Raw genomic sequence first — 43,197 nt, forward strand, 5'->3', positions numbered from 1 at the left:
GAGCTGATCGCGCGCAGCCTGCACGAGATGTCGCCGCGCCGCGACAAGCCGTTCATCGCGGTGAACTGCGGTGCGCTGCCGGAGCCGATGTTCGAATCGGAGATGTTCGGCTACGAGCCCGGCGCGTTCACCGGCGCCGCGAAGCGCCGGGTCGGCAAGCTCGAATACGCGTCCGGCGGGACGCTGTTCCTCGACGAAATCGAAAGCATGCCGCTCGCGCTGCAGGTGAAGCTGCTGCGCGTGCTGCAGGATGGCGTGCTGGAGCGGCTCGGCTCGAACCAGCCGATCCGCGTCAATTGCCGGATCGTCGCGGCCGCGAAGGGCGACATGAGCGAACTGGTCGCGGCCGGCACGTTCCGGCGCGACCTGCTGTACCGGCTCAACGTCGTGACGATCGCGCTGCCGCCGCTCGGCGAGCGCCGCGAGGACATCGTGCCGCTGTTCGAGCACTTCATGCTCGATGCGGCAGTGCGCTACGGGCGCCCGGCGCCGGTGCTCACCGATCGCCAGCGTGCGAACCTGATGCAGCGCGACTGGCCGGGCAACGTGCGCGAGCTGCGCAATGCGGCCGACCGGGTCGTGCTCGGCGTCGCCGAGATGCCGCCGGAAGGCGGCGCGGCGGACGTGCCGGACGAGGCGGGCGAGCAGACGCTGAAGGAGCGCGTCGAGCAGTTCGAGCGCGCGGTGATCTCCGAGGCGCTGAATCAGACGGGCGGCGCGGTCGCGGCGACCGCCGACCGGCTGCACGTCGGCAAGGCGACGCTCTATGAAAAGATGAAGCGTTATGGCCTGTCGGCCAAAGGGGAGGCGGACCGCTAGACGCGGTTGGCATGTGCCGCGGATCGGGCGAACGTGGGCCGCCGAAATTGCCGCGCTCGTTTACGCGGTTCGTGGCGGAAGCGGCGCGCGCCATGACGCCAGCCGTTCAGGCGGCGTCTTTCAGCGCCTTCTGCAGCAGCTGGTCGAGCTCCGCGAACTGCGGCGCGCCGACGTAGCGCTTCAGGATCTTGCCGTCCTTGTCGATCACGAAGGTCGTCGGCGTGAGCTGTACGTTGCCGAACAGCTTCGCGGCACTGCCGTCGTCGAGTGCGACCTTGAACGGCAGCTGGCGCGTCTGTGCGTAGTTCGCGACGTACATCGGCGGATCGTAGTTCATCGCAACGGCGACGAATTCCAGGCCCTGTCCCTTGAAACGCTGGTAGGTCTCGACCATCTGCGGCATTTCCTGCATGCAGGTCGCGCAGCTCGTCGCCCAGAAATTGACGAGGTAGACCTTGCCCTTGAGGTCGGCGGCCGTCGAGATCTTCTGGCCCGACAGCAGCGTGAACGTGGCATCGGGTGCGCAGGACTGCCCGTTGAACGCAAAAAAGCCGGCCACGGCGATCGCGGCGACGATGACGAGCGCCGCGACATAACGCATCGGGCTGGCGCGGCGGCCTTGGGAAGGGGACGGGGAGTTCATCTGCGGAGGCTCTCGGAATCGAATCGGTCGATGACGCGGAAACGGCAAAGGATGTCGAAATTTGGCGCACATTTTAGCGCGTATCCGGCGCGTGCACCGGCCGCCGCCGCGCATGCCGATCGTCCGGTTCGACGCATAATGCGCACTTTGCCTGCCGCGATCCGCACTATGTCGAAGGTCTGTTCCAAAACGCTGCGCCCCTGTTTTCTTCCGTTTCGGCGGCTTGCCGTGCTCGTATGCGCGAGTACCGTGCTGGCGGCCTGCTCGCCGGCCAACGACTGGCGCACGCTGCACAACGACGCCGGTTACACCGTCGATCTGCCCGCCAAGCCGACCGTCGAGGAGCACGCGCTCCTGATCGGCGGCACGCCGATGACGATGCGCATGCAGGCGGCGCATGTCGCTGGCGCGGTGTTTGCGGTCGGCACGGTGATGCTGCCCGACGACCGTGACGCGACCCGGCGCGCGGCGCTCGACTATCTGCGTGCGGGCCTGTCCCGCAATCTGGCCGGTGTGCCGCAGACCGCCGCGGTGCGGGTGCCGCTGGCCGCGGGCGGCGCGGTGGACGGGCTCGAGCTGCGCGTGGCGGGCGCCGCGGCCGGCCCGGAGCGCGCACGCAAGACGATCGTCGCGCGTCTCGTGGCGCGCGGGCGTCATGTCTATCAGGCGGTCGCGATCTCCGACGCGCCGCTGTCAACCGAGCAGCTCGACGCGTTTTTCGGTTCGCTGAAGCTCGACTGATGCGGGCGAGCGGCCGGGGATGTGTCGACTTACGCTGGAAACTGCATGTTCCTTCGCAGCAGGCGTCGCTAATCGCCGGATTTTGCTTGGGTTTTTCGGCTATCCATAGTGTTTGTGGATAACTTTGTTGAAAAGTTTGTCGGATCCGTCGCAATAGCGTGCTGGACGGCATTCCCGCCGATCTCCGGTATTTTTCGTGAATTAGAAAAATCAATAAAAACAACGATTTACAAAATCAGACTCGAATATTTCCGGCCATGACGCAATCAACGCCCGGATTCGTGGAATTGTGAATAAGTCAAGTCTTGACATCTGGGTTTTATAGTCTGACGGGAGCGAGCGCGCGCCGGTAACGAATCGCTTCGGCGATTTGTGCGGCGTTCGGCAGCGGGTCGCCGGCAAGGTCGGCAATCGTGCGGGCGACCTTCAGCACCCGGTAATACCCGCGTGCGGACCAGCCGAATCGCTCGCCGGCTTCGCGTAGCAAGCGCTCACCTTCGTCGGTCGGCCGGCAGAGTTCGTCCGTCTCGCGGCCAGTCAGCATGTGATTCGTCTTGCCTTGCCGATCGAATTGCCGCGTGCGCGCCAGTGCGACCCGCGCGGCGACCGCGGCGCTCGGCTCGCCGGGCGTTGTCGCGCGCGCGGCCAGTTCGGCGGGCGTGAGCGCGGGGAGATCGATCTGGATGTCGATGCGGTCGAGCAGCGGTCCGGACAGCTTGCGCAGATAGCGTGCGGCGACGTCCGGCGAGCAGCGACAGCGGCCGGACGGATCGCCGTGCCAGCCGCATGGACAGGGGTTCATCGCCGCGATCAGCTGGCAAGCGGCCGGGAAGTCAGCCTGCAACGCCGCGCGCGAGATCGTGATACGCCCGGCTTCCAGCGGCTCACGCAGCATTTCCAGGACATGCCGGTCGAATTCGGGGAGTTCGTCGAGGAACAGCACGCCCAGATGCGCGAGCGTGATTTCGCCCGGCTGGGGCGGATTCCGGCCGCCGACCAGCGCCGCTGCGCTCGACGAATGGTGCGGCGAACGAAACGGACGCTGCCGCCACTGCGCCGGGGAGAAACCCGCGCGGCTCGCCGACAGCAGCGCGGCGGACGCCAGCGCCTCGTCGTCGGTCAGCGGCGGCAGTAGCCCCGGCAGCCGGGCGGCCAGCATCGACTTGCCCGCGCCGGGCGGTCCGACCATCAGCAGGTGATGCCCGCCAGCGGCGGCGACTTCGAGCGCGCGTCGCCCGCCGCGCTGGCCGATCACGTCGGCGAGGTCGGGCGCGGCCGGCACCGGCTGGCGATCGAGGCAGGGAGCGGCGACGGGCGACAGCCGCCCGTCGGGCGCACCGGTCAGGTGAGCGCACAGCGCCGGCAGATCAGGCGCGCCGAACACGGTTACGCCAGGCACGAGCGCCGCCTCGGCGGCGCTGTCGAGCGGCAGGTACAGCTCCGGCTCGCGCGGCGGCGGCACGGCCGGATCGACGCGCCCGCCCTGCCGGTCGCGCGCCGTGCCGCAGGCCATTGCGAATGCGCCGCGCATCGGCCGTAACGCGCCGGTGAGCGACAGTTCGCCGGCGAATTCGCGGCCAGCCAGCGCATCGGCCGGGATCAGGCCGTTCGCGGCCAGGATGCCCAGCGCGATGGGCAGGTCGAAGCGCCCCGACTCCTTCGGCAGGTCGGCGGGTGCGAGATTGACGGTGATGCGGCGGACGGGAAACTCGAACCCGCAGTTCTGCAGTGCGGCGCGTACGCGCTCGCGACTTTCGCGGACTTCGAGATCGGGCAGGCCGACGATCGAAAACGACGGCAACCCGTTGGCAAGATGGACTTCGACGGTGACTTCCGGCGCGCGGCCGGCCGCCGGCGCGCGGCTGCGCACCAAGGCAAGCGACATGGCGAGGCTCCTGTCGGGCGGTGTGGGCGGCCGTTCAGGCCGCCCGCCGCGGTAAAGGGAGAAAGCGTTGCGCGCTTGCCGGCGTGGCGCGGTGAAGGACTACGTGACTACAGGGCTACAGGACTGCGGGGCGTGACCGTGCCGCGGAATGCGGCATGCCGGTCACTGCGACGCGGCGAGCTTCTGTTCGAGTTCCGCGACGCGCTTTTCCAGCTCCTCGAGCCGCACGCGGGTGCGTGCGAGCACTTGAGCCTGCGTGTCGAATTCCTCGCGGGTGACGAGGTCGAGCTTTGCGAAACCCTGCGTCAGCATGGCTTTCATATTGCGTTCGACATCCTTGACCGGCGAGTTTTTCAGCAGGTCGCCGACGCGTGCCTGAATGTCGTTGAAAACGTCGCTGGGTTGCTTCATGGTGATCCCCTTCTTTGCACAAAAAGTGTGCATATTCAGTTGCGTACATGCCCATGATGCACGCGTGACCGGAAATGGTGCGCCCGGGGCGCGATTTCCGGGCATGGCGCCCGCATGGGTGAAAGTCTCGTCATGCGAGACGTGCGTGCACTCTAGCAACGTTCTTCGCGTGGCGCCAGCGAACCCGGCCCCCGTTGGCCATTTGGCCGGGCTGTGCCGGTGCCGGAAACGCAATCTGATCTCCCCGCCCGGTTCGAGGCGGCGCTCGGGCGCATATGGCACGCGAGTTGCTGAGGAGAGTCCGCCACACATCCAACCAATGCGACGGGACAACCCAGCGAGAGGATTTCATGAAACTCATTACCGCAATCATCAAGCCGTTCAAGCTCGATGAGACGCGCGAGGCGCTGTCGGCCCTCGGCGTTTCCGGCATCACGGTGACGGAGGTGAAAGGGTTCGGCCGCCAGAAAGGGCACACCGAACTGTACCGCGGCGCCGAATACGTGGTCGATTTCCTGCCGAAGATGAAGATCGAGGCGGCCGTGTCCGACGATCTCGTCGATCAGGCGGTCGAGGCGATCGAGCGCGCGGCGCGCACTGGCAAGATCGGCGACGGCAAGATCTTCGTGACCCCGATCGAACAGGTCATCCGGATCCGCACCGGCGAGACGGGCGTGGACGCCCTGTAATACAAGACGAGCGACAAGAGGAAACCAAGATGCGAAAACTTCTGATGTCACTGCTGATGGCCGGCTCGTTGATCGCGACCGGCGTCGGCTCCGCGCTCGCGGACGACGCGGCGTCCGCCGCATCCGCGCCTGCCGCCTCGGCCGCCGACGCTTCGTCCGCCGCGACCGCCCCGGCGGCTTCGGCGCCGGCAGTCGCGAGCACGTCGGCGTCGGGCGCCGCCGAGGCATCCGCCGGCGCGCCGGCCTCGGCCGCCGCCGCGCCGTTCTCGGTCGATTCGTCGAAGATCAGCGCCGGCGACACCGCGTGGATGCTGACCTCCACCGCGCTCGTGCTGTTCATGACGATCCCGGGCCTCGCGCTGTTCTACGCGGGCATGGTTCGCAAGAAGAACGTGCTGGCCACCGTGATGCAGAGCTTCGCGATCACCGCGCTGATCACGGTGCTCTGGACGGTCGTCGGCTACAGCCTCGCATTTACGCCGGGCAACGGCTTCATCGGCGGCCTGTCGCGGGTGTTCCTGTCCGGGATGAGCTATGTCAAGGGCGACAAGGCGACGACACTGACCGTGAGCCACCTGGCGACGACGATTCCGGAGTCTGTCTACTTCGTCTACCAGATGACGTTCGCGATCATCACGCCGGCACTGATCTGCGGCGCGTTCGCCGACCGGATGAAGTTCTCGGCGATGCTGGTGTTCATGGCGCTCTGGTCGCTGATCGTCTATGTGCCGATCGCGCACATGGTCTGGGAGCCGACCGGCTGGCTGTCGGCGGACGGCGTGCTCGACTTCGCGGGCGGTACGGTCGTGCACATCAACGCCGGTATCGCGGGCCTGATCTCGTGCCTCGTACTCGGCAAGCGCGTCGGCTACGGCCGCGAATCGATGGCGCCGCACAATCTGGTGCTGACGATGATTGGCGGCTCGATGCTGTGGGTCGGCTGGTTCGGCTTCAACGCCGGTTCGGCGGTCGCCGCCGACGGCCGTGCCGGTTTCGCGATGCTGACGACGCAAGTCGCCACCGCCTGCGCGGCGCTCGGCTGGATGTTCGCCGAATGGATCGCGAAGGGTAAGCCGTCGGTGCTCGGCATCGTGTCGGGCGCGGTCGCCGGGCTCGTGGCGATTACGCCTGCAGCCGGTTTCGTCGGTGTCGCGGGCGCACTCGCGATCGGCATCGCGGCGGGCGTCATCTGCTTCTGGTCGGCAACGTGGCTCAAGTCGAAGCTCGGCTACGACGATTCGCTCGACGCGTTCGGCGTGCACGGCGTCGGCGGCATTCTCGGCGCACTGCTGACGGGCGTGTTCGCAGTCAAGGACATCGGCGGCATGGACGGCAGCCTGCTGCTGCAGGCGAAGGGCGTCGCGATCACGCTGATCTACAGCGGTGTCGTGAGCTTCATCCTGCTGAAGGTGATCGATATGGTGATCGGCCTGCGCGTGTCGGAAGAGGAGGAACGCGAAGGTCTCGACGTGATCCTCCACGGCGAGCATGTCGAGTAATACGAAACGATGGATGACGGGCGGCCGTGACGCCGCCCCCATCACGAACGAGCGCAGCGACTTCGGCCCGCCTTTCCGGCGGGTTTTTTTTTGTCGCGGGCGCGATGCCGCCGCGCATATCGCTTTTTCCTATCGGGTCAATAGTGAGAAACTTTCTTAAAAACCTTTTAAATCCGGGCTCAATCCTCAAATGCGTGGGGCAATTGCTCTACAATCTTCATTCTCCCGCTCGCGAGTGATTCATGGTTCCCCACCTCGTTACGGCGTTGAACGGCCCGTTGCTCGAGCTCGAGCAAAAGATCCTCGACGCCACGCCTGCCATCGAACGCTGGTTCAGGCTCGAATGGCAGGAACATACGCCGCCGTTCTACTGCTCGGTCGACCTGCGTAACGCCGGCTTCAAGCTGGCGCCGGTCGACGCCAACCTGTTCCCCGGCGGTTTCAACAATCTGCCGCCCGAAGTGTTGCCGCTTGCCGTGCAGGCGGCGATGGCCGCGATCGAGAAGATCTGCCCGGATGCGAAGAACCTCCTGGTGATTCCCGAGTTGCCGACCCGCAACGCGTTCTATCTCGAGAACGTCGCACGGCTCGCGACGATCATGCGCCAGGCAGGGCTGAACGTGCGTTTCGGTTCGCTCGATCCGGGCATCACCGACATCACGCCGATCACGCTCGCCGACGGCCAGAAGATCGTGCTCGAGCCGCTCGAGCGCACGCAGCGCCGCCTCGGGCTGAAGAACTTCGATCCGTGCTCGATCCTGCTGAACAACGATCTGTCCGCGGGTATCCCGGCCGTGCTGGAAAACCTGCACGAGCAGTATCTGCTGCCGCCGCTGCACGCGGGCTGGGCGGTGCGCCGCAAGTCGACGCACTTCGCGTGCTATGACGATGTCGCGAAGAAGTTCGCGAAGATGGTCGGCGTCGATCCGTGGATGGTGAATCCGTACTTCGCGCACGTCGAAGGCGTCGACTGGCAGGCGCACGAAGGCGAGCAGGCGCTCGCCGACGCGATCGACGGCGTGCTGAAGAAGATCGCGCGCAAGTACCGCGAATACGGCATCAGCGAAAAGCCCTACGTCGTCGTGAAGGCCGACGCGGGCACCGCCGGGCGCGGCGTGATGACCGTGCACGATGCGGCCGAGATCGGCCGCCTGTCGAAGGCCGAGCGCGCTCAGATGGCCGAGTCGAAAGCGGGCCTCGCGGTGCGCGACGTGATCGTGCAGGAAGGTGTCTACACGTTCGAGCGGATCGGCGACGACGTGGCCGAACCGGTCGTCTACATGATCGACCGCTACGTCGTCGGCGGCTTCTACCGCACGCACGGCTGCCGCGAGCGCGACGAGAACCTGAACGCGCCGGGCATGCGCTACGTGCCGCTCGGCTTCGAGCACACGGCGCTGCCGGATGCCGGCGCGAAGCCGGGCGCGGCGCCGCCGAACCGTTTCTACATGTACGGCGTCGTCGCGCGGCTGAGCCTGATCGCGTCGTCGATCGAACTGGAAAAGACCGATCCGGAAGCCATTCAGGTATAACGGCCGGCAGTCACGCAACAGGATCCGCATGGACATTCTCTTTATCGCCGACCCGCTCGAGCGCTTCAAGATCTACAAGGATTCGACCTACGCGATGATGGCGGAGGCCGCGCGGCGCGGGCATGCGATCTACGCGTGCGAGCCGCACCAGCTCGCGTGGACCGGGTCGGGCGTCGAGGCGGACGTGCGGCGCGTGACGATCGTCGGCGATCCCGCCGACCTGCATCGTCATCCGTGGTACGAGGCGGCGGCGCACGCGTCGCGCGCCATCACCTCGTTCGATGCGGTGCTGATGCGCAAGGATCCGCCGTTCGACATGGAATACGTGACGGCGACATGGATGCTCGAACTCGCCGAGCGCGCCGGCGCACGCGTGTTCAACAAGCCGCAGGCGATCCGCGATCACTCCGAGAAGCTTGCGATCGGCGAGTTCCCGCAGTTCGTCGCGCCGACGCTCGTCACGCGCGATGCGGCGCGGCTGCGCGCATTCCACGCCGAGCACGGCGACGTGATCGTCAAGCCGCTCGACGGCATGGGCGGCATGGGCGTGTTCCGTGTGAAGGCGGACGGCATGAACCTCGGTTCGATCATCGAGATGCTCGGGCATGACGGCACGCGCTCGCTGATGATTCAGAAGTTCATTCCGGAGATCAAGGCGGGCGACAAGCGCATTCTGCTGATCGGCGGTGAGCCGGTGCCGTATTCGCTTGCACGGATTCCGCAGGGCAACGAGGTCCGCGGCAATCTCGCCGCCGGCGGGGTCGGCGTCGCGCAGCCGTTGACGGCGCGCGACCGGGAAATCGCCGAGACGCTCGCGCCGGTGCTCGTCGCGCGCGGCCTGTTGCTGGTCGGTCTCGATGCGATCGGGGACTGGCTGACCGAAGTGAATGTCACGAGTCCGACGTGCTTCCGCGAGATCATGGAACAGACGGGCTTCGACGTCGCCGCGATGTTCGTCGATGCGCTGGAGCGCGCGATCGCGTAACTGCCGCGACATGGCGCGGCCTTGCAGGTTTCCGTCCGCCGGAGCGGTCCGGCAGGGCGGTTCTTGCGGGACGGCGCCGGCCGGGATGCACGGCTGGACAGGTGCGGCCGGCGAGGTGCGGCCGGCGAGGCGGCGCCGGCCACGCGTGCCTGCCCTGCTACAATGCCCGCTTGCCCGGCGCCGTTGTCACGGCCCGACGGCCGGATCCACTTGTTGCGTTGCATGCAAGGCTGAACATGAAACGACCCACTCACTCGCTTCGCTCGTTGCCCTCCGGCAGCATGGCGGCTTGCCTCGGGCGATCCGGCGCGTACTGACATGGCCGGGATTCTGATCATCGCGCACGCCCCGCTCGCGACTGCCCTGCGGGACTGTATCGCGCACATCTACGGCGGCGTGCCCGCGCGCATCGGCTGCATCGACGTGCAGGCGGACAACGATCCGGCCCAGGTCATGGCATTCGCGCATGCCGAACTCGCACGGCTGAAGGAAGAAAACGGCGCGCTCGTGCTCACCGACATGTACGGCGCGACGCCCGCGAACATCGCCGGCCAGCTCGCGAAGGTGGAGAACGTCAGAGTGCTGGCGGGCGTCAACCTGCCGATGCTGGTGCGTGCGGTCTGCTACCGGACGGTGCCGCTCGATACGCTCGTCGACAAGACGCTGTCCGGCGGCGCGAAAGGCGTTCACGAGGTGGCGTCCGGCACGCCGCCGCCGCCGACCGAGGTGGGATGCGGCGAATGCGCGCCGATCCCGCCCGAGCCACGACCGCGCACCGAGCAGCAGTAACCGGTTGCCGCGACCGGCAATTCGCGTGCTGTTTTAGCTTATCCGACCGTTCTGCCGGCATGCCGGCGGCCTCGACCGAACGAGAACCATGCTTCAACAAGAAACCACTATCGTCAATAAATTGGGGCTGCATGCGCGTGCATCGGCCAAGCTTACGCAACTGGCCGGCAATTTCCAGTCCGAGGTCTGGATGTCGCGCAACGGCCGGCGGATCAACGCGAAGAGCATCATGGGCGTGATGATGCTCGCAGCGGGCATCGGCAGCTCGGTCATGATCGAGACAGAAGGGCCTGACGAAAAGGAGGCGATGGATGCGCTCCTGAAACTGATCGCCGACAAGTTCGGCGAAGGCCAGTGACGCGCGGCGTCCGATCATGGCTTTTCAATGAGCATGCCGCGGATTCCGCGGCATTTTTTTCGTCAAGCTCATTGATCCGGAATGTGTAATGCTGCGCCGCATGCAGTCAGCCGCGCACCATGGAATTTATAATCGGTTTCCGGGGTCATAAGCGCATCGCAGCAGTGTGCCGCGGCTTTTACATGTACAGAGGAGGTGCGCGTGTCTTTCACGCTGCATGGCATTCCCGTCTCACGAGGCATCGCGATCGGACGTGCGTATCTGATCGCGCCGGCGGCGCTTGACGTCGCGCATTACCTCATCGAGGCGGATCAGATCGACGCCGAGGTCGAACGCTTCCGCGTGGCGCGCGAAACCGTGCAGCGCGAGCTCGATGCGCTGCGCGCCGACCTGACCGACGATACCCCGAGCGAGGTCGGCGCATTCATCGACGTCCACGCGATGATCCTGAACGATGCGATGCTGCTGCAGGAGACCATCGACCTGATCCGCACGCGGCGCTACAACGTCGAATGGGCGCTGACCGAGCAGCTCGACCACCTCACGCGCCATTTCGACGATATCGAGGACGAGTACCTGCGCGAGCGCAAGGCCGACATCGAACAGGTGGTCGAGCGTGTGCTGAAGGCGCTGGCGGGCGCGCCGTCGGCGTCGCAGGCGCTTGGCGGCGCGGCCGCGAACGGCACCGAAGAGATGATCGTCGTCGCGCACGACATCGCGCCGGCCGACATGATGCAGTTCAAGACGCAGTCGTTCCAGGCATTCGTCACCGATCTCGGCGGCCGCACGTCGCATACGGCGATCGTCGCGCGCAGTCTCGGCATTCCGGCCGCGGTCGGCGTACAGCATGCGAGCACGCTGATCCGCCAGGACGATCTGATCATCGTCGACGGCGATCAGGGCATCGTGATCGTCGATCCGGCGCCGATCGTCCTCGAAGAATATTCGTACCGCCAGTCGGAAAAGGTGCTCGAGCAGCGCAAGCTGCAGCGCCTCAAATTCTCGCCGACGCAAACGTTGTGCGGTACCAAGATCGACCTGTACGCGAACATCGAACTGCCCGACGATGCGAAGGCGGCGGTGGACGCGGGTGCGGTCGGCGTCGGGCTGTTCCGCTCCGAATTCCTGTTCATGCACCAGAAGGAGATGCCGGAGGAGGAGGAGCAGTTCGCCGCGTACAAGCGCGCGGTCGAAGGGATGAAGGGCATGCCGGTGACGATCCGCACGATCGACGTCGGCGCGGACAAGCCGCTCGAGGCGCTCGACGAAGGCTACGAGACTGCGCCGAACCCGGCGCTCGGGCTGCGTGCGATCCGCTGGAGCCTGTCCGAGCCGCAGATGTTCCTGACGCAATTGCGCGCGATTCTCCGCGCGTCGGCATTCGGGCAGGTGAAGATCCTGATCCCGATGCTCGCGCATGCCCAGGAGATCGACCAGACGCTCGACCTGATCCGCGAGGCGAAGCGTCAGCTCGACGACGCCGGGCTCGCCTACGATCCGAACGTGCAGATCGGCGCGATGATCGAGATCCCGGCGGCGGCGATCGCGCTGCCGCTGTTCCTCAAGCGCTTCGATTTCCTGTCGATCGGCACGAACGACCTGATCCAGTACACGCTGGCGATCGACCGCGCGGACAACGCGGTCGCCCATCTGTACGACCCGCTGCATCCGGCGGTGCTGCACCTGATCGCCTATACGCTGCGCGAGGCAAAGCGCGCGGGTGTGCCGGTCTCGGTGTGCGGGGAGATGGCGGGCGATCCGACGCTGACGCGCCTGCTGCTCGGCATGGGGCTCACCGAATTCTCGATGCATCCGAGCCAGTTGCTCGTCGTGAAGCAGGAGATCCTGCGCGCGCATCTGAAGGCGCTGGAAAAGCCGACGGCGGACGTGCTGGCCGCGTTCGAACCCGAGGAGGTGCAGTCGGCGCTCAAGCGGTTGTCGACCGCCGAGCCCCGCGCGGACGCCGCCGCCTGAGCCGCTGAGCCAACATCGCTGAACCGCTGAACCGCTGAACCGCTGAACCGCTGAACCGCGCGCATCCGGCGCGACGCGGCGCGGGCGGTGCGCGGCGAATCCGCGCGAATGGCGCGCTAGTGCGCGCTGCCGCACACCGGGCAATCCGCCTGGCGTGCGATCTTCATCGTCGTCCATTCCATCCGCAGCGAATCGAGCATCATCAGCCGGCCGTTGAGCGTCGTGCCGATGCCGCCGATCACGCGCAGCGCTTCGGCCGCCTGCATCGCGCCGATGATCCCGACCGTCGGCGCGAACACGCCCATCGTCGAGCACGCGACTTCCTCGAACGGCTGGTCTTCCGGAAACACGCATGCGTAGCAGGGCGCGTCCGGACGCCGGAAATCGAACGTGCTGATCTGTCCGTCGAAACGCAGCGCCGCGCCCGACACGAGCGGCACGCGATGCGCGACGCACGCGCGGTTGATGGCGTGACGGGTCGCGAAGTTGTCGGTGCAGTCGAGCACGACGCTCGCCTGTGGCACGTGCGTATCGAGCCACGCATCGTCGACACGTTCTGCGACCGCATGCACGGTCACGTCCGGATTGAGTTGCGCGAGCGTGTCGCGTCCCGATTCGACCTTCTTGCGCCCGACCGACGCGGTGGCGTGCAGGATCTGCCGCTGCAGGTTAGTGAGGTCGACCGTATCGGCGTCGACGAGCGTGATCGTGCCGACGCCGGCCGCCGCGAGATACATCGCGGCGGGCGAGCCGAGGCCGCCCGCGCCGACGACGATCGCATGCGCGTCGAGAAAGCGCTGCTGCGCCTCGATGCCGATTTCGTCGACGAGGATGTGGCGGGAATAGCGGAGGAGTTGATCGTCGTTCATGGGCGGATGCGGGTGATGCGCGGTGCGGATCTATTCATTCTAGGGCCTGTTCGCGCGAGTCGCGGCCTGGGGCATGCTGTACCGGCTGCGGCGGCACTGATCTGCGCACGCTTGCGCGGTGCGGGGCCGCGCTGGCCGAGCCGCAAACAAAACGGGCCATCGCGGGGATGCCGCGATGGCCCGTCGGGGCGCTGTCGGTACCTTACTGCGGTGCCGACGCGGGCTTCGGTGCGGAGGCCGGCTTGGCCGCCGCCGGCTTCGAGGCCGGCGCCGACTTGCCGGCGGGGCTCTTCGTGCTCTCGGCGAGCAGCGATTTCGACTCCTGCACCGGCTTGCCTTCGAGCTTCGCGAGCGCCTGCTGCATCATGAAATCGTCCGCGCTGCCGAATTCGATCGGCTTGCGGTCGCGATCCTTCTGGCGCTGCTCCGGCGTCTTCTTGTCGTTCTGCTCCTCCAGGATGCGCAGCTGATCCATGCGGCGCTGCTCGCGCTCTTCCTGTTCCTTCTTCTCGTTCGGATCCTGCGTGTTCGCGAGGTGGTTCGTGTAGTCGACCTCGCGCGTCACGAGCGCGTCGTCCGGATCGCCGTCCGCGTACTGGTCGACCGGAATGTCGGGCGTGATGCCCTTGTTCTGGATCGAGCGGCCGCTCGGCGTGTAGTAGTACGCGGTCGTCAGGCGCAGCGCCGAATCGGCGGTCATCGGGCGCACCGTTTGCACCGAGCCCTTGCCGAACGTCGTCTTGCCCAGAATGATCGCGCGGTGCGCGTCCTGCAGGGCGCCGGCGACGATTTCCGACGCGGATGCCGAGTATGCGTTGGTCAGCACGACCATCGGCACGGTCTTGAAGATCGGCGGGAGGCTCTTCAGCGGATCGCTGTCGAAGGACGGCAGGCGGTAGTTGTCGTAACTGTCGCGATAGACCTGCTTGGAATCCGGGATCTGGCCGTTCGTCGACACGACGACCGAATCCGGCGGCAGGAACGCGCCGGCGACGCCGACCGCGCTCTGCAGCAGGCCGCCGCCGTTATTGCGCAGGTCGAGGATCAGGCCCTTCAGGTTCGGCTGCTGGCGCGCGATGTCCTGCAGCTTGGCGACGAGATCGGGCGTCGTGCGTTCCTGGAAGCTCGTGATGCGGACGTATGCATAGCCCGGATCGAGCATCTTCATCTTCACGCTCTGCACGCGAATCACGGCACGCGTGACCGTGATCGGGAACGTGCGGTCGTCGCTCTTGCGGAAGATCGTCAGCGTGACCTTGGTGCCCGGCTCGCCGCGCATCTGCTTGACCGCCTTGTCGAGCGTCATGCCGCGCACCGGCTTGTCGTTGATGCGCGTGATCAGGTCGCCCGGACGGATGCCGGCGCGGAACGCGGGGGTGTCCTCGATCGGCGAGATCACCTTGACGAGGCCGTCTTCCTGCGAGATCTCGATGCCGAGACCGGCGAAGCGGCCCTTCGTCTGCTCCTGCAGCTCTTCGTAATCGGTCTTGTCGAGGAACGACGAGTGCGGATCGAGGCTCGAGACCATGCCTTTGATCGCTGCCGTCAGCAGCTTCTTGTCTTCGACCGGCTCGACGTATTCGCGCTTGATCTGGCCGAACACTTCCGCGAACAGGCGGAGCTGGTCGAGAGGAAGCGGTGCCGTGGCAGTCTGCTCGGCCGATGCGGAGATTTGCAGCGTGGCGAACACGCCCGTTGCGAGGCCCGCGGCAATCAGGCCGATGTTCTTCAATTTCATACGCATAGAGAGTCTGGTGCGGTCGGGAAGCGCGTGGCGGTAGCGGGGATGTAGCGGTCAAGTATAACTGTTCCGTCCGACTCGTCACCGGGTCGGGGCGAAACCGGTTCGACAGCGCCCGGCAAGGGAGGTTCGCGCGCCGGCGGGCGGCCGCGCCGGACACACCGGCGCGGCTCGGGCGGGATCAGCCTGCCTTGCCTTGCTTCGCGACGGCGGCCTGCGCCTTTGCGATCGCGTCCTGGTCGCCGAGGTAGTAATGCTTGATCGGCTTCAGGTTTTCGTCGAGTTCATAGACGAGCGGCACGCCGTTCGGGATGTTCAGGCCGACGATGTCGCTGTCCGAGATGTCGTCCAGATACTTGATCAGCGCGCGCAGCGAGTTGCCGTGCGCGGCGATCAGCACTTTCTTGCCGCTCCTGATCGCCGGGGCGATCGACTCGTTCCACAGCGGCAGCACGCGTGCGACCGTGTCCTTCAGGCATTCGGTGAGCGGCAGCTGCTCGCGCGGCACCTTCGCATAGCGCGGATCGGCGTACGGCGCGCGCGGGTCGGTCGGCTCGAGTGCGGGCGGCGGCGTGTCGTAGCTGCGGCGCCAGACCAGCACCTGCTCGTCGCCGTACTTCGCGGCGGTTTCCGCCTTGTTCAGGCCGGACAGCGCGCCGTAGTGGCGCTCGTTGAGGCGCCACGAGTGCACGACGGGCAGATACATCAGATCCATCCTGTCCTGCACGTGCCACAGCGTGCGGATCGCGCGCTTGAGCACCGACGTGTAGGCGATGTCGAACGTGTAACCGGCTTCCTTGAGCAGTTCGCCGGCCTGGTAGGCCTCGTTGCAGCCCTGCTCGGTCAGGTCGACGTCGACCCAGCCGGTGAAGCGGTTTTCCTTGTTCCACGTCGATTCGCCGTGGCGGATGAGAACGAGCTTGTACATAGATGCTTGCGGTCGGTAGTAAGGATGCGGTGCGCCGGGCATCGCGCCCGCGCAAGACGGTTATTTTATAATGCCCGGATTGTCGTTTTCCGATTTCTCTTTTTCCGGCGGAATTCCGTGAAGTTCTTTACCGATTACACGAACCTGGCCCTCGTCGCGATCCTGCTCGTCTCCGGCGGCCTGCTTGCGTGGCCCGGTCTGCGCCGCGGCCGCGGCGGCCTGTCCGCTGCGGAGGCCACGCAGCTCATCAATCGCCGCAACGCAGTCGTGATCGACGTGCGGCCGACGTCCGAATTCGCCGCCGGCCACCTGCCGTCCGCGCGCCAGGTCGAGGCGGACGAGATCGGCGCGAAGATCGCGCAGGTCGCGAAGAACAAGAGCACGCCGGTGCTGCTGGTCTGCCAGAACGGCCAGCAGTCGCAGAAGGCGGCGCGCGCGGTCGAAGCGGCCGGCTACGCCGAGGTGCACGTGCTGCAGGGCGGCGTCGCCGCCTGGCAGCAGGCCGGGATGCCGGTCGTCAAACAAGGAGTGACGAAGTGAACAAGGTGGTCATGTATAGCACCCAGGTGTGCCCGTATTGCATCCAGGCCGAGCGGCTGCTGAAGCTGCGCGGCGTCGAGCAGATCGAGAAGGTGCTGATCGACAAGGATCCGACGCGCCGCGAGGAAATGATGTCCCGCACCGGCCGCCGCACGGTGCCGCAGATCTATATCGGCGACACGCACGTCGGCGGCTACGACGATCTGTCGAAGCTCGATCGCGAAGGCGGTCTCGTGCCGCTTCTGCAAGCGGCCTAATTCGGGCAGAATGGCCGCCGGCCGCGTGACACGGCGGCAGGGTCAACCGGGACGGCCGGCGAATGCCGGCGGTCCCGTCATCACTTTTAGGGAAACAACATGTCCGACGTCGAAAACCAACCGTTCTTCAACATCCAGCGCGTCTATCTGAAGGATATGTCGCTCGAGCAGCCGAATTCGCCGGCGATCTTCCTCGAGCAGGACATGCCGTCGGTTGAAGTGGAGGTCGACGTCAAGGCCGAGCGTCTCGCGGAAACCGTGTTCGAAATCGTCGTGTCGGGCACCGTGACGGCGAAGGTGAAGGACAAGGTCGCGTTCCTGATCGAAGCGAAGCAGGCCGGCATTTTCGACATTCGCAACATTCCTGACGAACAGCTCGACCCGCTCGTCGGCATCGCTTGCCCGACGATCCTGTTCCCGTATCTGCGTTCGAACATCGCCGATGCGATCACGCGCGCGGGCTTCCCGCCGATTCATCTCGCCGAGATCAACTTCCAGGCGCTCTACGAGCAGCGTCTCGCGCAGCTGCAACAGCAGCAGGCGGCCGCGGCCGGCGCGCCGAACGGCTCGACGCTGAACTGAGGCTGATCGGGGACCGGTGCTGGGTATGAAAGTAGCCGTTCTCGGCGCCGGTGCCTGGGGCACCGCGCTCGCGGGCCATCTGGCCGCGCGGCACGATACGCTTCTCTGGGCGCGCGACGCTGCGCTCATCGCCGGGCTGCAGGCCCGGCACGAAAACTCCCGCTATCTCGACGGCATCGCACTGCCCGAAGCGCTGCGCTACGACGCGGATCTCGCCGCGGCGCTCGCGCACGGCGCCGCGGACGACGCGCTGTGCGTGATCGCCGCGCCCGTCGCCGGCTTGCGCGCGCTGTGCCGCGCGATGCACGACGCGGGCTGCGTGCCGGCGCACATCGTCTGGGTCTGCAAGGGCTTCGAGGCGGACACGCATCTGCTGCCGCATCAGGTGATTGCCGCCGAGCTGCCGCAGCAGACCAGCAACGGCGTGCTGTCCGGCCCGAGCTTCGCGCGCGAAGTCGGCCAGGGCCTGCCTGTGGCGCTGACGGTCGCCAGTGCTTCGGCTGCTTGCCGCGAGCGGACGCTCGCCGCGTTCCACCACGGCGCCATGCGAATCTATACCGGCGACGATGTCGTCGGCGTCGAGGTCGGCGGTGCCGTGAAGAACGTGCTGGCGATCGCGACCGGGATTGCCGACGGCCTCGGCCTCGGCCTGAACGCACGCGCCGCACTGATCACGCGAGGCCTCGCGGAAATGTCGCGGCTCGGCGTCGCGCTCGGCGGCCGTGCGGAAACCTTCACGGGCCTCACGGGCCTGGGCGACCTGATCCTCACCGCGACGGGCGACCTGTCGCGCAATCGCACGGTCGGTCTGCAACTGGCCGCGGGGCGCTCGCTGAACGATATTCTGGGCGCGCTCGGCCACGTCGCCGAAGGCGTGCGCTGTGCGCAGGCCGTGCTGGCGATCGCACGTGCGCAGTCGATCGAAATGCCGATCACCGAGGCGGTTTGCGGCGTGCTGTTCGACGGTGTCGCGCCGCGCGACGCGGTCAGCGGCCTGCTGCGCCGGGACGCACGCGCCGAGTGATACGACGGCGGGGCGCCGCAAGGCGCACTGCGCTGTAACAATCCCCACCTTGTCGCGGGGGGGGCGTGATGCCGGTCGGCTTCACGACGCTCGATCTGCAGATCGTCCACATGCTGCCGCACGCGCCGAATCCCGGGCGTGCGGGGCTCGCGTATTTGTCATCCGATCGCTGCGCGCGGCATCGCGCGCAGCCCGCCTTGCTTCAGGCGCCGCCTTCGAAGCCGGCCTGACGCCAGGCCTCGAATACGACGACCGCAACGGTGTTCGACAGGTTCAGGCTGCGGTTGCCCGGCCGCATCGGCAGGCGTACGCGCTGTTCGTTCGGAAAGCGGTCAAGCACCGCCGCGGGCAGGCCGCGCGTTTCGGCGCCGAACACGAACCAGTCGCCAGACAGGAATGCATGGTCGTGAAAGCGTCCCGAGCCGCGCGTCGTGAATGCGAACATCCGGGCGGGATCAGGGGATTCGGCCGCGACGAACGCGTCCCAGTCGCGGTGCACGCACATATCCGCGTATTCGTGATAGTCGAGCCCGGCGCGGCGCATTTTTGCGTCGTCGAGCGGAAAGCCGAGCGGCTCGATCAGGTGCAGCCGCGCGCCGGTATTCGCGCACAGGCGGATCACGTTGCCGGTATTCGGCGGGATTTCGGGTTCGACGAGGACGACATTGAACATGATTCTTCTGTTTACGGACTTCGTGGCCGCGTTCGGGCGGCCGGCTTCTCTATCTGATTAATCTCTGGCGGTGCGCAGCGCAACCACGTTCGTCACGCGTGCGGCGCCCGCCGCCTTGAGCGCCTGGGCCGCAGCCGACAGCGTTGCACCCGAGGTCATCACGTCGTCGACGAGGACAACGTGGAACCCCGCGACGTCGTGCGCGACCGCGAATGCCGATGCGACATTGTCGCGTCGCGCCTGCCGGTCGAGCCGGGATTGCGGGGCGGTCTCCGCGACACGCACGAGCAGTGTCGGCATCGCGCGCACGCCGAGGCGGCGCGCGAGCGGCCGCGCAATCGCCCACGCCTGGTTGTAGCCGCGCGACGCGAGCCGCCCGTGCGCAAGCGGTATCGGCGCGAGCACGTCGATATCGCCGACTGCGTCGTGTTCGTCGTCGATCCGCCGGGCGAGCCGGCGCGCGAATTCCGCGCCGAGCGCAAGCCGCGCGCGAAACTTCAGCGCACGCGCGAGCCCATCGAGCGGCGCGCGGTAGTCGGCGAGCGTGAGTGTCGCATCGAACGGCGGCTGCGTGGTGCGGCATACATCGCACCGGTAGACCCCCGATCGGCCGGCGCGACGCGAGTGCGCATGCCCCGGGTTCAGCGGTGCCGCGCAAACCGTGCAGCGCAGGCGCGGCTCGTTCCAGTAGGCGGCATCACATGCGGCGCAAATTGCACTGTGCGACATATTGCCGCACAGTGCGCAGCAATTCGGCAATGCGATGGCTGCGATTCGCGCGGCAAACATGCGCGCATGCGACATAACGCCGCGTATTTGCGGCGAAAACACGGGGCGACGATCCATCGCGAATGCTCCTTGCCAGCCTGCCCCGCTTCGCTGAAGGGCGCAGGGCGAGCGAGTATACTTCCGGCTCTTCGCCAGTTTGCCCGCCATGTCCTCTGCATCGACCACATCCGGCCGTCCGGCCTATGACGCCCGACGTCTGCGGCAGATCTTCGACCGTCGCGCCGCCGCGTTCGACACGGTCTCGTTCCTGCCGCGCGAGATCGCGCAGCGGATGTGCGAACGTCTCGAATACATCAAGGTGAACCCCGCAAGCGTGCTCGACGCAGGCTGCGGCGCAGGCGACGACCTGCCGGCGCTGCGCACGCGTTTCCCGGAGGCGCCGGTATTCGGGGTCGACCTGTCCGGCGCGATGCTCGCGCGAGCAGGGCAGCGGGAAGTCGAGCAGACGAGCTGGCGCCGCTGGCTCCCCGCATCGCTCGGCAAGGCGCTCGGCCAGCGTGGTCCGCGCGTCGCACAGGCGGATTTCTCCGCGCTGCCGTTCGCGGCCGGCGCCTTCGACCTGTTGTGGTCGAATCTCGCGCTGCACTGGCACGCCCGTCCGGACGAGGTGCTGCCTGAATGGCAGCGCGTGCTGCGCGTCAACGGTCTCCTGATGTTCAGCACGCTCGGTCCCGACACGCTGCGCGAGCTGCGCGCCGCCTACGCGGACGCCGAAGCGGCGCTCGGCATCGCGCCTGCGGGCGCGCGCGTGATCGATTTCGTCGACATGCACGATCTCGGCGACATGCTCGTCGAGAGCGGTTTCGAAATACCGGTGATGGACCAGGAAGTCCTCACCGTCACCTACCAGTCCCCCGATTCGCTGCTGGCCGACGTACGTCGCTGGGGCGCCTATCCATTCGGGCGGGCAACGCCGCACGGCGTGACGCGGCGCTTCCGGCAAGCGCTGGCCGACGCGCTCGAAGCGCGCCGGCGTGCGGACGGCACGATTCCCCTCACATTCGAAGTGATCTACGGACATGCATGGAAGGCCGTGCCGCGCACGACTCCCGAAGGGCACGGCATCGTCCGCATCGAGGACATCGGAAAAGGGCGTCCGAAAGATCGCTGACGCGGTAACGCGCGATTTTGTTATGTCTGAAATTACCGGCGCAAAGCCGGGGTAAAAACACGTCTGAAATGGCCGGAAAGCTTGTCGCGCTTGGCTCGCGAGCCGATAGCCGCTTGCTTGTGGATGCCATTGAACCCGCCTATAATGCGTCAGTTTGTCGCTCCCGGGGTCTCCTCAATACGGGGCGGCGAGTCCGATGCAGGCATGCATCGCATGCCATTCGCGTGAGACGGCGATGGAAGCAGCGCGGGTTTCGACAGACGCGGCAGATGCCGCGGCGGTTCCGGAACCGGTCCTCGAGGACTGGCTCATGAAGCGCAACTGTTCGGTGTCGCCGCGCCAGTTCGTGCTGTTTTACGCGTCGCTCGCGGGCGTCTCGCTGGCGATCGCGGCCATGATGATGTGGCGTGGGGCATGGCTCGTCATGCCGTTCACCGGAATCGAGCTGCTGGCGGTCGGTATCGCTTTCGCGATCCATGCGCGCCATGCAATCGATTACGAACGCATCAGACTGTTTCCGCACCGGCTCGTGATCGAGCGGATGAGTGCGGAGCGGCTCACGCAGATCGAATTCAACCCGCGCTGGGTGCGGGTCGAGCCGGGCGCGACCCCACGCGATCCGATTCGACTCGTTTCGCGCGGGCAGACCGTCGCGATCGGGCGGCATCTTGCGCAGTACCGGCGCGCGCAGTTCGCAGACGAGCTTCGCGTGTCGCTGCGGCGCTGCGGCTGATGAGGCAGCCGATGCGATGCCGGCAGGTGCGGCGGGGAGGGTTTGAATGGAAATTTTGGGTAAGGATGCTATGAAAACAATCAAGCGAGCCCTTTCGGGCGTGCTGGCATGCAGCGGACTGCTCTTTGCCGGTGCCGCTCTGGCGGTCGGTGATAGCCCGGGCGGTCCCCGCGTCAACGAGATCAATCTGCAGCCGCCTGTCACGAAGATCGCCGAGGAGCTCTACGACCTCCACACGATGATGCTGATCCTCTGCACGGTGATCTTCATCGGCGTGTTCGGGGTGATGTTCTATTCGATCTTCGCGCACCGCAAATCCAAAGGCCATAAAGCCGCCAATTTCCATGAGAGCACCACCGTCGAGATCATCTGGACGATCGTGCCGTTCATCATCGTCGTGCTGATGGCGCTGCCGGCCACGAAGGCCGTCGTCGCGATGAAGGACACGACGAACGCGGATATCACGGTCAAGGTCACCGGCTATCAATGGAAGTGGGGCTACGACTATGTGAAGGGCCCGGGCGAGGGCATCAGCTTCCTGTCGACGCTGACGACGCCGCGCGACGCCGTGATGGGCAAGAAGCCGATCAGCGAAACCTACCTGCAGGAAGTCGACAACCCGCTCGTCGTGCCGGTCAACCGGAAGATCCGCATCATCACGACCGCGAACGACGTCGTCCACTCGTGGTACGTGCCTGCGTTCGGCGTGAAGCAGGACGCGATCCCGGGCTTCGTGCGCGACACGTGGTTCAAGGCCGAGAAGGTCGGCACCTACCGCGGTTTCTGTACCGAGCTGTGCGGCAAGGAGCACGCGTACATGCCGGTCGTCGTCGAAGTCCTGTCGGACGAGGACTACGCGAAGTGGGTCAGCGCGCAGAAGGCCAAAATGGCCGGCACGGCGGTCGACCCGAACAAGGTCTATACGATGGCCGAGCTGATGGCGCACGGCGAGGAAGTCTACAAGGCGAACTGCGCGGCTTGCCACCAGCCGAACGGCAAGGGCATCGGCGCATTCCCGGCCATCGACGGCGGCAAGATCGTCAACGGCCCGATCGCCGGCCACCTCGAGCAGGTGCTGAAGGGCAAGGGCGCGATGCCGTCGTGGGCGTCGCTGTCGGATCTGGACATCGCGTCGGTCGTCACCTACGAGCGCAATTCGTGGGGCAACCACAAGAACGACCTGCTGCAACCGAAGCAGGTGGCAGCCGCACGTAACGGCAAGCTGCCGGAAGACACCGCGGCGGCAGCGCCGGCGGAACCCGCACCGGCGGCGGAAGCCGCATCGCAGCCCGCTGCGACGGCCGCGGCGGCACTGTCGACGATCTACTTCGAAACCGGCAAGAGCACGCTGCCGGCCGACGCGAAGTCGGCGATCGCTGCGGCGGCGGATTATGCGAAGGCGCATCCGGACGCGAAGCTCGCGCTGTCGGGCTACACCGACAAGACGGGCTCGGCCGACGCGAACGCCGAACTCGCCAAGCACCGCGCACAGGCCGTGCGCGACGCGCTGAAGGCGGCGGGCGTGGCGGAGGACCGCATCATCATGAAGAAACCGGAAACGATCACGGGCGGGGCAGACGCGAAGGAAGCCCGGCGTGTCGAGATCGGCCCGGCGGCTTGACGTGCCGTTGTGTTTGTCGACGTATTCGCATTAGGAGATTTTTATGTCTAGCATCGGGCACGACGTAGTCGCGGGCCACGCGCACGACGACCACGCGCACGAAACCCCGCACGGCTGGCGGCGCTGGCTGTTCGCCACCAACCACAAGGACATCGGTACGCTGTACCTGCTGTTCTCGTTCATCATGTTCCTGTCGGGCGGCGTGATGGCGCTCGCCATCCGTGCCGAGCTGTTCTCGCCGGGCCTGCAGATCATGCGTCCGGAGTTCTTCAACGAACTCACGACGATGCACGGCCTCATCATGGTGTTCGGCGCGATCATGCCGGCGTTCGTCGGCTTCGCGAACTGGATGATCCCGCTGCAGATCGGCGCGTCGGACATGGCGTTCGCGCGGATGAACAACTTCAGCTTCTGGTTGCTGCCGGTCGCCGCGGTGCTGCTCGTCGGCTCGTTCTTCGCGCCGGGCGGCGCGACGGCCGCAGGCTGGACGCTGTATGCGCCGCTGTCGACGCAGATGGGCCCGGGCATGGACTTCGCGATTTTCGCGGTGCACATCATGGGCGCGTCGTCGATCATGGGCGGCATCAACATCGTCGTGACGATCCTGAACATGCGCGCGCCGGGCATGACGCTGATGAAGATGCCGATGTTCGCCTGGACGTGGCTGATCACGGCCTACCTGCTGATCGCCGTGATGCCGGTTCTGGCAGGCGCGATCACGATGGTGCTGTTCGACCGCCACTTCGGCACGTCGTTCTTCAACGCGGCAGGCGGCGGCGACCCGGTGATGTACCAGCACATCTTCTGGTTCTTCGGCCACCCCGAGGTGTACATCATGATTCTGCCGGCGTTCGGGATCGTGTCGCAAGTGATCCCGGCGTTCTCGCGCAAGACGCTGTTCGGCTATAGCTCGATGGTGTATGCGACGGCCTCGATCGCGATCCTGTCGTTCATGGTCTGGGCGCACCACATGTTCGCAACCGGCATGCCGGTGACGGGCCAGCTGTTCTTCATGTACGCGACGATGCTGATCGCGGTGCCGACCGGCGTGAAGGTGTTCAACTGGCTCGCGACGATGTGGCGCGGTTCGATAACGTTCGAAACCCCGATGCTGTTCGCGATCGGCTTCCTGTTCGTGTTCACGTTCGGCGGCCTGACGGGCCTGATGCTGGCGATGGCGCCGCTCGACATCCAGTACCACGGCACTTACTTCGTGGTTGCCCACTTCCACTACGTGCTGGTCGCGGGCTCGCTCTTCGCGCTGTTCGCGGGCTGGTATTACTGGTCGCCGAAGTGGACCGGCTGGATGTACAACGAGACGCGCGGCAAGATCCACTTCTGGGCGTCGATGATCTTCTTCAACCTGACGTTCTTCCCGATGCACTTCGTGGGCCTCGCCGGCATGCCGCGCCGTTATGCGGACTACCCGGCGCAGTTCACCGACTTCAACCAGATCGCGACGATCGGCGCGTTCGGTTTCGGTCTCGCGCAGGTGTACTTCCTGTTCGCGGTCGTGCTGCCGGCATACCGTGGCGGCGGCGAGCTGGAGAAGGCTTCCGACAAGCCGTGGGATGGCGCGACGGGCCTCGAGTGGACCGTGCCGAGCCCGGCACCGTTCCACACGTTCGAGCACCCGCCGACCGTCGAGTAATCGAGTCAGTTCCACCGGATGCTCCGCTGTCGCCTGCCGCCGCAGGCAGGCGACGCGGGGCGTTCAATACCCAGATCCAGATGAACCGGAATCCACAACAAAGACGTACGCCCGAAGAGATCCGCGCGGGCAACAAGCGACTCGGCCTGATCCTGCTCGGCATCGTCGCCGTTTTTTTTGTGGGTGTCGTGATCAAGCAGTGGTGGTTGTCCACTCACTGACGCAGTAGCGAGGAAGTTGCCGTATGTCGAAGCCGGAAGTCCATGTGGACCGCGCTTTCAACCGTTCGATGCTGGTGAAGCTTTTCGTCGTGGCGGGGCTGATGTTCGGCTTCGGCTTCGCGCTCGTGCCGATGTATCGCGCGATCTGCCAGATAACGGGCATCAACAACCTGGTGCAGCGCGACGTCAGTGCGCGCGAGGCGAAGAATACGCAGATCGACTACAGCCGCACGGTGTCGATCGAGCTGGACGCGAACGCGCGTGGTCCGCTGGGTTTCAAGCCCGAGCGGAACAGCATCGACGTGCACCCGGGCGAGTTGACGACGGTCGTGTACGACGTCACGAACGGCCAGAGCCGTCCGGTCGTCGCACAGGCGATTCCGAGCTATGCGCCGAAGCAGGCGACCGAGTTTTTCAAGAAGATCGAATGCTTCTGCTTCACGCAACAGACGCTGGCCGCGAACGAATCGCGCAAGATGCCGGTGGTGTTCGTGATCGATCCGAAACTGCCGAAGGACGTGAAGACGATCACACTGTCGTACACGTTCTTCGAACTGAATACACCCGCGCCGGCGGCGCGCGGCACGGCCGGGCGGACCGACGCACCGAAGCCGGGCGCATGAGGAAGGAGGGCGGGACGATGACGGAAGCGAAACGGGGCGGTACGTTCGGCCAGGCATTGAAGGCGGTGCTGTGGTCGTTCTTCGGGGTGCGCAAGCGGCGCGACCTGGAGGCGGACGCCACGCAGCTGAACCCGCTGCACGTACTGATCGTCGCGCTGATCGCGGCCGGCATGTTCATCGCCGTGCTGATCCTGATCGTGCGCGCGGTCGTGGGCTGAGCGCACGGCGAAACGAAGGGATGCCTTGCGGACGCTCCGGCGTTCGCGCAGGAAAGCGCGGCTGCTGTCACGCCGCGAGAGAAATAAGACCGGAGCGGTTCCGGTACATAAATTGGACTGAAGTGGAGAATCAAGCATGAGCGGTCACAACCAGACCCCGTACTATTTCGTGCCGCATCCGTCGCAGCACCCGATCAGCGCCGCCGTCGGCCTGCTGGTCATGCTCGGATCGTTCGCACTGTGGATCAACGGTGAGGCCTGGGCGCCCTATACCGCGCTGCTCGGCCTGCTGTGGTTCCTCTTCACGCTGTACCACTGGTTCGGCGATGCGATCGGCGAGTCCGAAGGCGGCATGTACGGCAAGCGGGTCGACGTGTCGTACCGCTGGAGCATGAGCTGGTTCATCTTCTCCGAGGTGATGTTCTTCGGTGCATTCTTCGGTGCGCTGTTCTATGCGCGCGAGATCGCGCTGCACCAGCTCGGCAGCCTCGACTACAAGCTGATCTGGCCGGACTTCTCCGCCGTGTGGCCGAACGAAGGTCCCGCTGCGCTCGCAGGCCATTTCAAGACGATGGGCCCGTGGCCGATCCCGACGCTGAACACCGCACTGCTGCTGTCGTCGGGCGCGACGCTGACGATCTCGCACCACGCGCTGCGCGACAATCACCGCAGCAAGGCGATCGCATGGCTGGCCGCGACGCTCGCGCTCGGCGTCTGCTTCCTGTTCCTGCAGGGTTTCGAATACTTCCACGCGTATAACGAACTGAACCTGACGCTCGGTTCGGGCGTGTACGGCTCCACGTTCTTCCTGCTGACGGGCTTCCACGGTTTCCACGTGTTCCTCGGCGGCACGATGCTCGCCGTGGTGCTGGTGCGCATGATCCGCGGCCACTTCAAGCCGGATCAGCACTTCGCGTTCGAAGGCGCGGCCTGGTACTGGCACTTTGTCGACGTCGTCTGGCTCGGCCTGTACGTCGTCGTCTACTGGCTGTAAATGAAAAGCGGCCCGCGCAGCGATGCGCGGGCCGCTTGACTTGATGCCGGCGGCGCGGGGACGCATCGTCGGCGAGCTGCACCGGGCGCCGCCGCGACTCAGTCAGGCGGCGCTTTTGCTTGACGGGGCGGCGATCGGAATTCAGCGCCCGATCGGAATGCCGGTCGAATGGATCCAGCCCATCCAGTTTGCGAGCAGGATGAACAGGAACAGCGAGATCGACAGCCCGACGCGGGTGGCGAGCGACCAGGCCATGCGTTTCGTATGACCGCGGTCGTGCATCATGAAGTAGAGCGCCGAGCCCATGCTGGCAATGATGAGGACGAAGGCGATGGCAACGAGGATGTGCATGAAGCGAACCGGGCGACGGCAATTCGAATGGAGGGCGATGATTATCGCACTGCGCTTTCACGAACGCATTCCGCGGGCGGATCGATGAAGATTCGCTGGCTTCCCGCACTGCTGATCCTGGCGGTGATCGCGGTCACGGTGCGGCTCGGGTTCTGGCAGCGTGACCGCGCGCATCAGAAGGAGGCGCTCGAGGCGAACATCGTGCGCTACGAGCGCGCGTCGCCGGTGCCGGTCGGCGCACAGCCGATTCCGCTCGCGTCGATCGAATTCCATCGCGTGCGCGCGACGGGGCGGTTCATGCCGGAGCTGGCGGTCTATCTGGATAATCGGCCCTATAACGACCAGCCGGGCTTTTACGTCGTGATGCCGTTTAAACTTTCCGGCGGAGGCTACGTGCTCGTCAATCGCGGATGGCTGCCGCGCAATATCGCCGATCGCACGGCGATCGAGCCGTTCGCGACACCGGCGGGCGACGTCGAAATCGAAGGCATCGCGCGCGCCGACGCGTCGCGCGCATTCGAACTGGGCGAGGGCGGTTCGGCGCCGCACCAGAAGATTCGCCAGAATCTGGACGTCGCCGTCTTTGCGAAGGAAACCGGCCTGCCGCTGCAGCCGTTCGTGATTCAGCAGACGAGCGACGACGGCGACCGGCTGGTGCGCGACTGGCCGGCGCCGACGACCGGTGTCGAGCGCAACTACGGTTATATGTTTCAGTGGTGGGGCATGGCGGCGGCCGCGCTCGGCTTCGGCTTGTACGCGGCGCGGCGCGCGGCGAAGAAGTCGACCGGTGCGTAAGCGGCGCGATGCCCATGCGCGGCAGCGATGCCGCGCCTTGTTTCGAGAGGTCTGATTTGTCCATGCAATCTTCCCGTCAAGGCCAGGGCGCAGCGCCCGTTTCGCCGATGCCCGATCCCGGTGCGCGCAAACGCGGCCGCTGGATGCTGCTGCTCCTCGGGCTCGTCTGCGCGGCGCCCGTGATCGCGTCGTACTTCACCTATTACGTGATCAAGCCCAAGGGCGGCTCGACGAACTACGGCGCGTTGATCGATCCGCAACGCCCGATTCCGCCGGGCCTGACCGTCACCGACGAAAGCGGCCACACGATGCCGCTCGCATCGCTGCGCGGGGTGTGGCTGCTTGTGATGACCGATCGCAGCGCGTGCGACGATGCGTGCGCGAAGAAGCTCTACTTCATGCGCCAGGTGCGCGCGACGCAGGCGGGCGAGCGGCACCGGATCACGATGGTCTGGCTGCGCAGCGATGGCAGTGCGATCCCGCAGAAGGTGGGCGACGTGTATCCGGACACGCGCAAGCTCATTGCCGATCCGGCCGCGGTGGCGGCATGGTTGCCGGCCGATGCGGGCACGCAGGCGTCCGAGCATATCTACCTGGTCGACCCGAGCGGCAACCTGATGATGCGCTTCCCGAAGGATCCGAACCCGAGCAAGATCAAGTCGGACATCACGAAGCTGCTCAAGTGGTCGAGCATCGGATAAGGCAAGGCAACGAGGGAATCCGATGTCGTATCTACTGCAACTTGGCCTGATCGGCTTCTGTATCGCACTCCTGCCGCTGTCCTACGTGTGGGTGAAGGCGGACGACAACAAGTTCCGCAAGCTGGTGTGGATCACCACGTTCCTGACGCTCGACCTCGTGATGTTCGGCGGCTTCACGCGGCTGACCGATTCCGGGCTCGGCTGCCCGGACTGGCCGGGCTGCTACGGCACGTCGTCGCCGTTCATCGCGCACGCGGCGATCACCGCCGCGCATCAGGCGATGCCGACTGGCCCGGTCAGCATGACGAAGGCATGGATCGAGATGATCCACCGCTATTTTGCGATGGCGATCGGCGTGCTGATCATTGCGCAGACGGTGATTGCATGGGCCGCGCGGCTGCGCCGCCGTCCGCTTCATGTTTCGCCGTGGTGGCCGACGGGCCTGCTCGCGCTGATCGTCGTGCAGGGCGCGTTCGGCGCCTGGACGGTCACGATGAAGCTGCAGCCGGTGATCGTCTCGATCCACCTGTTGCTCGGCCTGACGCTGCTGGGCGCGCTCGGCTGGCTCGCGGCGCGGCAGACGCCGCTGCCCGCGTACGAACCGGAAGCCGGGCGCTATCGCGCGGCTGCGCTCGCGGCGCTCGTGCTACTCGTCGTGCAGATCGCGCTCGGCGGATGGGTGAGCACGAACTACGCGGTGCTCGCGTGCACCGATTTCCCGACCTGCAACGGCCAGTGGATCCCGCCGATGGACTTCGGACACGGCTTCCATCTGTGGCGCGCGCTCGGCATGACGAAGGATGGCGACGCGATCACGCAGGATGCGCTCGTCGCGATCCACTGGACGCACCGCACGTTCGCGTTCGTGGTCGTCGCGTACCTGGCCGCGTTCGCGCTGAAGATGCGCCGCTTCGCGTCGCTGCGGCGGCCGGCGGACGGCGTGCTGCTGGTGGTCGTGCTGCAGTTCGTGACGGGTCTGACCAACATCGTGCTGCAGTGGCCGCTGCCGGTTGCGGTCGCCCATAACGGCGGGGCCGCGATCCTGCTGTTGCTGGTCGTCATGCTAAACTTTCGAATCCTTACAAGCCGCCCGGGCCCTGTCGCGTTGTCTGCACGCGATGCCGCGCCGGCGTGACCGTTCCCATGCAAAGCACCCTCTCCCAATCGCCCGGTAGCCGGCTTTCCCAGTACATGGCGTTGACGAAGCCGCGTGTCACGCAACTCGCGGTGTTCTGCGCGGTGATCGGCATGTTCCTCGCCACGCCCGGCATGGTGCCGTGGAAAGTACTGGTCGGCGGCACCGTCGGCATCTGGCTGCTCGCGGGCGCGGCGTTCGCGATCAACTGCCTCGTCGAGCAGCAGATCGACGCGAAGATGCGCCGTACCGCTTGGCGTCCGTCCGCGCGCGGCGAGATCACGACCGCGCAGATCCTGATGTTCTCGGGCGTGCTCGGCAGCCTCGGCGCGTGGACGCTCTACACCTTCACGAATCCGCTGACGATGTGGCTGACGATCGCGACCTTCGTCGGCTATGCCGTCATCTACACGCTGCTGCTCAAGCCCGCGACGCCGCAGAACATCGTGATCGGCGGCGCGTCCGGCGCGATGCCGCCGGCGCTCGGCTGGGCCGCGGTGACCGGCTCGCTGCATGGCGATGCGTGGATTCTCGTGCTGATCATCTTCGTGTGGACGCCGCCGCATTTCTGGGTGCTCGCGCTGTATCGCCGCAAGGACTACGAAAATGCCGGCCTGCCGATGCTGCCTGTCACGCACGGCGAGAAATTCACGCGGCTGCATATCCTGCTGTACACCGTGGTGCTGTTCGCGGTCACGATGATGCCGTTCATCTCGGGGATGAGCGGCGCCGTGTACCTGACGAGCGCCGTGCTGCTCGGCGCCGTGTTCCTCGCGTATGCGTGGAAGATCTACCGCGACTATTCCGACGACCTTGCCCGCAAGGCGTTTCGTTACTCGATCGTCTACCTGTCGCTGCTGTTCGCGGCGCTGCTCGTCGATCACTACGCGCGCCCGCTGCTGGGCGCGTAACCGGACGGATCGAACGCGATGCTCCTCTCATGGTTCGGGCGCCGTGCGCGCCAGGGCGGGTTGCTCGCCTGCCTGTTCGCGGGGGCGCTGCTGCTCTCCGCATGCGACAACGCGCCCAAGTTCCAGAATCTCGACATCACCGGCAACACGCAGTTCGGCAGCGATTTCGCGCTGCCCGACACGACCGGCAAGATGCGCACGCTCGCCGACTTCAAGGGCAAGGCGGTCGTGATGTTCTTCGGCTATACGCATTGCCCGGACGTGTGCCCGACGACGATGGCCGAGCTGTCCGAGGCGTTGAAGCAGCTCGGGCCGGATGCGGCGAAGCGCGTGCAGGTGCTGTTCGTCACCGTCGATCCGGCGCGCGACACCGCACAATTGCTCGGCCAGTACGTGCCGGCGTTCAATCCCGCGTTTATCGGCCTGCGTCCGGCGGACGAAGCGCAGCTGAAGAAGGTGACGAAGGACTTCCGCGTCTACTACGCGAAGGTGCCCGGCAAGACGCCCGACAGCTACACGATGGATCACACGGCCGCGAGCTATGTGTTCGACCCGGACGGCAAGCTGAGGCTGTTCGTGCGCGACGGCCAGGGGCCGGCTTCCTGGGTGCACGACCTGAAGCTGCTGCTCGACTGACCGGCGTCGGCGGCCTGGTTGCTCGACCGGGCGGCCTGGCGTGACGGCGCGCCGTCACGCATTCTCTTTTTTCCTGCCTGTTTTGCCGCCACGATCGGCATGAGCCGCATGCGCGCCGCGCGCGTGCCCGGATGCGCACGCGCCTGCGACATGCGTGACTTACGGCAGCGCCGGCAGATTGAAGCCCGGCGCCGCGCGCGTCATGCGGAATTCCGTCACGCGATACGTCGCGAGCCCTTCCATGACGAACGGGTCGGTCTGGAGGATCGCCTCGAGCTCGTCGCGATCGATACGCGCGGCGAGGATCACGCCGCCGTCGCGCGGCACCTTCGGTCCCGCCGCAATGAAAATCCCTCTGTCCAGAAGCGGCTGAAGATACGCGCGATGGCGTTCGAGCGCGTCGTCGATGCGCTCGAGCGATGCGGTGTAGTGGATGTCGATGACGTACATGACTGGCCTCGGAATATCGCCCGGGCGCAGCGCCCCGGCACGGCGATTTTTTAGCACAGCGCGATCCCGCCTGTCGCGTCGTATTCAAGTAGTAAGCCTCATTGCCGTAATACCGCTGCAATCGTTTGCGCGCCGCAGGCCGTGCGCGCATGCGTTGCGTCAACCATCGACATCGATATCGACAACAAGGCACGTACGATGAGCAGAATGAGTTTGAACCGCAAGCTGTGGCTCGCGCTTGCGCTGGTATGGATCGGTTTGCTGGGCGTCGGCGCATGGAGCGCGTTCGAGACGCGCGCGACCATGCTCGCGGAGCGCAAGGCGGGCATCGCGAATCTCGTCGATTCGGCGGCGGGCATTGTCAGTGCGTATCACGCGCTCGCGCAGGGCGGCAAACTGTCCGAGGCCGATGCGAAGCGCGACGCGCTCGCCAGCCTCGCGGCGATGCGCTACGGGGATTCCGGCTATCTGTTCGTGATGGATTCGCAGCCGGTCGTGCTGATGCATCCGACGCTGCCGAAACTGGTCGGCACGCAGGTCGGCGACTACAAGGATCCGGACGGCAAACCGCTGTTCGTCACGATCCTGAACGCAGCGAAAGCCACCGGCCGCGGCTTCGCCGAATATCGCGGGCGGCTGCCGCACAGCGAGACCGCGGTGCCGAAGATCAGCTATGTCACGCGCTTCGTGCCGTGGGACTGGAACATCTCGAGCGGCGTTTTCCTGAAGGACATCGATACGGTCTACTACGAAACGCTGCTCGGCCATCTCGCGGTCGTGCTGGTGATCGGTCTCGTGATCACGGCGGCGATGATCGTGATCATCCGCAACGTGCGCGGCAGCCTCGGCGGCGAACCGGACGCCGCCGCCGCGCTCGCCACGCGCATTGCGCAGGGCGACCTGTCGCAGCCGGTGCCGGTGCGCGCCGACGACCGCACGAGCATGATGGCGGCGATGCGTGACATGCAGGCGCGCCTGCAGACGACGATCGGCGGCATCCGCCAGTCGGCCGAATCGATCGCGTCGGCGAGCCGCCAGATCGCGTCCGGCAACGACGACCTGTCGCAGCGTACCGAGGAGCAGGCCGCGTCGCTGCAGGAGACCGCCGCGAGCATGGAGCAGCTGACCGCGACTGTGAAGCAGAACGCCGACAATGCACGGCAGGCGAGCGGGCTCGCAAACAACGCGTCGGAGATTGCGCGCACGGGACACGACGTCGTAAACCGCGTGATCGGCACGATGGGCGAGATCGACGACAGTTCGCGCAAGATCGCCGACATCATCGGCGTGATCGAAGGGATCGCGTTCCAGACCAACATCCTGGCGCTCAATGCGGCGGTCGAGGCGGCGCGCGCGGGTGAGCAGGGCCGCGGCTTCGCGGTCGTTGCGGGCGAGGTGCGGTCGCTCGCGCAGCGCAGTGCGACGGCGGCGAAGGAGATCCGCGAACTGATCGTCGATTCGGTCGAGCGTGTGCGCAACGGCTCGTCGCTCGTCGGGCAGGCGGGCACGACGATGGGCGAGATCCTGCAGGCGGTGCGGCGCGTGACGGACATCATGGGCGAGATCGCGGCGGCGTCCGAGGAACAGGCGAGCGGCATCTCGCAGGTCGGACTCGCGGTCACGCAGATGGATCAGGTGACCCAGCAGAACGCCGCGCTCGTCGAGGAAGCGGCGGCGGCCGCCGCGTCGCTGCAGGAACAGGCCGCGAGCCTGCGCGACGCGGTGGGCGCGTTCCGGATCGGCGAGGCCGGGGCGGCGGCACGCAAGGCGGCGGTCCGGACGGACGAGCCCGTGCGTGCCGCGGAGACAGTCGCGGAAACCGCGGTCGCGTGACGCGGACCATGCGGGCGACGACGAGATGAAAGGGGCGGGCGCAATGAACAAAGGCGTCGTCGGCCGGATCGCGGCCCGCTCTCCGGCCGGACGTCTGCATGACGCATACCTATATAAGCGGGATGTATTTCACTTCCTTTCGATCCTGTGACACCATTTGCGACTTTCCCGCGAGCCCGGGCATACCCGCATCGCGTCCTTTTTTAGTTTGCTAGAAAGCGAGAAACAGATGAAGCGTCGCAGTCTCCTGAAGGTGTTTTCCGTGCTGGCGGCCGGTGCTGCGCTGACGATGTCGGCGGGCGTTCAGGCGCAGGACAAGGTGATCAAGGTCGGCACGGTCGCCGGTCCGGACGCGGAAGTCTGGCAACTGGTGCAGAAGGTCGCGAAGCAGAAGGAAGGCCTGAACGTGAAGGTCATCGAGTTCAACGACTACGTGCAGCCGAACGCGGCGCTCGACGCAGGCGACCTCGACGCGAACAGCTTCCAGCACCAGCCCTACCTCGACAGCCAGGTGAAGCAGCGCGGCTACAAGATCGTCGGCGCGGGCCTGACCTATATCTCGCCGATCGGCGTCTACTCGAAGAAGGTCAAGGCGCTGAAGGACCTGCCGCAAGGCGCGAAGGTCGCGGTGCCGAACGATCCGTCGAACGAGAACCGCGCGCTGCTGCTGCTGCAGTCGCAGGGCGTGATCAAGCTGAAGGCGGGTGCAGGCACGGGCGGCAACAACGCGACCGTGCTCGACATTGCCGAGAACCCGAAGAAGCTGAAGATCTCCGAACTCGATGCGGCGCAGCTGCCGCGCGTGCTGCCGGACGTCGATGCGGCCGTGATCAACACGAACTACGCGCTCGCCGCGAACCTGCAGCCGACCAAGGATGCGATCGCGCTCGAATCGCTGACGAGCCCGTACGCGAACCTGATCGCCGTGCGCGCGAAGGACAAGGACCAGCCGTGGGTGAAGAAGCTGGTCAAGGCATACCAGTCGCCGGAAGTGAAGGAATTCATCCGGAAGCAGTTCAAGGGTTCGATGGTCGCGTCGTTCTGATCGCGTCGAACGCCAAGCGGTAAGCCGGGCCTGCACATGCAGGCCCTTTTTTTCGTCCGTCGCGGATGCCCGCGCAGGGACTGTCACGCAGCGGCGTCTTGCCATATACTGTATATCCATACAGTTATCGGTGGCGTCATGCTCGCATCCTCCCTCTCCCCCGAAACGCTGCACCCTTCGCTCTGGCGCGGCTCCCAGCTCGCCCGGGGCGGTCCGCGCACGGTCGATACCGGCTTCGCGGCGTTGTCGGCCGAATTGCCGGGCGGCGGCTGGCCCGTCGGCGCCCTCGTCGAACTGCTGGCCGCGCAGCCCGGTTGTGGCGAAATGCGGCTGCTCGCGCCGGCGCTGGCGCGCGCCGTCAGCGCGCGGCGGCCGCTCGCATTCGTCGCGCCGCCGCAGTCGCCGCACGCGGGCGCGCTCGCCGAGCTCGGCGTGCCGCTCGACGCGATGATGTGGCTGCGCGCCGGGCGCGGCGCGGATGCGCTCTGGGCCGCCGAGCAGGCGCTCAAGACCGGCTGCTGCGGCGCACTGCTGTTCTGGCAGCCGGACGTCCGCGCCGATGCGCTGCGGCGCCTGCATCTCGCCGCCGCGCGCGCCGGCGACACGCTGTTCGTGATGCTGCGTCCGCTCGCGGCTGCGCGGCAGCCGTCGCCGGCGGTGCTGCGCATCGCGCTCCAGCCGGTGCCGGGCGGCGTGTCGGTCGAGATCGTCAAGCGCCGCGGGCCCGAGCACGGCGAGCCGCTCGTGCTCGAACTGTCTTCGCCCATCGTGGAGGGCCGCTATGCGCGTCTTGCTCGGCATCCATCTGCCGCGCCTGCCGCTCGACGTGTGCGCGTCCGCGCCGCCTGACGGCCGGGCGGGCTGCGCCGTGCTCGAGCAGGGCGTCGTGCTGATCGCCGATGCGGCCGCGTGTGCGCGGGGCGTGCGGGCGGGCATGAAGCGCGGCGGCGTGCTGACGCTGTCGCCTGACACGCAGCTCGTCGAGCGCGATCCGGCGCGCGAGGCCGATGCGCTGCGCGCGGTCGCGCTCGCGCTGCTGCGTTTTTCGCCGTGCGTCGCGCTCGACGGCGAAGCGACGCTCATCGTCGACGTCGGTGCGAGCCTGCGTCTGTTCGGCGGCCTGCCGTCGCTGTGCCGCCAGGTGCGCGCGACGCTCGCGGCGCTCGGCTATGCGGCGAACCTTTCCGCCGCCCCGACCGCGCGCGGCGCATGGCTGCTCGCGCGCGTATCGGGCCGCTCGGGCGCACGGCGGCGCGTTGCCCGCACGGCATCGCTCGTGCGCATACTCGATGCGCTGCCGTGCGAACTGCTGCCTGATGCGCGTCCGTATGCGGGCTGGTTCGACGGTCTCGGCTGCCGCACGCTCGCGGATCTGCGCCGCCTGCCGCGTGCCGGGCTGCAGCGTCGCTGCGGTCCCGCGCTGCTTGCTGCGCTCGACCGCGCGTATGGCGCGGCCGCGGAGCCGCTCGCGTGGATGCCGGTGCCGCCCGTGTTCGATGCGCGGCTCGAATTGCCGGAGCGGGTCGAGTACGCGGAGGCGGTGCTGTTCGTCGCGCGGCGGCTCGTCGTGCAGCTCTGCGGCTGGCTTGCCGCGCGGCAGCTGTCGCTGGCCGCGATGACGTTCGGTCTCGAGCATGAGCGCGGCCGGCAAGCGGTGCCGCCAACGTCGCTCGAACTTGCGTTCGCGGAGCCGGCGCGCGACGAGGCGCATTTCATGCGGCTGCTCGGCGAGCGGCTCGCGCGTGTCGCCCTGCCCGCGGCGGTGATCGCGGTGCGGCTGACGGTCACGCGTGTCGAGTCGGTCGCGCCACCCGCCGACGACCTGTTTCCCGAGCCCGGCGGCACGCGGGAAGCGCGTGCGCGGCTGGTGGAATTGCTGATCGCGCGGCTTGGCGCGGATAACGTGCTGCAGGCGGCCCCCGTCGCCGATCACCGGCCCGAGGCGGCGAACCGCTGGCTGCCGATTTCCGCGGCGGCCGGCAAGCACGGCGCGCCGGCCGCCGCGGCGCCGCGTCCTGCATGGCTGCTGGCCGAGCCGCAGCCGCTGTCGACCCGCGAGAACCGGCCGTTTTTCCGCACGCCGCTCCGGTTCATGTCGTCGGCCGAGCGGATCGAGGCGGGCTGGTACGACGGCCAGCCCGTTGCGCGCGACTACTACGTCGCGCAGGACGACGACGGCGCGTGCTACTGGATCTATCAGGAGCGGACGAGCAGCCGCGATGCCGCCGGGCCGCGCTGGTATCTGCACGGCCTTTTCGGGTAAGCGGCGATGCGTGAGGAATTCAGGTTCCTGCCCGACTACGCGGAGCTGTTCTGCCGCTCGAACTTCTCGTTCCTGCATGGCGCGTCGTCCGCGGACGAGCTGGTCGAGCGCGCGTCGGCGCTCGGCTATCGCGGCATCGCGATCACCGACGAATGCTCGCTCGCCGGTGCGCCGCGGATGCACGTCGCCGCGCAGGCGAAAGGGCTGCCGCTCGTCGTCGGCGCGTACTTCGACGTAACGCCGGACGATGTCGCACCGGGCCACGATCCCGGCCCGGGCGCGTTCGGCCTCGTGTTGCTCGCGCGGAATCGCGAGGGCTACGGCAACCTGTCCGAGCTGATTTCGTGGCGGCGCATGGCCGCGCCGAAGGGCACCTACCGGCTGACGCCGCGCATGCTGTCGTCGCCGCCGCCTGAATATGCGCATCTGCGCGGCGTGCCCGATTGTTTCGCGATACTCGTGCCGGCCTATCCGGTGCGTGCGGACGTCCTCGATGCGCAGGTCGCGTGGTTCGATGCGGTATTCGGCGAACGCGCGCGGCTCGGCCTCGTCCAGTTGCAGCGCGCGCTCGACGGGGCGCAGCGCGAGCTCATCCGCAAGGCCGGCAGCCGGCGCGCGATGCGTGTCGTAGCGCTCGGCGACGTGACGATGCATGCGCGTTCGTGCAAGCCGCTGCAGGACGTGATGACGGCGATCCGGCTCGGCATGCCGGTCGCCGAATGCGGCTATGCGCTCGCGCCGAACGCGGAGCAGCATCTGCGTGCGCGTCAGCGGCTGGCGCAGCTGTTCGATGCCGACGAGCTGGCGCAGACTTGCCGGATGCTCGACGCGTGCCATTTCGACCTCGGCAAGCTGCGCTACGAGTATCCGCACGAGATCGTGCCGGAAGGGCACACGCCCGCGAGCTACCTGCAGCAGGAAACCTGGGCGGGCGCGTGCCGGCGCTATGCGGGCAAGGTGCCCGATCATGTGCGGGAGCGGATCGACTACGAGTTGAAGCTGATCGCCGAGCTGAAATATGAGCCGTACTTCCTGACGGTCTATGACGTCGTCAAATACGCGCGCAGCCAGGACATCCTGTGCCAGGGCCGCGGCTCGGCGGCGAACTCGGTCGTCTGCTATTGCCTGGGTGTCACCGAGGTGAGTCCGGAGCAGAGCACGCTGCTGTTCGAGCGCTTCATCAGCCGCGAGCGCGGCGAACCGCCCGACATCGACGTCGATTTCGAGCACCAGCGGCGCGAGGAAGTCATCCAGTATCTGTACGGGAAATACGGCCACAACCGTGCCGCACTTGCCGCGGCCGTGTCGACGTATCGTCCGCGCGGCGCGCTGCGCGAGACCGGCAAGGCGCTCGGCGTCGATCCGATGCTGATCGAACGGGTCGCGAAAGGGCATCGCCGGTTCGACGGCAGCCGCGATCTGCTCCAGCAGTTCGCGTCGGTCGGGCTCGATCCCGACACACCGCTGATCCGCGCATGGGCCGAGTTCGCCGCGCGGCTGCTCGGTTTCCCGCGCCACTTGTCGCAGCACTCGGGCGGCTTCGTGATCAGCAGCGGCAAGCTCACGCGGCTCGTGCCGGTCGAGAATGCGGCGATGGACGGGCGGCGCGTGATCCAGTGGGACAAGGACGATCTGGAAGCGCTCGGGCTGATGAAGGTCGACGTGCTCGCACTCGGGATGCTGTCGGCACTGCATCGCGCGTTCGACATGGTGGGGGCATGGCGCGGCAAGCCATTCGGGATGCCGGACATTCCGCTGGACGACACGGCAACCTACGACATGATTTGCCGCGCCGATACGGTCGGCGTGTTCCAGATCGAATCGCGCGCGCAGATGTCGATGCTGCCGAGGCTGAAGCCGCGCACCTATTACGACCTCGTGATCGAAGTCGCGCTCGTGCGGCCGGGGCCGATCCAGGGCGGCGCGGTGCATCCGTACCTGAAGCGGCGGCAGGGGATCGAGCCCGTCAGTTACCTGAAGGAGGCGCTGAGGCCGGCGCTCGAGCGTACCCACGGCGTGCCGATCTTCCAGGAGCAGGTGATGCAGATCGCGATCATCGCGGCAGGCTTCACGCCGGGCGAGGCCGACGCACTGCGCCGCGCGATGGCGGCATGGAAACGCAAGGGCAATCTCGAGCCGTATCACCGCAAGATTGTCGACGGGATGCGGGCGCGCGACTATCCGCCGGAATTCGCCGAGCAGATCTTCGAGCAGATCAAGGGGTTCGGCGAATACGGCTTCCCGGAGAGCCACGCGGCGAGCTTCGCGCATCTCGTCTACGCGAGCAGCTGGCTCAAGTGCCACGAGCCGGCGATCTTTCTTGCCGCACTGCTGAACAGCCAGCCGATGGGTTTCTATCCGCCCGCGCAGCTCGTGCAGGACGCCAGGCGCCATGGCGTGACGGTACTGCCGATCGATGCGACGGCAAGCGGCTGGGAGGCATCGCTTGAAGCGCCGTCCGGTCAGGCATCGCCCGGCAATCAGCCGGCGGTGCGGCTCGGCCTGTCGCTCGTGCGCGGCCTCGGCGAGGCCGCCGCGCGACGGATCGAGGCGGCGCGCGCGGCGGGGCCGTTTGCGAGTGTCGACGAACTCGCGCGCCGCGCGCAGCTCGAGCGTCGCGATCTGACGGCGCTCGCCGCCGCGAACGCGCTCGCGGAGCTCGCCGGCAACCGGCGCGATGCGCTTTGGCAGGCGGTTGCGGCGGTGCCGGAGCGCGGCCTGCTCGCCGCCGCGCCGATCGACGAGCCGGTGAAGCCCGTGCTCGGCGCACCGTCCGAGGCCGACGATATCCTCGCCGACTACGATACGACGGGCCTGACGCTGAACCGGCATCCGGTCGCACTGCTGCGTCCCGCGCTGCGCGCGCGGCGGCTGGCGTCGGCCGAGGCATTGCAAGGCCGGCGCAGCGGCCAGCTCGCGCGCGCCTGCGGGATCGTGACGGCCCGGCAGCGGCCGGGCACCGCGAAGGGCGTGCTGTTCATGACGCTGGAGGACGAGACGGGCTGCGTGAATGTGATCGTGCGGCCGGAGCTGCTCGAACGGCAGCGCCGCGAGACGCTCGATTCGCAATTGCTCGCGGTGTCGGGCGTCTGGCAGGTCGAGAGCGATGTGCGACACCTGATCGCGCAGCATCTCGAGGATCTGACGTCCTGGCTTGGCGGCCTGCGCACATCGAGCCGCGAATTCCACTGACATGGCGTCGCGCATGCCGATGCGTGGACTGGTTCTATTCCGGTATCTATTTGCCGAACCACCGCGCTGTGTATTTGCCGCCCGAAGTCACGTGAACGCACACCTCATCGGGTAAATACCTATCCTGCAAGATGTTGTAAACAAAGGGTTTGTCGGAACTAAACCGCTTACGGTACAAGGCTTCCGACGAATTCCGAGCGATTAATACCAGTTTGTTGACTGGTATTATGGTGGTTATATAATTCGTTCACTTTCGACGGTGTCCGGACGTCGCGCGACGCCCCGGCGGCACCGGAAACCGGCTGGCCCGAACGGGCGCTGCGATGTCCATCGCAGCCGCCGCAGCCGCCGCGGCAGCCGGGAATCACGACGCGCTTCGTCGCGTCACCCGATCATCAAGGAACGCTCATGCTGACCGGAAACATACTGACGCCCGAAGGCTGGGTCCACGGCACGATCGAATTCGAGAACGGCCGCATCACGTCGCTCGCGGGCGCATCCGCCGATCCCGCCAGGAACGACGCGCCGTACATCCTGCCCGGCTTCATCGACCTGCACGTGCACGGCGGCGGCGGCGCCGACGTGATGGAAGGCGGCGACGCAATCGAGACGATCGCCCGCACGCATGCGCAATACGGCACGACGAGCCTGCTCGCGACGACGATGACCGCGCCGCGCGACGAGCTGATGCAGGTCGTCGCGGATCTCGGCGACGTTGCGCGCACCCGCACGCCGGGTGGCGCGCGCGTGCTCGGCGTGCATCTCGAAGGGCCGTACATCAATCCCGGCAAGCTCGGCGCGCAGCCGGACGCGGCCGTGTCGGCGGTACTCGACGAAGTGCTGAAGTATCTGTCGATCGCGCCGATCCGCGTCGTCACGCTCGCGCCGGAAATCGCCGGGCACATCGAGATCATCGGCGAGATGGCCGCGCGCGGCGTGCGCGTGCAGCTCGGCCACTCGCTCGCGACCTACGACGACGCAGTCGCCGCGCTCAAGCACGGTGCGTGCGGCTTCACGCACCTGTTCAACGCGATGTCGCCGCTGCATCACCGCAACCCGGGCCTCGTCGGCGCGGCGCTCGCGCATGCCGAATACGCGGAGATCATCCCCGACCTGCTGCACGTGCATCCCGGTGCGATCCGTGCGGCGCTGCGCGCGATTCCGCGCCTGTATGTCGTGACCGACAGCACGTCGGCCACCGGCATGCCCGACGGCGAATACCGGCTCGGCAGCCAGCACGTGACGAAGTGCCTCGGCGGCGTGCGTCTTGCCGACGGCACGCTGGCCGGCAGCACGCTGACGATGGATCAGGCATTGCGCAACCTCGTGTCGCTCGGCCTGCCGCTCGCCGACGTATCGAACCGGATGTCGCGCTATGCGGCCGATTACCTCGGCATTGCCGATCGGGGCCGTATCGCGCGCGGCGCATGGGCCGATCTCACGGTGTTCGATCGCGATCTGAACCTCACCGCGACCTACGTCGAAGGAGAACCGATTGTCGAATATGCTTAACGAGGCGCGCGAGGCCACCCGGGTCGTCGCCGCGCAACTCGCCGACACCTCGCGTGTCGAGGCGCTCGCCGCGCAGCTTGCCGCGCATCCGCCGGCGGTCGTGCTGACGGTCGCGCGCGGCAGTTCGGATCACGCCGCGGCGTATTTCGCGAGCCTGACGATGAGCCGTCTCGGCGTGCCGGTCGCGTCGCTGCCGATGTCGGTCGCGACCCTGCAGCAGGCGCCGCTGAGGGTGAGGGACCAACTCGCGATCGCCTTTTCCCAGTCCGGCCAGAGCCCCGATCTCGTCAACACGATGGCCGCGCTGCGCGAAGCCGGCGCGCGCACGGTCGCCGCGGTCAACGTGCTGCCGTCGCCGCTCGCCGATGCATGCGCGCACTCGTTGCCGCTGCTCGCCGGCCCGGAGCTGTCGGTTGCGGCGACGAAGAGCTATATCGCGATGCTGTCGCTGTCCGCGCAGATCGTCGCGTTCTGGCAGCGCGACGCCGCGCTCGTCGACGCATTGCACGGTCTGCCCGGCGTGCTCGGGCAGGCCGCCGCGCTCGACTGGTCGCCGGCTGTCGCGGCGCTGGCCGACGTCGAACGGATGATCGTGATCGGCCGCGGCTCCGGTCTCGCGATCGCGCAGGAAGCCGCGCTGAAACTCAAGGAAACCTCCGGCATCCAGGCCGAAGCGTTCTCGAGCGCCGAGGTTCGTCACGGCCCGATGGAGCTGATCGACCGCGACTATCCGCTGCTCGTGTTCGCACCGCCCGGGCCGGAGCAGACGGGTCTGCTGCAACTTGCGGCCGACATGCGCGCGCGCGGCGCCGCCGTGCTGCTTGCCGCGCCCGCCGGCACGTCCGGCGCGACGCTGCCGATCGCCACGTCCGCGCAGCCGGCGCTCGATCCGATCGCCGCCATTCTTTCGTTCTACGTGATGGCGGCGGAGCTTGCCGTCGTGCGCGGCCGCAATCCCGATACGCCGCGCCACCTGAACAAAGTCACCGAAACGCATTGATGAGCCGAGAACGCCGATGAGACGCGCCGAGGAGTCCCAGTTGAAGAGCCCCACCCACGATCCGATCGTTCTGCTTGCTCCGCTCACGGGGCCGATCGTTCCGCTGGCCGATGTGCCCGATCCGGTGTTCTCCGGCGGGATGTTCGGCGACGGCATCGGCATCGATCCGCTCGACGGCAAGCTCGTCGCGCCGTGCGCCGGCGTCGTGTCGCATCTCGCGCGCACCGGTCACGCGGTGACGATCACGACGCCGCAAGGCGCGGAAATCCTGCTGCACGTCGGCATCGACACCGTCGAGCTGAACGGGCGGGGCTTCGTCGCACATATCGAGGCGGGGACGCGCGTCGAGGCAGGCGATCTCCTGATCACCTTCGACCAGGATGCGGTCGCCCGCACCGCGCACAGTCTCGTGTCGGTGATCGCGATTGCGAATTCGGACGCGTTCGACATCGTCGAGCGCGCGCCGGGCGGCG

Annotated in this window: 44 protein-coding genes; 34 read left to right on the top strand and 10 right to left on the bottom strand. The window is 66.8% G+C overall.

All coding sequences use genetic code 11. The features are described 5' to 3' along the window. On the top strand, positions 1 to 819 hold an 819-nt coding region (locus tag KH616_RS02935; protein ID WP_292236238.1), incomplete at its 5' end, for a sigma-54 dependent transcriptional regulator. A 106-nt stretch (positions 820 to 925) separates the two neighbouring features. Here the strand turns inward: KH616_RS02935 and KH616_RS02940 are convergent. After that, positions 926 to 1,462 (bottom strand): TlpA disulfide reductase family protein, encoded by a 537-nt coding sequence (locus tag KH616_RS02940; protein ID WP_292236240.1) that lies wholly within the window; start codon positions 1,460 to 1,462, stop codon positions 926 to 928. A 138-nt stretch (positions 1,463 to 1,600) separates the two neighbouring features. Between KH616_RS02940 and KH616_RS02945 the strand changes: the two genes are divergently transcribed. Next, on the top strand, positions 1,601 to 2,203 hold the full coding sequence (locus KH616_RS02945; protein WP_292236242.1) for a hypothetical protein: 603 nt from the start codon (positions 1,601 to 1,603) through the stop codon (positions 2,201 to 2,203). Positions 2,204 to 2,522: 319 nt separating this feature from the next. On the opposite strand, the gene KH616_RS02950 is transcribed toward KH616_RS02945, so the two are convergent. After that, positions 2,523 to 4,088: a YifB family Mg chelatase-like AAA ATPase gene (locus KH616_RS02950; RefSeq protein WP_292236244.1), complete on the bottom strand. Its 1,566-nt coding sequence runs from the start codon at positions 4,086 to 4,088 to the stop codon at positions 2,523 to 2,525. A 162-nt stretch (positions 4,089 to 4,250) separates the two neighbouring features. After that, positions 4,251 to 4,499, bottom strand: a complete 249-nt coding sequence (locus tag KH616_RS02955) for an accessory factor UbiK family protein (RefSeq protein ID WP_292236245.1) — start codon at positions 4,497 to 4,499, stop codon at positions 4,251 to 4,253. Between the two features lie 350 nt (positions 4,500 to 4,849). Here KH616_RS02955 and KH616_RS02960 point away from each other — a divergent pair, with 350 nt between their 5' ends. The 7 genes from KH616_RS02960 (at position 4,850) to ptsP (ending at position 12,325) form a co-directional block, all read left to right on the top strand. Beyond that, entirely contained in the window at positions 4,850 to 5,188 is a 339-nt protein-coding gene (locus KH616_RS02960) for a P-II family nitrogen regulator (protein ID WP_292236248.1), read from the top strand. A gap of 29 nt (positions 5,189 to 5,217) precedes the next feature. Continuing rightward, complete coding sequence (locus KH616_RS02965; RefSeq protein WP_292236249.1) at positions 5,218 to 6,687, top strand: ammonium transporter; 1,470 nt, start codon at positions 5,218 to 5,220, stop codon at positions 6,685 to 6,687. 242 nt (positions 6,688 to 6,929) lie between these two features. Continuing rightward, positions 6,930 to 8,219 carry a glutamate--cysteine ligase gene (gshA, locus tag KH616_RS02970; RefSeq protein WP_292236250.1) on the top strand — a complete coding sequence of 430 codons (1,290 nt, stop codon included), beginning with the start codon at positions 6,930 to 6,932 and terminating at the stop codon, positions 8,217 to 8,219. A gap of 28 nt (positions 8,220 to 8,247) precedes the next feature. Continuing rightward, complete coding sequence (gene gshB, locus KH616_RS02975) at positions 8,248 to 9,204, top strand: glutathione synthase (protein WP_292236251.1); 957 nt, start codon at positions 8,248 to 8,250, stop codon at positions 9,202 to 9,204. A 318-nt stretch (positions 9,205 to 9,522) separates the two neighbouring features. Further along, positions 9,523 to 9,993: a PTS sugar transporter subunit IIA gene (locus KH616_RS02980; protein ID WP_292236253.1), complete on the top strand. Its 471-nt coding sequence runs from the start codon at positions 9,523 to 9,525 to the stop codon at positions 9,991 to 9,993. 88 nt (positions 9,994 to 10,081) lie between these two features. After that, positions 10,082 to 10,351, top strand: a complete 270-nt coding sequence (locus KH616_RS02985; RefSeq protein ID WP_292236255.1) for an HPr family phosphocarrier protein — start codon at positions 10,082 to 10,084, stop codon at positions 10,349 to 10,351. Positions 10,352 to 10,552: 201 nt separating this feature from the next. Then, the gene (ptsP, locus tag KH616_RS02990; RefSeq protein WP_292236257.1) at positions 10,553 to 12,325 is read left to right on the top strand and encodes a phosphoenolpyruvate--protein phosphotransferase; all 1,773 of its coding nucleotides are present in this window, start codon (positions 10,553 to 10,555) and stop codon (positions 12,323 to 12,325) included. A 116-nt stretch (positions 12,326 to 12,441) separates the two neighbouring features. Here ptsP and moeB read toward each other — a convergent pair whose 3' ends face one another. The 3 genes from moeB to gpmA form a co-directional block, all read right to left on the bottom strand. Beyond that, positions 12,442 to 13,194: a molybdopterin-synthase adenylyltransferase MoeB gene (gene moeB, locus KH616_RS02995; protein ID WP_292236259.1), complete on the bottom strand. Its 753-nt coding sequence runs from the start codon at positions 13,192 to 13,194 to the stop codon at positions 12,442 to 12,444. Between the two features lie 202 nt (positions 13,195 to 13,396). Continuing rightward, positions 13,397 to 14,938 (bottom strand): S41 family peptidase, encoded by a 1,542-nt coding sequence (locus tag KH616_RS03000; protein ID WP_292236261.1) that lies wholly within the window; start codon positions 14,936 to 14,938, stop codon positions 13,397 to 13,399. Between the two features lie 178 nt (positions 14,939 to 15,116). Continuing rightward, on the bottom strand, positions 15,117 to 15,863 hold the full coding sequence (gpmA, locus tag KH616_RS03005) for a 2,3-diphosphoglycerate-dependent phosphoglycerate mutase (RefSeq protein ID WP_292236267.1): 747 nt from the start codon (positions 15,861 to 15,863) through the stop codon (positions 15,117 to 15,119). Between the two features lie 117 nt (positions 15,864 to 15,980). Between gpmA and KH616_RS03010 the strand changes: the two genes are divergently transcribed. The 4 genes from KH616_RS03010 (at position 15,981) to KH616_RS03025 (ending at position 18,266) form a co-directional block, all read left to right on the top strand. Then, positions 15,981 to 16,403 carry a rhodanese-like domain-containing protein gene (locus tag KH616_RS03010; RefSeq protein ID WP_292236269.1) on the top strand — a complete coding sequence of 141 codons (423 nt, stop codon included), beginning with the start codon at positions 15,981 to 15,983 and terminating at the stop codon, positions 16,401 to 16,403. Continuing rightward, positions 16,400 to 16,660, top strand: coding sequence for a glutaredoxin 3 (grxC, locus tag KH616_RS03015; protein ID WP_292236271.1), 261 nt, complete (start codon positions 16,400 to 16,402; stop codon positions 16,658 to 16,660). The genes KH616_RS03010 and grxC overlap by 4 nt, the downstream gene beginning before the upstream one ends. A gap of 99 nt (positions 16,661 to 16,759) precedes the next feature. After that, the gene (gene secB, locus KH616_RS03020; RefSeq protein WP_292236273.1) at positions 16,760 to 17,242 is read left to right on the top strand and encodes a protein-export chaperone SecB; all 483 of its coding nucleotides are present in this window, start codon (positions 16,760 to 16,762) and stop codon (positions 17,240 to 17,242) included. A gap of 25 nt (positions 17,243 to 17,267) precedes the next feature. Further along, the gene (locus tag KH616_RS03025; RefSeq protein WP_292236274.1) at positions 17,268 to 18,266 is read left to right on the top strand and encodes an NAD(P)H-dependent glycerol-3-phosphate dehydrogenase; all 999 of its coding nucleotides are present in this window, start codon (positions 17,268 to 17,270) and stop codon (positions 18,264 to 18,266) included. Between the two features lie 202 nt (positions 18,267 to 18,468). Here the strand turns inward: KH616_RS03025 and trmL are convergent, their stop codons facing one another. Both trmL and KH616_RS03035 read right to left on the bottom strand, forming a co-directional pair. After that, positions 18,469 to 18,939, bottom strand: a complete 471-nt coding sequence (trmL, locus tag KH616_RS03030; protein ID WP_292236275.1) for a tRNA (uridine(34)/cytosine(34)/5-carboxymethylaminomethyluridine(34)-2'-O)-methyltransferase TrmL — start codon at positions 18,937 to 18,939, stop codon at positions 18,469 to 18,471. Positions 18,940 to 18,996: 57 nt separating this feature from the next. After that, positions 18,997 to 19,785, bottom strand: coding sequence for a ComF family protein (locus KH616_RS03035; RefSeq protein ID WP_292236277.1), 789 nt, complete (start codon positions 19,783 to 19,785; stop codon positions 18,997 to 18,999). Positions 19,786 to 19,873: 88 nt separating this feature from the next. Between KH616_RS03035 and KH616_RS03040 the strand changes: the two genes are divergently transcribed. The 8 genes from KH616_RS03040 to KH616_RS03075 all read left to right on the top strand — a co-directional run bounded on the left by KH616_RS03040 (position 19,874) and on the right by KH616_RS03075 (position 26,900). Beyond that, positions 19,874 to 20,839, top strand: coding sequence for a methyltransferase domain-containing protein (locus KH616_RS03040; RefSeq protein ID WP_292236278.1), 966 nt, complete (start codon positions 19,874 to 19,876; stop codon positions 20,837 to 20,839). A 196-nt stretch (positions 20,840 to 21,035) separates the two neighbouring features. Further along, positions 21,036 to 21,572: a DUF2244 domain-containing protein gene (locus KH616_RS03045; RefSeq protein ID WP_292236281.1), complete on the top strand. Its 537-nt coding sequence runs from the start codon at positions 21,036 to 21,038 to the stop codon at positions 21,570 to 21,572. 46 nt (positions 21,573 to 21,618) lie between these two features. Continuing rightward, on the top strand, positions 21,619 to 23,193 hold the full coding sequence (coxB, locus tag KH616_RS03050) for a cytochrome c oxidase subunit II (protein WP_292236283.1): 1,575 nt from the start codon (positions 21,619 to 21,621) through the stop codon (positions 23,191 to 23,193). A gap of 43 nt (positions 23,194 to 23,236) precedes the next feature. Then, positions 23,237 to 24,844: a cytochrome c oxidase subunit I gene (gene ctaD / locus KH616_RS03055; protein ID WP_292236286.1), complete on the top strand. Its 1,608-nt coding sequence runs from the start codon at positions 23,237 to 23,239 to the stop codon at positions 24,842 to 24,844. An 80-nt stretch (positions 24,845 to 24,924) separates the two neighbouring features. Beyond that, entirely contained in the window at positions 24,925 to 25,065 is a 141-nt protein-coding gene (locus tag KH616_RS03060; protein ID WP_292236287.1) for a cytochrome oxidase small assembly protein, read from the top strand. A gap of 23 nt (positions 25,066 to 25,088) precedes the next feature. Continuing rightward, positions 25,089 to 25,688: a cytochrome c oxidase assembly protein gene (locus KH616_RS03065; protein ID WP_292236289.1), complete on the top strand. Its 600-nt coding sequence runs from the start codon at positions 25,089 to 25,091 to the stop codon at positions 25,686 to 25,688. Between the two features lie 17 nt (positions 25,689 to 25,705). Further along, positions 25,706 to 25,906 (top strand): DUF2970 domain-containing protein, encoded by a 201-nt coding sequence (locus tag KH616_RS03070; RefSeq protein WP_292236290.1) that lies wholly within the window; start codon positions 25,706 to 25,708, stop codon positions 25,904 to 25,906. A gap of 136 nt (positions 25,907 to 26,042) precedes the next feature. Further along, positions 26,043 to 26,900, top strand: a complete 858-nt coding sequence (locus tag KH616_RS03075) for a cytochrome c oxidase subunit 3 (RefSeq protein ID WP_292236297.1) — start codon at positions 26,043 to 26,045, stop codon at positions 26,898 to 26,900. Positions 26,901 to 27,041: 141 nt separating this feature from the next. Here the strand turns inward: KH616_RS03075 and KH616_RS03080 are convergent, their stop codons facing one another. Further along, positions 27,042 to 27,251, bottom strand: a complete 210-nt coding sequence (locus KH616_RS03080) for a twin transmembrane helix small protein (RefSeq protein ID WP_292236299.1) — start codon at positions 27,249 to 27,251, stop codon at positions 27,042 to 27,044. Positions 27,252 to 27,335: 84 nt separating this feature from the next. On the opposite strand from KH616_RS03080, the gene KH616_RS03085 reads away from it, so the two are divergent. From KH616_RS03085 to KH616_RS03105, 5 genes are all read left to right on the top strand, one after another. Beyond that, on the top strand, positions 27,336 to 28,046 hold the full coding sequence (locus KH616_RS03085; protein WP_292236301.1) for an SURF1 family protein: 711 nt from the start codon (positions 27,336 to 27,338) through the stop codon (positions 28,044 to 28,046). A gap of 62 nt (positions 28,047 to 28,108) precedes the next feature. Next, the gene (locus KH616_RS03090) at positions 28,109 to 28,747 is read left to right on the top strand and encodes a cytochrome C oxidase subunit I (RefSeq protein WP_292236302.1); all 639 of its coding nucleotides are present in this window, start codon (positions 28,109 to 28,111) and stop codon (positions 28,745 to 28,747) included. Positions 28,748 to 28,769: 22 nt separating this feature from the next. Beyond that, positions 28,770 to 29,882, top strand: a complete 1,113-nt coding sequence (locus KH616_RS03095; RefSeq protein ID WP_292236303.1) for a heme A synthase — start codon at positions 28,770 to 28,772, stop codon at positions 29,880 to 29,882. An 8-nt stretch (positions 29,883 to 29,890) separates the two neighbouring features. After that, entirely contained in the window at positions 29,891 to 30,793 is a 903-nt protein-coding gene (gene cyoE / locus KH616_RS03100; protein WP_292236304.1) for a heme o synthase, read from the top strand. An 18-nt stretch (positions 30,794 to 30,811) separates the two neighbouring features. Beyond that, positions 30,812 to 31,429: an SCO family protein gene (locus KH616_RS03105; RefSeq protein WP_292236305.1), complete on the top strand. Its 618-nt coding sequence runs from the start codon at positions 30,812 to 30,814 to the stop codon at positions 31,427 to 31,429. A gap of 159 nt (positions 31,430 to 31,588) precedes the next feature. On the opposite strand, the gene KH616_RS03110 is transcribed toward KH616_RS03105, so the two are convergent. Beyond that, positions 31,589 to 31,879 (bottom strand): YciI family protein, encoded by a 291-nt coding sequence (locus tag KH616_RS03110; RefSeq protein WP_292236307.1) that lies wholly within the window; start codon positions 31,877 to 31,879, stop codon positions 31,589 to 31,591. A 198-nt stretch (positions 31,880 to 32,077) separates the two neighbouring features. Between KH616_RS03110 and KH616_RS03115 the strand changes: the two genes are divergently transcribed. From KH616_RS03115 to KH616_RS03150, 8 genes are all read left to right on the top strand, one after another. Beyond that, on the top strand, positions 32,078 to 33,712 hold the full coding sequence (locus tag KH616_RS03115) for a methyl-accepting chemotaxis protein (RefSeq protein WP_292236309.1): 1,635 nt from the start codon (positions 32,078 to 32,080) through the stop codon (positions 33,710 to 33,712). A 229-nt stretch (positions 33,713 to 33,941) separates the two neighbouring features. After that, positions 33,942 to 34,757, top strand: a complete 816-nt coding sequence (locus KH616_RS03120; RefSeq protein ID WP_292236310.1) for a MetQ/NlpA family ABC transporter substrate-binding protein — start codon at positions 33,942 to 33,944, stop codon at positions 34,755 to 34,757. 138 nt (positions 34,758 to 34,895) lie between these two features. Continuing rightward, positions 34,896 to 35,606 carry a translesion DNA synthesis-associated protein ImuA gene (gene imuA / locus KH616_RS03125; protein WP_292236312.1) on the top strand — a complete coding sequence of 237 codons (711 nt, stop codon included), beginning with the start codon at positions 34,896 to 34,898 and terminating at the stop codon, positions 35,604 to 35,606. Then, positions 35,539 to 37,020, top strand: a complete 1,482-nt coding sequence (locus KH616_RS03130; RefSeq protein ID WP_292236315.1) for a DNA polymerase Y family protein — start codon at positions 35,539 to 35,541, stop codon at positions 37,018 to 37,020. Before imuA ends, KH616_RS03130 begins: the two co-directional genes overlap by 68 nt. 6 nt (positions 37,021 to 37,026) lie before the next feature. Next, positions 37,027 to 40,212, top strand: coding sequence for an error-prone DNA polymerase (locus KH616_RS03135; RefSeq protein ID WP_292236318.1), 3,186 nt, complete (start codon positions 37,027 to 37,029; stop codon positions 40,210 to 40,212). Positions 40,213 to 40,620: 408 nt separating this feature from the next. Then, entirely contained in the window at positions 40,621 to 41,724 is a 1,104-nt protein-coding gene (gene nagA, locus KH616_RS03140) for an N-acetylglucosamine-6-phosphate deacetylase (protein WP_292236320.1), read from the top strand. Then, the gene (locus KH616_RS03145) at positions 41,717 to 42,724 is read left to right on the top strand and encodes an SIS domain-containing protein (RefSeq protein ID WP_292236326.1); all 1,008 of its coding nucleotides are present in this window, start codon (positions 41,717 to 41,719) and stop codon (positions 42,722 to 42,724) included. Before nagA ends, KH616_RS03145 begins: the two co-directional genes overlap by 8 nt. Positions 42,725 to 42,740: 16 nt before the next feature. Next, a partial coding sequence (locus KH616_RS03150; protein ID WP_292236323.1) for a PTS glucose transporter subunit IIA occupies positions 42,741 to 43,197 on the top strand: 457 nt, incomplete at its 3' end.

This window comes from Burkholderia sp., assembly GCF_018375725.1.
In the GTDB taxonomy this organism is placed as follows: Bacteria; Pseudomonadota; Gammaproteobacteria; order Burkholderiales; family Burkholderiaceae; genus Burkholderia.

Excerpts from the sequence above, each read along its gene's own strand:
- KH616_RS02940 (WP_292236240.1), bottom strand. The coding sequence starts at position 1,462 with ATGAACTCCCCGTCCCCTTCCCAAGGCCGCCGCGCCAGCCCGATGCGT.
- KH616_RS02945 (WP_292236242.1), top strand. The coding sequence starts at position 1,601 with ATGCGCACTTTGCCTGCCGCGATCCGCACTATGTCGAAGGTCTGTTCC.
- KH616_RS02950 (WP_292236244.1), bottom strand. The coding sequence starts at position 4,088 with ATGTCGCTTGCCTTGGTGCGCAGCCGCGCGCCGGCGGCCGGCCGCGCG.
- KH616_RS02955 (WP_292236245.1), bottom strand. The coding sequence starts at position 4,499 with ATGAAGCAACCCAGCGACGTTTTCAACGACATTCAGGCACGCGTCGGC.
- KH616_RS02960 (WP_292236248.1), top strand. The coding sequence starts at position 4,850 with ATGAAACTCATTACCGCAATCATCAAGCCGTTCAAGCTCGATGAGACG.
- KH616_RS02965 (WP_292236249.1), top strand. The coding sequence starts at position 5,218 with ATGCGAAAACTTCTGATGTCACTGCTGATGGCCGGCTCGTTGATCGCG.
- gshA (WP_292236250.1), top strand. The coding sequence starts at position 6,930 with ATGGTTCCCCACCTCGTTACGGCGTTGAACGGCCCGTTGCTCGAGCTC.
- gshB (WP_292236251.1), top strand. The coding sequence starts at position 8,248 with ATGGACATTCTCTTTATCGCCGACCCGCTCGAGCGCTTCAAGATCTAC.
- KH616_RS02980 (WP_292236253.1), top strand. The coding sequence starts at position 9,523 with ATGGCCGGGATTCTGATCATCGCGCACGCCCCGCTCGCGACTGCCCTG.
- KH616_RS02985 (WP_292236255.1), top strand. The coding sequence starts at position 10,082 with ATGCTTCAACAAGAAACCACTATCGTCAATAAATTGGGGCTGCATGCG.
- moeB (WP_292236259.1), bottom strand. The coding sequence starts at position 13,194 with ATGAACGACGATCAACTCCTCCGCTATTCCCGCCACATCCTCGTCGAC.
- KH616_RS03000 (WP_292236261.1), bottom strand. The coding sequence starts at position 14,938 with ATGCGTATGAAATTGAAGAACATCGGCCTGATTGCCGCGGGCCTCGCA.
- gpmA (WP_292236267.1), bottom strand. The coding sequence starts at position 15,863 with ATGTACAAGCTCGTTCTCATCCGCCACGGCGAATCGACGTGGAACAAG.
- secB (WP_292236273.1), top strand. The coding sequence starts at position 16,760 with ATGTCCGACGTCGAAAACCAACCGTTCTTCAACATCCAGCGCGTCTAT.
- KH616_RS03025 (WP_292236274.1), top strand. The coding sequence starts at position 17,268 with ATGAAAGTAGCCGTTCTCGGCGCCGGTGCCTGGGGCACCGCGCTCGCG.
- trmL (WP_292236275.1), bottom strand. The coding sequence starts at position 18,939 with ATGTTCAATGTCGTCCTCGTCGAACCCGAAATCCCGCCGAATACCGGC.
- KH616_RS03035 (WP_292236277.1), bottom strand. The coding sequence starts at position 19,785 with ATGGATCGTCGCCCCGTGTTTTCGCCGCAAATACGCGGCGTTATGTCG.
- KH616_RS03040 (WP_292236278.1), top strand. The coding sequence starts at position 19,874 with ATGTCCTCTGCATCGACCACATCCGGCCGTCCGGCCTATGACGCCCGA.
- KH616_RS03045 (WP_292236281.1), top strand. The coding sequence starts at position 21,036 with ATGCAGGCATGCATCGCATGCCATTCGCGTGAGACGGCGATGGAAGCA.
- coxB (WP_292236283.1), top strand. The coding sequence starts at position 21,619 with ATGGAAATTTTGGGTAAGGATGCTATGAAAACAATCAAGCGAGCCCTT.
- ctaD (WP_292236286.1), top strand. The coding sequence starts at position 23,237 with ATGTCTAGCATCGGGCACGACGTAGTCGCGGGCCACGCGCACGACGAC.
- KH616_RS03060 (WP_292236287.1), top strand. The coding sequence starts at position 24,925 with ATGAACCGGAATCCACAACAAAGACGTACGCCCGAAGAGATCCGCGCG.
- KH616_RS03065 (WP_292236289.1), top strand. The coding sequence starts at position 25,089 with ATGTCGAAGCCGGAAGTCCATGTGGACCGCGCTTTCAACCGTTCGATG.
- KH616_RS03070 (WP_292236290.1), top strand. The coding sequence starts at position 25,706 with ATGACGGAAGCGAAACGGGGCGGTACGTTCGGCCAGGCATTGAAGGCG.
- KH616_RS03075 (WP_292236297.1), top strand. The coding sequence starts at position 26,043 with ATGAGCGGTCACAACCAGACCCCGTACTATTTCGTGCCGCATCCGTCG.
- KH616_RS03080 (WP_292236299.1), bottom strand. The coding sequence starts at position 27,251 with ATGCACATCCTCGTTGCCATCGCCTTCGTCCTCATCATTGCCAGCATG.
- KH616_RS03085 (WP_292236301.1), top strand. The coding sequence starts at position 27,336 with ATGAAGATTCGCTGGCTTCCCGCACTGCTGATCCTGGCGGTGATCGCG.
- KH616_RS03090 (WP_292236302.1), top strand. The coding sequence starts at position 28,109 with ATGCAATCTTCCCGTCAAGGCCAGGGCGCAGCGCCCGTTTCGCCGATG.
- KH616_RS03095 (WP_292236303.1), top strand. The coding sequence starts at position 28,770 with ATGTCGTATCTACTGCAACTTGGCCTGATCGGCTTCTGTATCGCACTC.
- cyoE (WP_292236304.1), top strand. The coding sequence starts at position 29,891 with ATGCAAAGCACCCTCTCCCAATCGCCCGGTAGCCGGCTTTCCCAGTAC.
- KH616_RS03105 (WP_292236305.1), top strand. The coding sequence starts at position 30,812 with ATGCTCCTCTCATGGTTCGGGCGCCGTGCGCGCCAGGGCGGGTTGCTC.
- KH616_RS03110 (WP_292236307.1), bottom strand. The coding sequence starts at position 31,879 with ATGTACGTCATCGACATCCACTACACCGCATCGCTCGAGCGCATCGAC.
- KH616_RS03115 (WP_292236309.1), top strand. The coding sequence starts at position 32,078 with ATGAGCAGAATGAGTTTGAACCGCAAGCTGTGGCTCGCGCTTGCGCTG.
- KH616_RS03120 (WP_292236310.1), top strand. The coding sequence starts at position 33,942 with ATGAAGCGTCGCAGTCTCCTGAAGGTGTTTTCCGTGCTGGCGGCCGGT.
- imuA (WP_292236312.1), top strand. The coding sequence starts at position 34,896 with ATGCTCGCATCCTCCCTCTCCCCCGAAACGCTGCACCCTTCGCTCTGG.
- KH616_RS03130 (WP_292236315.1), top strand. The coding sequence starts at position 35,539 with ATGCGCGTCTTGCTCGGCATCCATCTGCCGCGCCTGCCGCTCGACGTG.
- KH616_RS03135 (WP_292236318.1), top strand. The coding sequence starts at position 37,027 with ATGCGTGAGGAATTCAGGTTCCTGCCCGACTACGCGGAGCTGTTCTGC.
- nagA (WP_292236320.1), top strand. The coding sequence starts at position 40,621 with ATGCTGACCGGAAACATACTGACGCCCGAAGGCTGGGTCCACGGCACG.
- KH616_RS03145 (WP_292236326.1), top strand. The coding sequence starts at position 41,717 with ATGCTTAACGAGGCGCGCGAGGCCACCCGGGTCGTCGCCGCGCAACTC.